The sequence below is a fragment of the Syntrophomonas erecta subsp. sporosyntropha genome, assembly GCF_055395365.1.
In genome coordinates this window covers 2,075,668-2,133,338 of record NZ_AP042459.1, presented here as the reverse complement: position 1 = coordinate 2,133,338, position 57,671 = coordinate 2,075,668, and the positions used below count along the sequence as shown (strand labels likewise).

Below are 57,671 nucleotides of genomic sequence, written 5' to 3'. Positions count from 1 at the left end.
ATCCAATAGTAGTCTTAAAAGAGGTTTTATCAGCAAAGCGTATTCCATCCTGCAAATAATAGGTTTTCTCCCCTACTACCTGGTAAGCCCCACTGAATATAAAGAACTTAACCGTCTGAGGAGTACCTTCGGCTACCGCTTGCTGACGGACATCTCTTAACACTCCAGCCAAACGGCGCGCATCGCTCTCCAGCCGGTAATTATCAATTTGTCGAACTAATAGCGGAGATGATAAAAGTAGAATAATCCCTACCAGACATAAAAAAATACTCAGTTCAATCAGAGTGAACCCTTTGTTCCTGCAGTCCACAAAGAACCACATCCCTCATATACCCTACCGGGGGATCAATACCCAGAAGAATCTCCAGGGTCAGGGCCCCCTGATAAACAAACATAGACAGACCATTTATAGTCTTAAGTCCCCGATCCTGCCCCATGTAAAGTAGACGAGTATTCTGAGGATTGTAGATGACATCACAAATTACGGTATGATCAGGAACAGCCTCCAGGGAGGACACCGGTGATTGATTAATATTAGGAAACATTCCTGCCGGAGAACAGTTAATAATGAGGTCAGCCCTTCCAGCCAGGTGGTTGAAATTAGCTTCGTTCATCACCAGACCATCTGCACTACAACCAGTAGCAGAATTTATTCTGCCCGCCAGGTGGCAGGCCTTATCTTCATCTAAATCAAGAATATCTATGCGAGTAAAACCTTCATATCCTAAAGCAGTACCAATAGAACGGGCTGCTCCACCTGCGCCAATCATCACTACCCTCCCGGTCAGAGGGACAACTTTTTCACAGAGGGCGGAAAGAAAACCTGATCCATCAGTATTATGTCCGATCAGGTGTCCTCTTTTATTTTGTATAACATTTACTGCTCCGCAAGCCTGAGCCTCTGAAGATAGCTCATCCAGAAATGGAATTACAGCCTCCTTGTAGGGAATAGTTACGTTTACCCCCCGCAGTTTTAGACTTCGTATGGCTTCTACTGCTCTTCCTATATTGGCCGGTTCTATTTCTAAGGGAAGATAAATAGCATTTATGCCCATATATTCGAAAACAGCGTTATGCATTAAAGGAGATAAGCTGTGATGGAGAGGTTTTCCCAATAATCCCAGTAATGCAGTTTGGGTATTAATAAGCAGCATAAAAACCTCCACACTATAAAAACATTGCAAAACTGCATCTGCTGATAGTTCCCATTATTACACTTAGCCGGCCTTTTTTCAACTTGAGCCTAATCTTTGCACTTTCTTTATATGAGACCTCATCTACTTTGCGACCACAAATAGAGTATTATCGTAATATCCCCTTATGAGATCGCCTTTCGTTACGGTCCTCTGCTTTTCCCAAATTACACTAACCTAATCTACAAAGGGGTAACTATCTGTTTGTAGACGTTTTTTTAACCGGCGCAATACAAAATACTCCATAACCCGGGACACCTTCGTACCCATAAACTCACGCTTGGCAATAGGTACCACCAGAATGGTAAACAATCCGGCCCGGTTACCACCTAATATATCGGTAAAAATCTGGTCACCAATGACAGCGGTCTGTTCCGGCTTAACTCCCATCAATGATACAGCACGATTAAAAGCACCCCGGCGGGGCTTTTTAGCCCGGCATATAAAGGGTATCCCTAAATCCTGAGCTACTTGGTATACCCTAAGGTGGCCATTGTTAGAAAGAATACAGGCCTTAAACCCAGCCTCTTTAATTTTTTTAAACCAATCACTAACCTCGGTAGTAATCTCGTTACTATTCCAACCAGTTATGGTATTATCCAGATCAAATATAAAAGTCTGGATATTCATTTGCTTTAGTTTATCCAGGGGAATATCCATAATCGAATCAACATACATCCTGGGATAAAAAACGTTCAGCGTTGACACTCCATTCTTGCATAATAGGTTTATACTTTACTTAGCTTATTGCGAAGAAATTCTGCTGCTATTTCTGGTGAAACAGGATTAACATGATAACCTGTAGCCAGCTCTATGCCATTACTAACAATAAGCCGGGGAGTAACCTCCATATACCAGTGGTAACCCCCCTGGTAAGGTACATTTACCGGGGCGGTATTGATGACGATATTATAGGACGTATTATCCAGCAGATCAACCATAGCCCGGAAAAATATGGTACTAACCTCAGCTAGGTTTTTAAGCTCCTCCCGGGTTATTTCCCCATAATGCTCAGTATGCCGGCGGGGAATTATCCAGGCCTCATAACTGAACCGGGAAGCATAGGGACAAAGCACGACAAAATGCTCTGTTTCATAGACAATCCGGTTCAAAGCCTCTTCTTCCTCTTTCAGCATAGAGCACAGCAGGCAGGCCTGGTTCTCCCGGTAATAACGCGGTACCCCCTGCTGGTGAGCTGGTACCATAGGTAAAGCAATGATCTGGGAATGACTATGTTCCAGAGAAGCTCCCGCAAAAAGCCCCCGATTTTTATATATCTGAATATATTTAAGACGCTGATCTTTTGCCAGGGTATTGTACCGTAACTGCATCATCCGGTAAACCAATTCAAAACGACTTACCGGAAAGCGGTGAAACTCTATCCCATGTTGGGGAGTTTCAACGATCACCTCATGCTGCCCTAATCCATTAGAGCGGGTAAAAACACCCCGGGTTTCCGTACTCAACTCCCCCTCCAGGTTAAACACTGAAAACTTGTTAGGTATGGTACGAACTTGCCACCCGGGAGTATCCGGTCTAGTTCCTTCCTTCCTAAAAGCAGCTAATTCCCGGGTAGTGTAATCCTCATGACCCTCACAAAACGGGCAGAAGTTATTGCCTACCGGATGCCCTACCCCGGTTTTGTTGATAGGAAAATCCTTAGGTTTAAGTACCACATCAGTTGCTACCACCACCCAGTTATCCCGGAACAAATCCCTGCGCAATTCCGGCATCCAAGTCTCCCTCCTTAAATACCACGGCCATTCAATATCTTCTATATATATATTAATACATTCGGCCTTATCATACCCACTATTATAAACTCCCTCCGCTAAGACTGGGAGTGGCCCCGCAATTCCTGATCCTGCTGCTACCACTACTCCTTCCGAAAGGATGCCTAAACCCATATCCTACTTACATCCCCGGTACGGCTTCTAAATACCGGAAAATTCAAGGAGGCTCTTTTAAGGCGACAGTGATAAATCTTTCCTTTGGTATTCTGCACATCAGGAAAGGTTTCCTGCCTCAAACCCAGCTGGTCTGACCACCTTTACCAGATAGAAACATAGGAAAACACCTTTAAAAGGTTCCCTCAATAATATTAAAAACAGGGTGGAAATCTCTAAAATTATCCACCCTGTTTAGTAAATATCTATTTTACATTTCTACACTTATCTCTTGGATTAGTTTTTTCAAAGCCCTTTTTTCTATTCTCGAAACATAAGAACGGGATATACCTAATTTCTTAGCAATCTCCCGCTGGGTCTCCTTAAGGCCATTAAAAAGCCCGTAACGCATGCCAATTACCTGGCGTTCACGGCGACTAAGAATATCCATTTTACCCCGAATTTTTTCCTCCTGTATTTTAGCCTGAACCATTTCAAAAATTTCGTTATCGGTAGTTAAAACATCCATCAAGGTTATTTCATTACCTTCCTTATCATATCCTATAGGGTCATAAATAGACACTTCCTGTTTAACCTTTTTTATGTTGCGAAGATGCATAAGGACCTCGTTTTCAATACAGCGGGCTGCATAAGTGGCTAACCGTACCCCCCGCTCATCATTGTAGGTCTTAATAGCTTTAATAAGACCAATAGTACCAATAGAAATTAGATCCTCCATGTCTTCCCCGCTGGTTTCATACTTACGCACCACATGGGCTACCAAACGCAAATTATGTTCAATTAACTTATTACGAGCCTCCTCACTTCCCGCTTTTAACCTATCCAGGCACAGCTTTTCTTCCTGTTCATCAAGTGGATGAGGGAAAACCTGATTATTTAAATAACCAAACAGAAGCAGGCATCCCTTAACAGCTACAGCCACCGCCAGTGCCCAACTCAGGAAGGTCAAAATACCACCTCCATATAATCAAGCGCTATATACTATATGACAATAGCCTGAAATTCGTGCCTTATTTAGATAGGTAAATAATGGCCCTCCCCGTCCTCAAAGTTCATTTATCCGGGGCAAACCAGGGGTAAAAATGGGCTCATAGGAGGGTAATAGTCAAATATATGCTTATTCAAAAAAAACTGGCTGAAAGCCGGTTAACATACCCGCGCAGGTAGTTTAGCATATACGCAAACCTCTTCTGCATCGTCCATATCTTTTGCAAACCGACGTTCTACACTCTTTTCAGCTAAACCATCGGTAAATACATAATCCTGAATATTTTCTTGGCCCGGAAAGCTTTTGTAAAATCACCTGTACCTTTTTCGGCAGTAAAAAATACTACCGTCGTACTGTTTTTCAATTTGGTCATAGGCGATATGCTCTACAACCATGGTGGCTTTTTGTTCCTTAATCAATCGTATCGCTTTGGTGATAAACTCCTCGGGATTTTGTTTAAACATCGCAAATATATGCTTTTCAATACCTGCTAAAATTGCAACGATAGTACGACGAGTAAGTGCGGTACCTTCAGCAATTTTGCCAACCAGGTCGTATTTAATTTTAAGCGAGAACGTTATTTAGCTCTTTAACCACCTGGTGCAAATCAGCCACCATAGAATAGTCAGCCATTTGATGTATATAAGCATTATCATCGGTATCGACCGCCACAATCACCCGGGCATCACGGATGCCCACCGTAAACTGCACTTGGCCCGAAATACCCAGCAAAACTGCCAGATCCGGCTGGCATTTCTTGCCGGAGAGCCCAATGACCCTGTCTTCTGGTAGCCATTTCTTATCTGTAGCCAACGGTTTGGAACAGGCCAGTTCTCCCCCGAGCTTCTTCGCCAGGCTTTCTACCGCAGCCAGGTCTTCCTGGCTGTTTAAGCCCTGTCCTACCACTACCAGCACCGGAGCTTCTTCAATATTTACACTACTGCTATCCTTGGCTCGAAACTCCAGCAATTTAACCCGGGAAGGCGGGACTTCCACTTGCAACTCATCGATACTGCCGCCATCACGGTCTGGAGCCGAGGCAAAAGCCCGTGGCACTATAGCCAGCACCTGCTTTTCCCCATCTATATACTGGGTGGCTACGGTAGCCCCGCCTAGCCCAATACGCTGGCAATTAATCTGCTCCCCTTCCACCTTGATTGCGGAAATATCCGTCAAACAACCCGCTCCCAACACCTGGGCCAGACGCCCAGCCAGTTCACGGCCCCGGCGGTCAGAGGATAGTAATACTATAGAACAGTCAAGCTTACCGCAAGCCTCTTTTAAGGCCGCCGCCACATTGGCGACATCAGCCGAAAATACTGCCGGGTTTCCTATCTTATATACCCTGGCTCCGGCAGCCGATAAGAGCTGGCATTGGCTGGCATTGTTCATACAAGCTACCTTTACTTCCCAACCCCGAGCATCAGCAATTAAACCGGCCACAGTCAATAATTCCAGAGCCAGCTTGTCTTTATCACTATAAACCAATATTCCCGCCATTTTTCCTACCTCCCGATCAGGTTTTCGCCCTTAAGGGCCGCTACCAGTTCGTCGACACTCCTGACGGCTACCTGCTTGCGGTCGCTCTCGGGAGCCAGGTTGCTCTCTGTCTTTACCAGGCAGAAATCACCCAGGTCCAAAGCTAAATCACCCGGTTCCAGAATTTCTTTGGGCTTTTTCCCGGCTTTTAGTATCTGGGTTACAGAAGCTATACGCGGTTCATTAATCCCAGAAATGACAGTTATCACCGCCGGCAATCCTACTTCCACCAACTCCTCACCCTCTTCCAGGGAACGGCTTACCCGCAAGCTTTCTCCTTGAACCTCAATAGCGGAAGCATAACCCACCTGAGGCAAGCCCAGGATTTCCGCCACTCGCGAGCCTACCTGGCCAGAATAGTTGTCTTCACTACCCTCACCAAAGATAATCAAGTCTACTTTCTCTATTCGCTGGATGGCAGCAGCCAGTATTCTTGCGATCTCTGCACTACCCAGCTCATCCAACTCATCATCGGTGATGAGCAGAGCTTCATCTGCTCCGGCGGCCAAAGCTTCCTTGGCCGTATCCTCCAGTTCGTCGTTACCGGCGGAAAGCAAGACAACCTTCCCCCCGTGAGCTTCTTTAATCTGAACCGCAGCCTCCAAGGCGTTCTTGTCTATAGCCCCCATGGTCCAGGGCACATCTTCCAATACGGGCTGCCGATTACGAATCCTTATTTGCTGTAAGTCAGGTATTTGTTTCATGGCTACTACAACATTCATCCTTCTATCCCCCTACTATCTTTCCTAGCCGAAACGAAATTGTACTCCGCTTCCGCCGCCGGGATAACTCCACTCTAGCACCTCGGTACCGCAAGCCAGGCGGTAAGTACCGCATCCCAGGCCATGCTATTATCTTTAAGCTTTACCCCTCAATATAGAAGCAGCCACAATCAATTTCTGCATATCGGCTACCCCTTCAATTTCCGGTCCAATTATGGCATCACGATAAACCCGCTCAATAATATAATCTTTCATAAGTCCATAAGAACCGTGCACATCAACCGCTATACGCGCCGCATCCACCACATTGTCGCCACAATAAGCCTTGACCAGAGCAGCCTCAGCAGCAAATTTGCCCGGGTCTTTTATATCATTGGCAATGCAGCCCAGGCGATAGCACAACCAACGCGCAGTCTCATACTTAATGGCCAAATCGGCAATTTTAAGCTGAATGGCCTGAAATTTAGCTATGGGTTGACCCCGGTGGGTTTTTTCACGAGCATATTTGCTGGCCTCCTCCAGGGCTGCCAGGGTTCCTCCCAGGGCCGCGGTACTAGTGCCAATCTTACCCAGGGCAATCCCCAACAGTAAAATAGGAAAACCCTGCCCTATCTTGCCCAACAGATTATCTGCCGGTACTTTTACATCCTTCATATATACATCCAGTAATTGTCCCCCAAGCATGCCTATTTTTTCCCAGGGCTCAGATATGGAGTAGCCTTCGGCCCATTTATCGAGAATAAAAGCAGTTACTTCCCCGCTTTCCATCTCACGGGCAAAAACCACCATGGCTCCAGGATAATTGGCGTTAGAAATAAAACGCTTGGTTCCGTTAAGTATATAAAAATCATCCTGTTTCACAGCTGTAGTGGTAATCTGTTTGGGATCAGAGCCAGTTCCCGGTTCAGTAAAAGCAAATGATACGATGTGCTTGGCCTTGCAGCCTGGAATCATGTACTTTTTCTTCTGTTCTTCAGTTCCAAAGGTAGATATGGCCCCTAAACCCAGGGTATGAGCAGCCAAGGTCATAGCTATACCGCCGGAAACCTTGGCAATCTGCTCCATAGCCAGGACATAGCCATCATAACCCCCATTGGCTCCACCGTACTCTTCCGGGAAGGGAATGCCAAAAAGGTCCAGCTCTGCCATTCCAGCTAAAATCTCCTCGGGAATCTTGCTCTCCTCATCAATCTGTTTAGCTACAGGAGCTATGCTTTTCTCCGCAAACTCCCGGGCCATCTGTTGAATTAACGACTGCTCCTTGCTTAGATTAAAATCCACAATATACAACCCCCTTATAGCCTTTTTTCATATCCTGCCATGCACTGATTTAGTTTAGACATTAGTAATTGCTTTTTTAATCAATAATGTCTTACCTGAACACTCCAGCTATTCAATATAAAACCCGGACGACAAATGCCCAGGATAATTTTTTTCCTGGCTTTTTGTCTATAGAGTACAGCAACAGTTCTTCCTAATTGCCGTCCTTATCCAGCTTTTTGTCTATAAGATCCAGAGAAAGTTGAAATATTTGGGCAATCTGCGGTTCAACCAGCTGCCTTATATATTTATTGAATTCAAGAGCCATTGGAACCAGGTCCTTTTCCGCCAGTTCCTGACCTTTTTCGGTAAGATAAATTTTAAGGCTGCGGCGGTCCTCCAGATCTTCCTTTCTCTTCACCAAGTCTTCTTTGACCAAACGATCAATTAATCCGGTAATCGCAGGGCTATCTAATTGGATACGGGCGGCAATGTCTTTCACACTGGTACCACGATGATCCATGACATCAAATATCACAAAACTTTGGGCAGCGGTGACCCCGTGTTCAAGACAGCGGTTGTTGTACATGCGGCTTATTTTGCGTGACAGGGCATTCAGGCGGAAACACCAAAAAGTGGTAAAGTCTAACATGCTAAACTCCTCATTTTTTATATTTGACATATCCAGAAACATATATTTGTTCCAAGAAAGTAGGGCTCTATAATTATTAACTTCTTAATAATTATTACGTTAATAATGTCTTTATTATTAAACTTTATTTATTTACCTGCTGTCAAGGTGCTTTTCGCCCTTATGATCCCCTTAAGCCCCATTTTTAGCCAAACCAGGATAACGACCGAGATACAGGAAGGAGGAAAAACTAGAGCTACGGTCGTTATCCGGTCCAGGATTGCTCGTTTTGGTATTAATATTTAATTATGATGGTTTAGGATAGAAACGCGTTTTCAGGCTATCCCGCAGTTCACCCCACAGATCAGAATGAGCAATGGGGATTAGTTCCAGGGCTCTTTCCCTCCTACTCTTGTATTTAAGTTTGCTATCCCGAATTCAGTTTCTTATTATATTTTTGCTTCCATTTCTCCAATGCCATTCTTTCTACTTTCTTTGCTGAAAGCTGCCCGCTTTATTAAGCTTAGGGACTGCCAGGCAGTGCCTAAAAACTCATTTATCTGCCTTTGAATTCGGGAACCTTTTTCTGCCTGGTAAATACCGCCACTCCCTCCTTATAATCTTCGGTCAAAGAAGTGCTTATTACTCCTTGACGCTCAGCTTCAAGCTGGGATTCCAGGAAGGGCAGCAAAGCTTTGTTGAGCAAAGCCTTTGAAGCTGCATAGGCTTTGGTTGGCCCATTGGCCAGACGCTGGGCCAGTTTTGCAGTTTGGGCACCAAGCTCCTCCGGAGCGGTTACCTTGTTTACGAATCCCCACTCCAAGGCCTTATGGGCAGTAATTACTTCATCCATAAACACCATTTCGCTGGCTCGTCCCAAACCCACAATCAGAGGCACCATCTGGCTGAATCCTCCATCCTGACTGATGCCTACACCTGTATACGCCTGTTTGAAAACCACCTGTTCGTGGCAGAGACGCAGATCGCAGGCAGCAGCAAAACTCATGCCCACACCGGCGCATATACCATTGATGCTGGCGATAATGGGTTTGGGTAATTGCCTCATATCAGAAATAAGCCGGGCCAAAGGTAATGTGAAATCCTTGAAAAAAGCAGCTAAATCACCATCTCCCTATTTGCTGGCGTAAGCGATATCGCCCCCGAAACAAAATGCCTTTCCGGCTCCGATCAAAACTACCGCGCGCACTTTTTCATCATAGCAATCCTGGAAAGCCGCCATCATTCCGTTTACCAAATCACCGTTCAGGGCATTCATAGCCTCGGGACGATTTAAAGTGATCGTACAGATCCCCTTTTCCTTTTTCCAAAATACTGCATCACTACTCATTAATATCCCCCTCCTATTTAGTTTTTCCGGCACCTGCCAGTTCGCACCATATCCATATAATCACTCTCAGCATCTTTGGCGAACCGTACCAAAGAACTGGGATAGGTACCATTGGAAATGAAACGTTTCGTTCCGTTAATGACATAATGGTCGCCCTCTTTTACCGCAGTACTGCTAATCTGTTTAGGGTCTGATCCGGTTCCGGGTTCAGTAAAAGCAAAGGAGGCAATGTGCTTACCCTTGCAGGCGGCAGGCATGAACCCAGCCTTCTGTTCTGCCGTTCCGAGGTTGGCTATAGCTCTGAGTTCCAGACACTACACAACTTTCCTGGAACAAATTTTATGGAAATGTCGGCCTTGTTATCTCTTTTCCGTTCATATATTAATACTTTACATGTTATTTGATATTAGGTTAATTATTAGCACTTTAAAAGTCAATCTTTTTTTTAAATAAAAAGAATAATGTCGCTAAAAACTCCAAGAAAAAAGGCCGGTACCCCATCCGCTTTTCCAATAGACAGGCAGGGTACCGGCCCAATTATGCCCTTGTTACTAACAGTACGTAAGTACTGGGATATGCCACCTGATGAGTATGTCAAAGCTGCGGAGAATATTCGCAAGAGTCATGTATTAGGCAAATATGAACCAGTTATCCTAAATTAGCTCTATCAATTTCCTGACATGAGCGCAGCTCAGGTACATGACTGGTTACTAGAGCACTATCAAATCAAATCTGGGGAGAGAACCACCAGACGATTTGTGGAACTTCTAAGAGAAGCCCATCAGATTAAAAAGCAGTCGTTACCTAGATCCTATGAAGCGGTTGATGAACTTCCAATGGGATATCAAATGCAGGTTGATTTTGGTGAAAAACACATGCGGACCCCTGAGGGTAAGTACTTAAAGTTTACTTCGAAAGTTCTCCAAGGTGCTTTAAAAGAACAGCTGGAAATGCAGAGGTAATCGGTTAGGAGGACCTTTTTCGTGTCCTTTGCCAGGGTTACAAAACTGGGCTTTGATTTTTGCCATTTTACTGCTGTATTTTTATTTTGCCATAGACAGATACCACTCAATAGCTGCCTTTATCCCCGCTCGAAGCTCCACTCGGGGTCATACCCCAACAGTTCTCTGGCTTTGGGTAACATCAGCATTACTATGCTTGATATTTCCTGACCTATCTGCCCCAAATATAGACTCAATATCTTTACCCAAAACCATAGGTATCAAAACCATACAGCTTGGTATACAGTTCCCCGTGCTCTTCATCGACGCCCTTGGTCAAAGCATAAAGAGAAAGCAATTAACCTTCCTGACCCTCTTTTTGAGGAAGTACCCGATGATCTCCATATACCGATGAGCTGGATACATACTAGCACCAATCCCGAGGATAGTTTTTAAACATGCAATGTTAGATATCTCTAACCCTATCCACATATGTAAGCATGTAAGCAGCGTTAAATTGTACGAATATTTAATAAGTTGATAAGTTGGTGTCAGGCACCGCCATTTTTAAATTTTCCCCATGATATTTAGTAGCGTCTGATAACTATCTACATCATGGTACTTGACCTTACTCGTCGAAAGTTGATTAAAAAGCCGCTTGGCACAAGCTATTTTCGCCTGTTCAATTGGGCGGAGGTTTAAGCTCTCCATTGTCCCTTTAGTCTCAGCAATGAAATAAATATGCTTCACAGTACCTTCATTAAAAACAATCGCCCAGTCCGGCGAGTAGTTACCAACCGGAGTCGGAATAGAGAAACCTTTAGGTAGTTTAGCATATACGCAAACCTCTTCTGCATCGTCCATATCTTTTGCAAACCGACGTTCTACACTCTTTTCAGCTAAACCATCGGTAAATACATAATCCTGAATATTTTTCTTGGCCCGGAAAGCTTTTGTAAAATCACCTGTACCTTTTTCGGCAGTAAAAATACTACCGTCGTATTGTTTTTCAATTTGGTCATAGGTTATATGCTCTACAATCATGGTGGCTTTTTGTTCCTTAATCAATCGTATCGCTTTGGTGATAAACTCCTCGGGATTTTGTTTAAACATCGCAAATATATGCTTTTCAATACCTGCTAAAATTGCAACGATAGTACGACGAGTAAGTGCGGTACCTTCAGCAATTTTGCCAACCAGATCGTATTTAATTTGGCTTATTTCTGCATGGTGCAGGGTTGCCGTTCTTGTCTTAACTTGATTAAAACTATCACGACGAGCAATAGCATACTCGTTCAAGTCGATAGCTTGTTTACCCGTTGTAACCGTATATTGAAGCTGAGACACAAACATCTTTTCGTTAATGTGCTTTATGGCCTTTTGAATTAACTCCTTGCTATCGAACTCAACGGTATATGCATATTGGTGGTTAATATATCCCCATAAGGTCTGAAATTCCTGTTTGTAAAAATTATCATTCAATACATTTTCTTTAATTTTTGTCCTATTACCATTTTCGATCATTTCATCCAGAATACTTTCATCAAATATACTCTGAACTAGGGTATGAACACCTGCACCAAGAGATATTAGAGATTCAGGGAGAGGGGCCAGGCAGTTGTTCTCTAAATCGGTCCGATATGCCTCCGTTACATTATCGTTGTCATCTATATAATCGTTTTTCAACAAATAACGGTAAATAGCTTTAGCCTGCATAACATCTACTACAACGGACTGCTCTCCTACCATAATGGTTTTGCCCGTAAAGTATTCCTGAGTTGCTTTAGACGGACGGTCATATAATGCTTCTTTAATACCTTTTTGCAAATCAGCAACAAAGTTCTTATAACCCTCGCTGGCAATAACAGTGAGCATATTAATAGAATGAACCGAGTCACCGCATAGTTCGCTATCCATGCGATCACCGTTCTGATTAACACAGATGCGCAAGCCGCGGCCAACCTCCTGGCGCTTGTGCGTCGGACTTATACCCCCATGTTTTAAAGTGCAAATCTGAAAAACATTAGGGTTATCCCAGCCTTCCCGCAAGGCAGAATGTGAGAAAATAAACCTTACCGGTTCCTGAAAACTGAGCAAGCGTTCCTTGTTTTTGAGAATCAAATCATAAGCAGATATGTCGTCGCTCACATCACTACCTCGTTTAGTGGTACTGTCCACTTTACGCCCATGTTTATCTATACTGAAATAGCCTGCATGGGTTGCCTGAGGCTCTATGCTTTTTAAGTACCTGCAATATGGTGTATCTTCCAGGGTAATATACTGGTTAAGAACGTTAATATATTCCTGCTCAAACATATCACCATATTCGGAATTGACCTCTTCACCTGCCTCACTGTATACACGATATTTCGCTACCTCGTCGATAAAGAAAAGTGAAAGAGTCTTGATACCTAATTCAAACAGACGTTGTTCCTTTTCAAAATGTGAAATGATAGTCTCCCGGATTTGGATCCGTCGCATATCCTTCTCGGATACATCACCAACTACTTCGCCCCTGGATAATTCATCACCGTTTGTAAAGGTAACAGTACTGCGTATGGGATCTATATCGCTGATATGATATCCTTTGTACTGTTCCATAAAATTTGAAACAGGATATAGGTCATCGTCAACACCAAGAATACGGGTTTCACGGTTAATTGATTTATTATAGCTAATTTCCAGCTCGATTCTTGCCATGGGGGGTTTCTTTGGAGAAATTATAATATTTTCCAGGAATAAGTATTTATCTGTACCGCGTAAATTTTTTAAATGAAACCCCTTAACCTCAATCTTCTTTACCAATCGCTTATTAAAGGCATCCACTGCATCTAGAACATATACCAGGTTATGATGCTGAACGTGGGTGGCAGAATAATTCAGGCAGAACAACGGATTAAATCCTTTCAGCGCCTGTTGGGTCTTATCTCCCCCCATCTTTTGTGGTTCGTCCAGAATAAGGATAGGGCGGTTGGCTTTAATAACATCAATAGGCCGGCGGCTGCCAAAATCATCTAATTTTGCATATATCCGACGGGCTTCTTTACTTCTTCCTCCCTCTTTCAGCGAAGTATTAAAAGCCTGAATATTTATAATCATGACATTGATTCCAGCACTGGAACTAAAATTGTCCAGTTCGGTAAGGTTCTTACTATTGTAAATAAAAAAACGCGCCTTCTTGCCATAATGCTCCATAAAGTGCTCCTGGGTGATCTGAAAGGATTTATACACGCCTTCACGGATTGCAATAGACGGAACCACCACAATAAATTTGCTCCAACCATAAAGTTTGTTAAGTTCAAAGATAGTCTTTATATATACATAGGTTTTGCCAGTACCAGTCTCCATTTCTACATCTAAACTACAAGCCCCTAGATGACTGACTAGACTATCAGATTGCTTAATATTATTGCGGGCTTGTATATTACGAATATTGAGCAGCAGTTGTTCAGGACTTAGAACAAGGCGAGCGTTCTCAAAGCCGATTCCGATCTCATCTTCCGGAGGCTCCGGGGCAGTAAACATGGATATTTGGGTATTTTGTGGTTTTTTTATAATACCCAAATCTCGTACATAGCTTACCCGTTCGGTAAAAGGCTGCCCTGCAAATATATTCACGACACTATTTACGGCATCAGTCTGGTATTGCTGAATTTTAAATTGGAACTTCAATCTTTCTTCACCGCCTTTATGGACTGTGTTTCTTCCTCCAGAAGCTCCAAATTGGCTTCCTGTATTTTCCTGTGCGAATCAAACAATTCATACTGCTGCTCGGCCAGCTTTTTCGCTACTTCTGCAGATACCTTTCCCGCGTTCTGCAAAACTTCTCTACCCGTAAATTTTAAAAACGCATCCAGTTTATCTTCCCAGTCCGCCATGTGCATTTCAATATGCCGCTTAGCTTGATCTTCTGCATAGTCAAGATACATTGTTACAATACGGTTAAGCCCAGAAATCTCATCTTTATTCAGATAGTTCTTGGCGATATTAATATCACCCTTCCGCACTTTTGCCCCCTTGAAAGTTATTAAACCCATGTTAGGCTTGGAGGCATCTGCACGTGCAGCAATTAGTTCTGCAGCAGTATGCCCATGTATACTGTAATGCATTTTGTTTTGGACCATTTTGAAAAAAAGCTGTGTACTGGGCAGCTTAGGGTCATAATCAACTGAGGTTTTATAAATATCTAGAATCTTTTGATAAAAGCGTTTTTCAGAAGCACGAATATCTCTAATGCGTTCAAGTAACTCGTCAAAATAATCAGCACCAAAGGGTTGCGGATTCTTCAGCCGCTCGTCATTTATGGCAAATCCTTTTTTGCTGTATTCAGTTAGAACTTTCGATGCCCAGTTACGAAAATGAATACCGATATTAGAACGGATACGATAGCCAATGGCGAGTACCATTTGGAAGTTATAATGCTTGATCTGCCTTTGAATTTGCCTGCCACCTTCATTTTGAACTATTAGGAATTCCCTAATAGTTGCTTCATCAAGCTCACCATCAGACAAAATGTTTTTTATATGTTCATTTATAGTGGGAATACGAACCTGATATAATTCTGCCAGGCTTTTTTGCGACATCCAAATCGTACCATCTTCAAAATAGACATCTATCTTGGTATCTCCTTTTTCGTTCTGGTAAATGAGGATTTTCCCCAATTCTGGTGCGCTCATCTTACAGCACCTTCCTTACTGTGGTTGGACTGTAAGTTTCAAATACCTGCTCAAAGTTGGTAGCGACGCTGTCGCTGGCTATACCACTGTCACGGAACACGGCATAATAGGGCTGTTTCTTAGCAATTTCAGTTACTACCTCGCTGGTAACATTATTATCGAAGCATGCCATCAGATAACCTTCTGCTACGTTAAATACCTTTTTACCGCCGATTATTATTTCTTCAATTTTACTGGACAGCAGTACACCTAAATCGAGCATAACCTGGAAGAGCAAATCTTCGGGAGTGCGGTCAGGCTTGATGTTGTCTTCAAGGTCAAATAGCTTACTTTGCGAATATTCAGTAGGCGTGTAGTAAACGTCCTGCATGTTGGTGCTATCTACTTTTAGCACACGGAAACCGATGTCCAATTTGCCTGAAGCCTCTGTATGTTCCTCAAGAATCTTTTTACCTGCCCGACGTATACGTTCCTTGCCGATTTCGCAAATGTTTTTATACCCGGCCTTAAATGCTTCTGATTTTTCGTCGGTTTCTTCAGGTAACTGCACCATAATGAATTTGCGATTGCCCCCATCTTCGGCATTTAATTGCATAACTGCATGAGCGGTTGTGGCGGATCCGGAGAAAAAGTCCAGAAATATTCCATCTTTTTCATCAAGTGAATCTATTAATGTTTTTAGAAGTGAGGTTGGTTTCGGATATGGAAAATAACCTTTTCCATCGAATATTTTTTCTACTTCCATGCCACCATCGCTTTTCAAACTGATAATGGAACGTAATAACATTTTACTTACATCTCTTAGATATTTTATTGAACTTGGTTGAGTATTTTCGTCTTTTGCAAACCATACCTGGCCACAGATAAAACTCCCATCATATCTTTCAATTACATGATCATAGTCTAACTGTTTGGCAAATGTTGCTTGATTCCAACGCCAACCTCTATCAGGTACTTTTGTAGATTCCCCTGTTTTGGGATGAATCACATCATATCTAGGGCCAAAAGTATCGGCGTTCGGCCAGCTCATATTGATTTTCCCCCAAGGTTCATAATCTTCATCAAGATTATTGTATAAGGTTATTCCTCTGTCATATCCTTTTTTATTATAAAGGTGTTTTAATTCAGCCTCTGCATCTGAAATAGAAGGTCGTTTCCTTTTGAAGGAATCTATTAATTCATAAATATCCTCTATTCCATCTTTTCTCATAAAAAATTGACGTTTATTATTTGCGTTTTTTACATAAACAAGTATATATTCATGTATGTTCCCAATACCTTTGTTGTCGTTTTTAGGTACTCTTTTATTCCAGGTTATACAATCAGCATAGTTACTTTTTCCAAATATTTCATTACATACTTTAATTAGGTTTTCTGATTCATTATCATCAATACTTAGAAAGATGACTCCATCATCGGTTAATAAATCCTTAGCCAATTTGATTCTCGGATATATCATATTTAACCAGTCAGTATGAAACCGGCCATTACTCTCGGTATTCTGTACCAGCCTATTGCCTTCTTCATCATACTGTCCGCTGTTAGCCAGATATTCATTAGTATCCTGTGCAAAGTCATCCTCATAAACAAAATCATTTCCGGTGTTATAGGGTGGATCTATGTAAATCATTTTTACTTTACCGAGGTAAGTTTCCTGTAATAATTTAAGCACATCCAAATTGTCTCCCTCTATATAGAGGTTTTCAGTGTTGTCAAAGTCCACGCTTTCCTCCCGGCAGGGGCGTAGAGTTTTAGCAATAGGGGCATTAGCCAGTAGTATCGATTTTTTCTTATCTGGCCAGGTAAATTGATAGCGTTCCTCCGGGCCTTCTACCACCACATTGGAAAGCTCCTGGCGCAGTACATCAAAGTCAATTGCGGATTCGACGATGGCAGTACCATCTTTCTTATAACCCCTAATGACTTCAGTCAGTGCATTGGGGAACAGTGCGCCAATTTTTTTTATATTCTCATCTACTTTATTTACCGAGTGCATTTTTAATTTATCCATATTTATTCTCCTTTTTCTTCAGCTAATGTTTTCTTTAAATTCTGAAGCTGGGTATATAATTCAAATCTCTTTTTAGGTTGTTTTTCGATACGAGAAAGCCGCTCTAATTTTGCTATTTTCTTTTGCAGCCTCAGAATTGTATCCTGTTTTTTTAGCTTTTCAGAAATGGATAGACTATCACAAGTAGACCCTAAATCTTCTTGGAGGCCAATCTGTTCAATAAATCCTTCCCAGATATCGTCAAGCTTAAGACCTCTAACATTTAGCTCAAGGTCTGCAAGGGGCCCCCATTTTGTCGTGTAAAGCTTGTTGTAATACAAGGCCAATTGCCCCTGGTCTCTAAATTTTATTAAAAATAACAGTTTATGTGCATTTTGCCGGGCTATATTCTCTATAATTCGATAGTCCATTTCCGGTTTTTTCAGTTCAATGGAGAGCACAAGAATTTCGGATATCTCCCCATCTTTTTCAATATTTAAAGTGTCTGGTGCCAGCTTGTACTCCATGACAATACGTTTGATATCGGATACGAATTTTTCTCGTACTTCACGACTCAGTGTCAATCGTTTATAAAATGCTTCTTTCGGCATGATGCGCCCAACAACAGCCTTGTTTGGGAAAATCAGCATCTTATCACCACCATAAAGCAGATCAGTTCAAAATCATCAAGACCTGAAATGTTACCGGTCAGGAAAGTCGTTTGCCCATCACCGAAAAAGCTGTCCAGATCACTTCCTTCTTTTACAGTTATTATTGATGAAATGGCACTTTGGAGTAAACCAGATACACGATCCATTTTTTTGCCATCATTAGTAGCATGATTAAAGATATGACAAGCATCCATATCAGGTGTATTTTTACCACGCGAAAGGCGGCGCATAATATCTAGTATGGCCTTAGGCTCCAGATGATTGCAAACGACCTCACCATCATCACCAATATATACCATATAAAATGGATGGAGACGGTTTTGATTTTTAGTGTCGACTGCTTGGTTTACATTTTTCAATACAAAAATCACCCCGGGCTTTTCACCGCGCACTACTGCATGGATACCAAATGGAGTCTGATCCAAGTTCGGATGTTCCTTTATGTATGCCAGCAAGTCCATACGGAATTCACTTAAGCCCAAATCCATAATAGAGATACCAGTAGTCATTTCTTCTAGGTCAATCACTTCATTCTGCAGCTTTTCCAATTGCTGACGGCGATAGGACAGATCACCGTTTTCATCATGATTTATATAGTCATCATCACCTGTAGATGTCATAATAGAAATCCGCATTCTCGCTTCTACACGGCTTTTTAGATTTATATAGTCATCCAGTTCTAAATCAGGCCAGAAGTTCACCAGTTGTATCACTGAATTTTTACTCCCGATGCGGTCGATACGACCAAAGCGCTGGATAATTCGCACCGGATTCCAGTGAATACCATAGTTAATGCAATAATCGCAGTCCTGAAGATTCTGACCTTCGGAAATACAGTCGGTAGCAATCAGGACATCAATTTTGTGATGATTATTGGGCATTACTAGGGATTTCTCTTTGGAAAGAGGAGAAAAACAGGTCAAAATTGTATTCATATCAATTGGGAATTTCGGAATTGTCGTTCGTCCGTCAATTGACCCGGTTATTAAAGCGCTGTTTAAGCCAAATTTAGCTTTTACAAACGCACTCACATTTTTATATAAATACTCTGCTGTATCAGAGAAGGCTGTAAATATAAGAGCTTTTTTATTTTCAGGGTTAATAGGATTGGTAATTTTATTTTCTATAACATTTAAAAGCTTATTTAGCTTATAATCGTATTCTGGCGTAATATCTTCGATCATCAGAATTAGTAATTCAAGAACTTCCAGATCAGCGGACAAATCACGCTGCCATGAAAGGTAGTCCATATCACATAAATCAATCGTGAATTTTTTACCTACATTAAAAATATCCATGTTCTGATCATCTAGATCAAGGTCACCAAAATCGTTTACATCTTGCACGGCAACATTGGTATCAGACCGAAAGTCTTCAATGAGTTCCAGGGTTTCATAGATCTGGTTAAACATACGCCTTACAGTCAATATAGTTTGTTCCAGATTAAACTCGTTTGGAAACCGGTTGCTTCATTAGGTAGGACATCTTCGGAAATATCCTCAAGAAACTCGCTAAAAATATTGTTGAGTGTCATAAAATAAATAAGTTCAGCAGGATTTTCCTGATAAACAGCAGATATATATTCGACGACTTCATCCGTAACATCCTGAAGTCGATCCTCATCATTCCATATGCTATCGAACAGGCGAAAATATTCACTACTAAATGGAGCCTCAAATTTATTTACCATATCATGGATATTATTGCCGCATTCGCAACCAATATCAACGGTTGTGAATCCGTTTAAAGGCATATAGGTTAACTGTTGATCAGTTGTTTGAATATTAAGGAATCCCCCCATGCTATCCTGGGTGGCGTTTGATTTAAAGATAACCTTCTTACGAATCCAATCTGCACATTCCCGGGCAATTGCTTTTTGCGTCAGTTCATTCCTTAACTTTACCTCAAATTTAGTACCATAAAGGCTTCTTTCCCTATGTAATCGCGGAATATAAAATTCACGTTTTTCCTTAGGAAACTTTTCAGTGACAAATGTGGGCGAGGTAAAAATAAAACGTAAAGAATCAATATTATTTAACTGACGCTTCAACTCCCTGTAGGCATAAATAGAAAAACAGGCGGCCGCAATAGAAATACGGCTTCCCGGCGTAAGTACCCGTTCTAAATCATCTTTTACGATTTTTGTTACGTTATTAAATAATTCCACATGCTCCCCCCATAATCCCAGGCAGAATAATTCCATAACACCGTATAATTGCAATTATGTCTACAATTTTCACGATATCCGAAATGTCATTTCAAGACCTTGAAGATTTGACTAAACATATTGACTGCCAAATTTTTATCTTTACTAAGTTTGGTAAACTAATGGCAGCTCATACTCCTGTCTATATATGTCTTTTGTCTTTATGTCATGGTCTATAATATTCTTGAAATTAATAGTCATGAGCGTCATCTAATCCTAAGACAATTTTAGCATATTTTGACATAGAACTAGGAAGCTCCTCATAGTATCGCCAAAGATACCGGGCATGATTTTAGAACCGTACGCAGTTATGTAGCTGCCTGATCCGTGGCAAGAATACCTGGCAGATCTGGACTGTTTATAGTCTCTTAATATCGTGCCATAAACAGTAGGGCGTATTTTATCGTTACTGAAAGTAGATACCAAAAATTATTACACTAACCAAATAATATTACTACCGCATGGGATTCGCGACTGTGTTTTAAGTGTGAAAAGCGCTTACGATGTTAATCGTAAATGTCCGCAGAAACAAAAAAATTCCCAGGTTATTCATAGTGAAAACCTGAGAATTTTTAATTCTTAGATGGTGCCCGAGGCCGGGGTCGAACCGGCACGAAGTTTAACCTTCGCGGGATTTTAAGTCCCGTGCGTCTGCCTATTCCGCCACCCGGGCATAATTGCTTTGCGCAGAATATAGTTTATCACGGTAAAAGGCATTTTGCAAGATAGGATTTGCAATTAAGACAATTTAATTGACACCAGTGATAAAATCCTTAAAAGATCATAAAAGCCCTTATTAAAAGGGCTTAGTTTACTTAGTATGGAGGGCGGGACCGGATTCGAACCGGTGAATGGTGATTTTGCAGACCACAGCGTTAGCCACTTCGCCACCCGCCCAATTGCGCTCAGCGCAGGTTCAATTATATCAACTTTGCCCTTTTATTGCAACTATTCAAAAGTGATCTTAAGAGCAAAATAAAAGCGTTACCCTAGTAACGCTGTATTTACATGGAGCGGAAGACGAGATTCGAACTCGCGACCCTCGCCTTGGCAAGGCGATGCTCTACCACTGAGCCACTTCCGCTTAAGTTAGTTAATGGTGCCTCGGGGCGGAATCGAACCACCGACACGAGGATTTTCAGTCCTCTGCTCTACCGACTGAGCTACCGAGGCTTAATGGCGAAGCCGATGGGATTTGAACCCACGATCTCCGGCGTGACAGGCCGGCATGTTAACCGCTACACCACGGCTCCGCAACGATGTTTATTATAGCATCCGGTTCTTTATTAGTCAACCTTTCTTAAAGGTTTTTACTGCGAGTACTAACAGTACCGGAGCGCTTATTTATAATACACTAATTTTGAACAGATTTCAACAAATAATTATCCCCTAGACAAGAAATACTACTCACAAGGAGGTGCAGTTTATGCCTTTAAATAATCGGATAGGCCGTCCCATTGAAGAAGACCCGATAACAGCCATGGCCAAAGGAAAAACAAAAGGCAGCTTTGCTAATGCACTATTTGGAGCCACTGATGATTTTTTCTATGAATTTGGAGTCATCGGTCCCCCTAAACGGCAGCCAAAATCAACCGAAAAAGATGAACAGCCTTAATTAAAATACCTGTGTATTTTAATTAAGGCTAAAACAAGGGTTTAATGAAATTTCCCCTTACCGTACCCTTTAGATGCCCCTTAAAAAAGTTATCCCTACTCCTGGAGCGCAGTGTTAACACTGCCTTGGCACCATACCAGTGCTGTATTAACGCTGCCTGGCATCTCTCATCTGTGAGGCATAGCGGGCAGCGTTTAATCCTGCTACCTGCCCTTCTCCAACCGACTTGGCTACCTGATATGGGGCTCCAGTACAGTCTCCCGCAGCATAGACGCCCGGTAGATTCGTTTCCTGAGCACGGTTCACCTTGATATGGTTTTTATCCAGTTCTAAGCCAGGTATCAATCGATCAGGAGCCGTTTCTCCTCCCAGGATAAATATTCCCTCAACTTCAATAACCCGGCCATCCTTAAGTTCTAGTCCATCAACAAAATCTTCTCCCACCACATGAGAAGGTTTTCCATCAATAACTGTAATGCGGGGATCAAGAGCGAATTCCTTTTCATAGAGAGGCAGGTAATATACCTGCTTACAGATCTCGGCCATGAAGTTAGCTTCATGTTCACCCTCATCACTATAGGCAATAATCAACACATCCCTATCCCGGTAAATAGGCCCATCACAGGTAGCACAGTAACCTAAGCCTTTCCCTAAGAATTCTTCCTCCTGGGGCAGGGTAGGTTTATAAGGTATCCCAGTAGCTATAATGATGGTACGAGTACGGATGATTTCATTATCACACAGAATATTATAAATACCTTCATCATCCTGGTTAATCATCTCCGCCTTGGTGGAGGTTATTTCCAGGTCCATGCTTTTAGCATGGTGCATGAACCGGTCCAAAAGTTCCTCCCCGGCAATTCCGGGGAATCCCAGGTAATTATCAATCTTTTGTGCTTTATGTAAAGGAGGACTGCATATTTCAGCACCGATTACTACTACCTTTTTGTTCCTGATATTAGCGTTAATAGCTGCCGAAAGTCCTGCTGGCCCGCAACCCAGGATAGCCAGGTCATATAGATCATATTTCATGGATAACATCTCCTTAATTGTAATAGATATATTCCTTCGCCCAAAATTCAGCGAAATTAATCCAGTGCTTTGGGGAGAAAATTCAACTTGCCTCCCTACTTATCCCCGCTATTCTCTATTAGTATCCCCATTTTTCAGTTTACCGGACCTCGGTTCAAAAACCTTAATATCCTACCGATTTTATAACTTTGAATTTACTCAGAAAATTTATCCAGGGATGCCACCCTTCATATTATAGAGTGGATGATAATTTGGTTTAAGATCTATTACCACATTATATTAGCAAAGGTTTACCGGCTTTCAAAACATGTTTTAATAAAAATATCATATTCCATCATAGGCCCTTAGTTAGGTTCATAAAGATTCTTTTTTATCTACCGGGGAAAACGGGTAGCTCACCATAGACCGCCTAATTCACCCCTTAGCAACCATGTCAGCCCATCATGAATCCATATTATAAAATATAAGCCCGGGAATAGTTTTTGACAGCTGACTTGAATTAATACCAGACAGGGGAAACAGCTGACCAAGTTTAGTGTTTAAATACCTACTTTAATATTATCGATCTTCCCCCTGCTACCATTTATTTTTACTAATTAATCTTCTCTAAACGGGCCAGCCATTTACTGTGTCTTCGAGCTACATATTCCTTATCAATTTTCCCGGTAAACATGCTGGCCACCAGGGGGCGATTATCTTTAATGAGAAAGGCCAGCAGGTGTATAATAATAGATATTAAAAGGATAACGGTAAATATATTGTGTATTTGGGCGGTCCAAAAGGCTGCCTGGGCTGATAAATTCACCCCGGGTAAATTTTTATAAACTTTAATCAAACCGGTAATAATAAGAATCGCAACTGATCCGGCTGTAACTGCAAAAGCTAGTCTTTGTTCAGCTAGGTATTTATCATTTTCCGGTTCCTCGGCTAAGCCTACCATAGACGCAAAAATCTGAATAGATTCCTTAAAATCTCCCCTCCTTGGCAGGATATCAGTACTCCGGGAGCCAATCAGATAGGCCAAAAAATAAAAACTTACAAAAACCAAAATAATGGCTGCTATATAGTGAATGTTTACCGTAATTAAAAAGTCACTGGACCATTCTAAACCAGCTATCTTATCAACATTATAACGCCTGTAGACGGGCATCTGCCCAAATCCCGTAAAGATCAACGTAAATATGGACAAAGCTGTTACCCAATGGATAAACCGTATGACCCGGTTATGCCTTAGTATTTTCATCAGCTTCCTCCCCCTTCATAGTCCGGTAAACACTTAAACCTGCTGCCATCAAGCCCGCTACCGGGGCAATAACAAAGGCTTTTGCCAGATTACCTGGTTCATCCAACGGATTTTCTACTCCTACCGGCATAGCTGGCCGACCAGGTTTACCATCTACTTCTTGTTCCCGAATGGCTTCATCTATTGCTTCAAAAGGCACTTTGGAGAGATAGAAAGTAGAGGTTCCTCCATTTTCTTTATCTCCGTAAATATAACCCTGGTTCTTTTTAGCCCACTCACCAGCATAACTGCGCATTTCTTCTTTGGGACCAAAATGGATAGCCTGGTTAGGACATGCTTTAGTACAAGCCGGCGGCTTCCCTTCCCTGATTAGATCAATACACATATCACACTTATACATAACCCCGCCCCCAGCATATTTAGGGGCAACTTCCCGGTACAAACCTACCCCCGCCTGGCGCTGGGGAATCTCCCAGGGACATACATCCCGGCACTTGGCCCCGCCAAAACAGGCCTCCGTATCAATAACCACGGCTCCCTCCGGAGTTTGATTATTGACACCAAAAGGACATAGACCTGAGCAGGGAGCATTATCACAGTGCATGCACCGCCGGGGAACGTGTATTTTTATTTTTTGCCCCTTATGTTCTACCTCCAGGTGCTGAACATAAGTCCAGTTATAGGGTGTAAGCCGGTTAGTAACCCCTTTCTTATCTGACCAATCTTCATGTTTCTTTTGCGGCCAGTAGTCCAAAATAGGCTTTTCCGGTTCCGGAAACCGTGCCTGGTTTTTGGTCCGGCAAGCTGATACACAACGAGGTGTATCCCGATCCGGGCACCCATCACATCTGGTCAAATCTATTACAGTAGCATATTCTACAGTCGTTGCCATTCCTGCCATAGCTTTACTGGTGCCACTCAATACTGTAGCTGCTGCTACACCGGAAGCCGCTGCTCTTTGAATAAATGCTCTTCTGGTGATCGCCATTTGCCTTACCTCCCCAATTTCATTGCCCATACCCCCTAGGGGTATATTTATATAATAGGCACCTATTCCTATTTTGTCAATAAGTCACTGCAAATTTTTTATCTATTTATTTATGGACCGGGCAAGATAATAATATTGTTGACCAGAGATTATAACTACCAGCCAACCATAATAAGACAGTTAGCCAGTGTCGGAAAGAGAGTGATAATAATGGTGATTACCAGTATTAATAGGATTAAGCGGGTTTTTTTTGAAAGAGAGGCTTTAGAATATCCTATCGGTAGGCAAATGCATAAACAATTTAAAGGCCAAGGAATTGAAGTGAGTTTTTTACAGTCACACAACCGGGTGACTGGTATCCCAGGTAAAAACCCCCGGGAAGCTTTTTTTCAGGGTAAAAGCACTCTAGTGGTAGGGGTACGCAAAACCCTGGACTTTGCAACCTGTAAACCATCTGCCCATTACCAGTTGCCTTTGGTTACCGGCTGCCAAGGTATTTGTGAATACTGCTATCTTAATACCCAGCTGGGTAAAAAACCTTATACCCGTATATATGTAAATGTAGATGAAATTTTATTACAGGCACAAAAATACATCGATAACCGTAAACCGGATATAACCCTATTCGAAGCTGCGGCAACTTCTGATCCAATAGCAGTAGAGCCTTACAGTGGTTCACTGGCCCGGGCCATTGATTTTTTTGCCGCCCAGGAATATGGGAAACTTCGTTTTGTGACTAAGTTCCCTTATATTGATAGCCTGCTTAATTTAGATCACCAGGGTCATACCCGTATCCGCTTTAGTATTAATACTCCCTCGGTAATTAGCCGTTATGAACACCGAACTCCGAACTTATCCCAACGTTTAGACGCCTTATCTCAGGTGATTCAGCATGGATACCCCGGAGGAGTAATTATCGCACCCATAATATTAGATCCTGGCTGGGAGGAGGATTATTTAGAACTTTTAACTAAATTACGCCAGGAAATCCATTACTCCTGCGATTTAGACTTTCACTTTGAAATCATTTCCCATCGTTTTACCAGCCGGGCACGCACTAATATTATACAGGTATTTCCTGAGACAAATCTCCCCATGGACGAAGGAACTGACCGCAGGTTTAAATACGGTCAGTTTGGCTATGGTAAATATGTTTATACTAATGAAAAACTCCAGATAATGAAGAATTTTTTCTCTGCTGAGCTGGACAAACTTTTTCCGGGGGCTCCGGTAGATTATATTATTTAGGGATTAAACCGGCTGCCAGCGACCAGTAACCTCGGCTAGTTCTTGTTCAGGAAAATAGTGATGAAAAATTTGATAGTAATATAATTCCTCTTTGGAATTCAGTATTAACTCCTCACTGACTATCCTTTGCTCGGTAAACTCGTTATCACCTATTTTGGTGGCTATACTTGTACTGAGAACATCAGCAGAACCTGAACCATGACTAAACTCCACTTTAGGACGCCAGACAATATCCTCGGGCAAATCATCACGAAAAGCAGAACGCAGTATCCACTTTTCAATATCTCCCCCTTTTATTTTATATTTAATAGGAATTTTACCGGCCAGATCTATAAGTCGGAAATCCATGAAAGGTAAGCCCACATCCAGTCCATAGGCAGCCGTCATCCGATCTACCCTTTGCAGGCTCATGCTGTGGGCTTCTGCCAGAAGTTTATTAAGCTCGGCAGCCTGCTCACTCTGCCCTTTACGTTTCAAATAATCATAGCCGCCAAAGAGTTCATCAGCACCTTCCCCCATTAGAATAAATTGAATTCCTGACTCAGCTGCCTGCCGGGAAGCCAGATAATTGGCTACCGCACTGCGTACCAGGGATACATCAAAAGATTCCAGATGATAGATTACCGTAGGTAGAATTTCATATATTTCCTCAATGTCCGCAATATATTCATGATGGTTGGTGCCGAGGTACCTGGCTACTTCCCGGGCATAAAACTGGTCCTGTCCCTGGTCAATCCCTACCGTAAAAGTGTGTACTTCCGCACTATGTTTACATGATAAAGCCGCTAAAATACTGCTATCTAGTCCACCGCTAAGAAAAACCCCTATCTGGGACCCAGCATGGCATCCCGGTACTACAGCATTTTCCAGGATCGCCCTGATTTCACCTGTAATTACCTGGCAATCTAAATCTTTAACATTTAGTGAAGAATGTCTGCGGGATTGCCGGAAGCGATAAAGTTTTCCTGAGCTATAACAGTATCCTGGAGGAAATGGTTCAATATCATGGCACAGACCACTTAAGGCTTTAGCCTCCGAAGCAAAGCAGAGTGAATCACCATAACGACCCCAATACAAAGGTTTGATACCATAGTCATCCCGGGCCGCCAGAAATGCATTATCATCACCAGCTAACAGCAAGGCAAAAGAACCGCGCAGGTCGGGTATAAAAGCTTCTTCTTTAAGGTTAAACTGTTTCGCGATATCAATGGGATCAAGATAGTCGTCAGTTTCATCACTTAGAATCTGCCCATCCAGAGCCAAAGCCGTATTCTGATCCAGAAATAGACCGCTATGAGCAGAAGTATTACCGGCCAGGCTCACCTGGCCCCTGCTGTTTTGCCAGTAAAAACTCCCCCTTCCCCGATGTTTAAGTTTTTCAACCATCTGGGCATGGAGTTTGCAGGTACTAGGCCCATAAATCCCCGATATTGCACTCACAAATATATTCTCCCTTCATATAAAAAAGGGGCTGGCTTGTACAGCTCGGCCCCTTTATTCCCTTAAAAATTTTTTTGATTCCGCTTTAAAAATCCCTATCTACTGTTTTGGCAAGGCAAGTATTAATAGGTAAAACAGCATGGGCAGGCAGTAAAAAAACACCCTGTCAGTGTGAAGCATTAAAAGAGTTATGCTTTCTCTATTGGAGCCGTAATTTGTTAGATGCCCATTAACGTTGTATAAATAAGCGAAATCTTTTTAAAAATCATATCATGGTAGTTTAGGGATAATTTACAAGATATTTATTTGTTAGCCTTTATGACCTCCGCCAGATCACTGAGGGTCTCAATATTGTATGCCTCGGCATCTGTTTTACGCATCATTAAGGTATAAGTGTTATCAAATGGTGCATAATCCAGCCATACCAGGCCCTTTTTGGCATCGGCTTGTTTAACCTTTTGGTAACATTCCTCTGGATCGGTAATAGCCTCCTCATTGCCCATATAGGTTAGCCAGGCTGTACCGGTATACTCCCAATAAAGGTCTATTTCATTTTCTTCCAGAGCCGTTCTCACTACTAGACTACCATTCAGGCCGGTATGGTCTTCCACCTTAAAACCTTCATTTTCCAGCACTTTAATAGTAATTGCACCTAATAGGAGCTGTTCGGTAAACTCTTTCGATCCTACCCTAATGGTACCTTTATCAGCCGGAGGGTTCTTTTCCTCAATAAGCCCTTCTTTAAGAAGCCATTCCCGGGCTACTGCTTCCGGTTTCTTATCATCAACATCAACTTGCTTGTTTAAATCAGTCATAGTGGCTGTATCCAGTTTTTTACTTATCGGAGCTAAGATCTCTTTTAGTTCGGGATGGCTTTCCAGCACTTCCTGTCTGATTACAGGAGCAGGATTATAAACCGGGAAGAAAGATTTATCGTCTTTTAGATTTACAAGACCAAAAGCAGCAATGCGACCATCAGTAGCAAATCCCAGAGCAACTGGCACTTTATCATTTTGTAATGCACCATAGGTTACCCCCAGATCCATAACTTGCACATCGTCAAACTTGAAATCATATACTTTTTTAAGCTCGGGATATCCATCCGGACGTACAGAAAATTCGTGGTTGGTAGCTAACACCCACTTATCAATAGCCTGGGCATCCCCCTTTTGATCAATAGTCTGACCTCCGCCGCAGCCCATGACAAACACTGACATAATACTAAGCAAAACAGTTATAGTAAATATCTTTATGAACTTATTATTTAGCAAAATAAATCCCTCCCTATATTTATTAGTATTCGGCAGTCCGTTTTTCCAATATGGCCAGAATATGATCGCATATTATGGCTAAAAGCGCACTTAGAATACAACCAGTTAAAAGAAGCGGCAGCCTTTGTACCATGATTCCTGTGACAATTAAATCCCCATATCCTCCTGCTCCTACATAAGTAGCTAAGGCAGCAGTACCCACATTGACTACTACCGCAGTTCTAACCCCTGCTAAAATAACAGGTGCAGCCAGGGGTAACTCAATCCGGGTCAGTCTACGGACAGAAGGCATCCCCATCCCCCGGGCAGCTTCCACAACTCCCCGTGGAACACCTTTAATTCCCGCATAAGTATTCCGCAAAATCGGCAGTAAAGAATAAAGCCATAGAGCAAAAACGGCCGTATTAAATCCCAGACCTAAAATGGCGAAGAATAAGGCTAGAATTGCTATACTGGGAACTGTTTGACCAACATTAACCACATTTTCAATAACGGCACCTATGCCCTGGAATTTTGGTCTGGTTAGCATGATTCCTAAAGGAACTGCGGTCACTATAGCAGCTATAGAAGAGACTAATACCATGACAATATGCTGTTTGGTCAGTAAGAAAATCTGATCATACGTAATGATACGAGCTGCCATTCCCCCTCCCGGGTGATTAACAAAATATATGGTAGTAAAAATACCCATAACTGTGAAAAGTACCACCGGTCCCCAATCGCTGATTATTCTTTTAAGCCGCATCGTCTTTCATCAACTCCAGTAAACAGGAGAAAGTTATCAGCCCACAGGGGGAGTAGTTGTCATCGACAATTATCACATAGCGTTCCCCGTAATTAAGCATAGTCGCCAGGGCATCACCCAATGTAGCCTCTGCATCTATTACACACCCACCTGGTTCCATAACATCTGCAACTCTAGCCCGCTTTTTTAAACCGGCCAGGATATTTTTTGTAACTATACCTACTAATCTACCACCATCATCTACTACAGGCACAGCCGGGAATTGTGCTCTAATCAGAATATCTTTAGCAGTATCCATTGAACTATTTACCTTTAGGGGGTGAACCGGCTGATTTTTTATTACTTCCCGGATTTTAATCAGGTTCAGACGCTTTATAGTACGATTACCACCAATTAAAGCGGAGACAAAATCATCTTTCGGTTCACTTAATATTTTATCCGGACTGTCGTGCTGAACTAAATGACCAGCCCGCATAACCGCAATAGTATCTCCCATCTTAATGGCCTCATCTATGTCATGAGTTACAAAAACCACGGTTTTCTTTAATTTTTCCTGTAGTTTTAAAAACTGGTTTTGCAGATGGGTCCGAGTTATGGGGTCAACTGCGCCGAAAGGTTCGTCCATCAGTAGAATAGCAGGATCAGCAGCTAAAGCACGGGCTACCCCCACTCTTTGTCTCTGCCCTCCACTAAGGCTGGCTGGTTTGCGATCTCTATATTCAGCCGGATCTAATCCAACCAGGTGGAGCAAGTCATCAACCCGGTTTTGAATCTTTCTTTCCGGCCATTTCTTTTCCCGAGGAACTGTTGCTACATTATCAGCGATAGTCATGTGGGGAAATAGACCAATTTCCTGGATAACATAACCAATATTTTGACGCAACTTCACCGGATCTATCTGCTGGTTATCCTGTCCATTAATGTAAATAGATCCATGGGTTGGATTGACCAGACGGTTAATCATTTTCATAGTAGTGGTCTTCCCACATCCGGAAGAACCTACTAAAACACAAGTTTCGCCCCGGGTAATATGCAGATCTAAGTTACTTACTGCCGGTATATCCTGGTTTTTGTACTTTTTAGTAACTCCTTGCAGACGTATCATTATTAATACCTCCTTCCCTAGATTTGCGATCTAGTTTCTACCCATTTTAATAATTGATCTAATACAACTGCTAAAAGGGAAACGCAAACTGCTCCTACCAGGACAGCATTTATATTCCATTGAGAAATGCCCCGGAATATAAACTCTCCCAGGCCCCCAGCTCCTACCACTGAGGCAATAGCTGCGATTCCCACTATCATAACCACTGCAGTTCTTATGCCGGCCATAATAATTGGCCAAGCTAATGGCAACTTGATGCGGCGTATAATATTCAATTCGTTCATACCCATTCCATGGGCGGCTTCTATTATGGCTGGATCAATTTCGACAATACCGGTATGAGTATTTCTTACTACTGGTAGGAGGCAATAGAGGATAAGGGTTAAAACACCCGTTTTAAAACCTATACCAAAGAAAGGCAAAAGTAATCCAAATAAGGCCAGGCTAGGAATAGTCATTATAACCTGGCACACATAAAGGACGATCCGGGCCAAAAATTTATAGTAGCTTATTAATAGGCCCAATACTATCCCTATAGCAACTGCAATAAAAACTGCTACTATTACTAAAAGACAATGTTCCCAGCTAAGCTGCAGAATTTTATCACCATTAGCAATAACATAGCCTGCAAAGCTATTGGCAAACGTACCATATATGAACATGTAAATAACACCATCCTAGAATTGGGAAACAGAAGTGCATAAGCGAGATGTATATCGGTAATTTACATCCTTGCTACGCTTACGAGGTTAGCTGACGGGTTCGGGTCGTAAGGTAACCCTACCACCAGGTGGTTTCACCCCAATATACGGTTTCCCCGCTTCTTCATGACCAAAGTCATGGAAATGACTGGATCATGGAAAGAATTCAGCGTTGTTCTGGTTCCATAATATAAATGATAACAGATTATCTGCAAGCTTGTCGAAAGCAAACCAGGGCCCATTTAAGCGGTAAAACCTTGTAGCCAGGAGGGTAAAAGGTAAAAATAGGGTGTTCTAACATTCTATGGTGATATAGAAGCTTATGTAATAAAATACGGCGAAAAAGCCCTGTTTCCCATTTACTTCCTGGCAGTTTCCGAACCTCAGCCGGCTTTTTTAATACCAACTGTAGTTTGCTTATTTCAGCAGGCTTGGTTATAAACATCACTTTACTACCAATTTCTAATACTATGCAGGCCACCTGTCTGCTATAGAGAAAATGCTTAGTAGTTTTTAACTGTCGCCACTTTAGTACTAGATCTAAAAATAACCGGCCCATCTTAAAACCAAACAACTCCCCGGAGGCATCATGTGCTATACTGGTGAAAAATGCAAACAGGAGATGAAATGGCGCGTGAAATACATTGTAATACTAGCCGATGGAATGGCAGATGAGCCCATTCCTGAACTTAACCATAAGACACCGCTGCAATATGCCCATACCCCCCATATAGATGGACTGGCCCCTCGATCAACTATCGGTATGGTAAGAACCATACCCCGAAACCTGGCACCAGGAAGTGATGTTGCTAACCTTAGTGTAATGGGTTATGACCCTGCTATTTATTATACAGGCCGTTCTCCTTTGGAAGCGGTCAGTATGGGGGTAAATTTGTCCCCCCATGATCTGGCATTACGCTGCAACCTGGTTACCTTGTCCGAAACACCAGTCTATGCTAACCGCACGATGGTTGATTATAGTGCTGGGGAAATACCTTCTAATGAATCATCACTATTAATTAAGACTTTGCAGGATGAGCTAGGCAACCAGGATTTCCATTTTCACCCTGGTATTAGTTATCGTCACCTGTTGGTGTGGAAAGATGGTGCCGAAAGAAATATGTCGTTAACCCCACCCCATGATATTAGTGGCCGCTCTATTGGTGATTACCTGCCCGCGGGACAGGATGGCCATATCCTTTTGGATTTTATGGAAAAAAGTGCCCGGATATTATCTTCCCATCCCATCAACCTGGCCCGGGAAAAAGCCGGGAAAAAACCGGCCAATTCTGTATGGTTCTGGGGAGAAGGGGTATGCCCCTCCCTCACTACCTTTAAGGAACGCTATAGTCTAAACGGTTCGGTAGTAGCCGCTGTAGACCTGATTAAAGGATTAGGAAAATGTGCGGGTCTTAAGCCCATAAAAGTGGAAGGTGCTACTGGCGGGGTGAAGACTAATTTTTATGGTAAAGCCCAGGCTGCCCTGGAGGAGTTAAAAAAGGGGCAGGACTTTGTTTACATCCATATTGAATCACCTGATGAATCCGGACACCAGGGTAACCTGACCTCTAAAATATGGAGTATCGAGCAGATTGATAAACTGGTGGTAGCTCCAATTATCAATGCGATCCCGGCTCTGGAGCCAGTACGGATTATGCTGCTTCCTGATCATCCTACCCCGCTATCTACTATGACTCACAGTAGTGAACCTGTACCCTTCCTCATTTATGACAGCCGGCAGGAGGATACCAACAGCCCGGGAGAGTATAACGAAGCAGCCGCCGCCCAGGGACCCTTTGTTGAACCCGGACATACCTTGATGGATTTATTTATCCACAAATAATAACAGGACCGATCTCCGGTCCTGTTTATTTATTATATTATTATAAGCTGGCCTTACCTAGTAGGGTATGGAATCATTTCTGGTCTGCCTATTTATTTTTTATGTTAAGCAGGTTAAGCACAGTAGCAGGCATATTTTCTGTGGTGGTTACCTTATTATGAAGAACAGGACGCTGCTCCAGACCTGCTATGCCGGCCGGGATCTTAAGACCTGTACCAGTAGATAAAAGCCTTAGCAGAGAAAATTCATCCTTACCAGCACGCATTTCCGGAGATAAAACTGCTTTAGCTACACTGCTGCCAAACTTAAATGGGCTGGCGGTAGAAGCAATAACTGCTGGAATCTGTGCCCCACCATGTTTTAAGAACTTTTGGTACACATTACATGCTACTGCAGTATGAGTATCCAGCAAATAGCGGTACTTATCCCAGCCCAGCTTAATGGTAGCCAGCGTTTCTTCATCAGTGGCAAAATCCGCCCGGAAAAGGGATTTGATTTTTTGATGGGTGGCCGGATCAACCTGGTAACGCCCTTCCGTTTGCAGCTCTTCCATCCATTCAGACACCTTCCGGTCATCGTGGCTGGTAACTTCATAGAGAAGTCTTTCCAGATTAGAAGAAATCAGAATATCCATGGAAGGAGAAATGGTCTTTTCAAAATAGCGATTGCGATCATATATACCCGTATTGATAAAATCGGTAAGTACATTATTGGCATTAGAGGCACAAATCAAATTCCGAATTGGTACTCCCATTTCCCGGGCATAATAGGCAGCCAGGATATTCCCAAAGTTCCCGGTAGGTACAACGATATTAATCTCATCACCGGGACGGATCCTGTTATCCACGATCAGGTCAACATAAGCAGAAACATAATATACTATCTGGGGCAGTAAACGCCCCCAATTGATAGAATTAGCCGAAGACATTTTCATATTATGGTCAGCCAGGAGTTGCTGGATATTTTCATCGGCAAAGATTTTCTTTACCCCGCTCTGGGCATCGTCAAAATTACCTTCCACCGCAGCTACATATACATTATTTCCTGACTGGGTAATCATCTGCTGCTTTTGAACCTCACTTACCCCGTCACGAGGATAAAACACAATGATACGTGTATTATTAACATCACGAAAACCCTCCAGGGCTGCCTTACCAGTATCACCGGAGGTAGCTACCAAAATAACGATTTCACTATTTTCCCCCAACTTGCCCATACTGGTGGTAAGCAGCCGAGGCAAAATCTGCAGAGCCATATCTTTAAAGGCCGCCGTGGGACCATGCCATAATTCCTGGATGAAAACTCCCGGGTAAAGCTCTACCAGTGGTGCAATCTCAGAGTGATCAAAACGCTCTGCATTATAGGCCCCCGTAACACAAGCTTCTATCTCCTCCCGGGTAAAATCCGACAGGTAAAATGACATTAGATAGGAAGCCCGTTGTTGATAACTCCACTCGCTCATTTCCTGCCATATATTTTCGGGAAGCCGGGGAATATTTTGCGGGACAAAAAGTCCCCCGTCCGGTGCTATTCCCATAGTAATAGCCTGAGAGGCACTTACCGGTTCCACCCTGCCCCTGGTACTAAAGTAGTTCACTACTATATCCTCCTTTTTCACGAAACGACCGCCTATTTCATCATTCTATACTTAAATCCGGACAAGTTAAAGAGTTCAAGCTACCCTGACTAACATTTTTCCGTCTCCAGTACTTATAGATAGCGATTTCCCTAAATTTCGTATAATATAAAATAAAGAATAGAAAAAGGTATTACTTAAGTAAAATTTAAATTTAGATATAAATACAAAGGAGGAGAGACGATGCTCCAGTTTATTGGATTCTTAATTGTCATCATCGCCGCTAAACTGCTCTATGACTTGTTTAAGGAACACCAAACCCAGAGAAAAACCCAAAAAAGTAAAAAAAGTGGTGAAATAATAGATATCAGTAGCCACTGGATTAAAGTAGATGATATGCCTTACCGTAAGCGGGAGTATTTATTAAGTCCGCGAGAATTAGCCTTATTTCAATCTTTAAGCAATATTTTAAAAAATACTTCTTATATAGTTTTTCCTAAAGTACGGCTGGTAGATGTGCTGCAACTGGCTTCTGACACTGATAACCGGCAGGAATATTATGAACGGGTTAAAGAACGTAATATAGATTTGCTGGTATGCGAATTACCGGAACTAAAACCAGTCCTTATGGTTATAGTTGAAAACCAGATTGAAGGTAAACGTAAAAAGATGGGAGATCGTTTTACCGGGCGGGTGGCTAAAACCGCCGGGATTAAATGCCTCCATTTTAGTCCTTCCCATCTACCCTCCGAAGATGAATTGCATAAACAGCTAACTGGAGTAGGATTAGCTATCTAATTTCTTATTGCCCTGTTATAACAGGGCAATAAGAAAACTATAATCCTTAATTACCAAAACGCCCCTTCTTGCCGAATATCATTTCATTATAATTTATACGCTTGTCCTCAGCTGCCTCAATTTCTTCGTCACTCATTTCCCTTATCCGGCAACATATTTCACTGTAAAAACCCTTTCCAAAACCATATTGTCCCTCACCCAGATGAAATATCTCGATAAATTGATCGGAGGCCTTAGCATACCCCATTACATCCATATAAGCTAAAAGCCGCGGATAAAGGGCCGTTTTATTCATTCCAGTTATTTGGTTTTCATTGGCAGCTTTAGCTACGTACCGCCGGGCCAGTTCTGTAACAGCATAAGGTTCTTCTACCCGAGGAAATTCCCCTTCAATCACACAGCCGACAATACTTTTCAGCTGTTCCGGTTTTGTTCGGGTGGGATCACTCATATATACACAAATATATGTATCACTATGAATACCTTTATCGCGCATATATGCTTGTACCTGCTTTATTTTCTTCTGGGTAGTCCAGGTAGAACCTGCGTTATGAGTGTAAACAACTTTGAAAGGGCCAATTTCTCCTTCGCTTAATTTGGGCCGGGATAAAACCTTGAAATATAGAATCAAACCTAGCAATACAAAAAAAGCAGCACCTTCAATAATAAATATTGTCATGTTTTTCCTCCTACTGGCGGCGATAGCTTCAAAAACAATACTTCTGCGTCAACTTTATATTACCTATGCACGTATTCTATTAAATAAACCATACCTGGATTATACCAGCCCCACCTCCGCCAACCTGCTCATTCCGATATATAGTAATTACCTTTTCCCCCTAACTAACTACACGACTACGGGTAGCAGGTCAGGAGTCAATTTAATCTATTCTGTTTATTATATTATAATATTGTCACATAGAATAATACTACCGACAATAACTATTTTAACTAGGGAGGTGTTTTCATTCTGCGCATAGCTAGTTATAATATTCATCATTGTATGTCAATAAGCCGCCAGCCTATGCTGGATAAAATATGTTCGGTACTAGAATTTATTGACGCCGATCTGATTGGACTTCAAGAGGTGGATATGGGAGCAGCCCGGAGCGGCTTTAAAAAGCAGGCCGCCCTAATAGCCCAAAGGCTAAATATGGGTTATGTTTTTGGGGAAACCCTGCGATTTAGGCAGGGTAGTTATGGGATCGCCGTCCTGTCCCGCTATCCCATAAAAAAAGTGAAAAACCTTAACTTACCTGGTAATGAAGAACCACGACTATGCCAGATTATTGATATAAACATTCAACAACAGACTCTTCACTTTATAAATCTTCATATGGGTTTAAACCACACTACTCGCTTAGCTAATATGCAGCAACTCATCCTACCCTGCCTGCAAAACCTGCCTCATCCCATAATAATGGTAGGGGATTTTAATGCTTCTCCAGACGAAAAACCTGTCCTCATGCTATCAGACTTCCTGCAGGATACCTTTGCTTATAATTCGGGAATTATTAATTATACCTATCCGGCCAATAATCCCCAATACCGCATCGACTATATTTTCGTAGACCGGTGTTACCGGGTCGATGATTTTTATATTATCGCTGCCGATGCTTCCGACCACTTACCAGTAGTAGCTAATATCGAAATTTAAGTTAACCGGTCCTGATGGCGATTGGGTTAGTTCCCCCAAAGTTACAAACTGGTAACCCCGATCCTTTAAATCCTGGATGAGCAGGGGCAAGGCTTTTACAGTTTGGCTACGATCCAGGCGCCCATCATGAGCTAAAATAATCATCCCTGGTCGGGCATGTCTGATCACCCGCCAGGCAGCTTCCGCCGGGGTTTTGGCCCGGCGGTTTTCTAAGCCTATAGTCCATAAGGCTATCTGATAACCATTTAATTGGGCCGCATCTAATACCTGCCGGTTATACAATTTCCTGGGAGGACGAAAATATTGAGGTCTCTGCCCTACTACCTCTTCAATAGCCCATTCACACTTAAGCATCTCTTCATCAATAGTAACCAGATTATCCCGGGTAAGATCAGGATGGGTAAAGGTATGATTTTCAATCTCATGCCCTTCCCATAAAGCCCGCCTAACTATATCAGGATAACGCAGAACCGATTCTCCTACCACGAAAAATGTAGCTTTAATCTCATATTCTTTTAATATATCTAATATATCCGGAGTATACCTGGGATCAGGTCCATCATCGAAAGTCAAGGCTATCAGCTTTTTTCCATCGGTGTCCACCCGAGTAATCAATTTATCATGCACAAAAATGTTTTGCACCACAAATACTGTTTTGGCAGTTTCTGAATCCTCCTGTGAAGTATATTGCACCACCCCATACCTGGCTATTACCACCAGGAACAGCAAAAAAACTAATCGGATCCATTTTTTACTTTTTAATGTTTTCAGCCAAAGTTCACCCTTTTAAAAACTTATTTAACTACCTTTATCCCCTAAGGACTGGAACTCATTGGAGACGGCTTAAATAAATTTTATTCAGTAACCAGGTTATACTTTCCTGACTGTATTTACCACCAATAAATCTCAGTACTGGTTTATGACCCAGCCTAGTAAAATGTTTAAGCTGGGCAAAAGTACTTCCAGGGTACTTCTGCCCAGCTTAAGGTCACTTTTAGCAGCCAGTCTATTATCACACATCCTTAAACTGAACTACTGTGAGCTACTATATGAAATTCTTGCTCAGCTCTTTGTCTTATTGCTGAGCTTCCTTAAGGTATTTCTGCAGTTCAACTTTACGGGGTAATCTTCCCGCAATTTTCACCTCGCCATCAATAACCAGAGCCGGCGTTATCATTACCTTGTAATCCATGATTTTTTTAATATCCCCTACCTTGCTTACCTCTGCCGCAATATCCAGTTCAGCCAGGGCGTCATAAACATCCTTTTCCAGTTGTTTGCATTTGGCACATCCAGTTCCTAAAACCTCAATTTTCATAAGTAATACCTCCTCAAAAAGATTCTAACCGGCCAGGAAATAACCATACATCCATCCGGTCAGGGTAGCCATGACTACGACTAACCCAAAATAGGCTGCTGTACGCTTCCAACCCATAATCCGGTTTACCACCAGTAAATTCGGTATACTAACTGCTGGTCCCGCTAATAAAAGGGCCAGCGCTGGTCCCTGGTTCATGCCCAGATCCATTAGACCCTTTACTATGGGCACCTCTGTTAAAGTAGAAAAATAAAAAAGTGCCCCGATTAAAGAGGCCACAAAATTCGCCCCTAGGGTATTATTACCAACATAGTTGGAAATCCAATGGGAAGGGATTACACTTGTAACCATACCTACCACAAACACACCTATTAATAGGGTAGGGACTACCATTTTAACCAAGTTCCAGGTCTCGTGCATCCAGGAGGTGAACTCACCTTTTATGAAATAGTGATGCACCATAATAGCCAGGGAATTAATCAGGGAAAGATCCAGGGCTACTTTTATCCAGAGATTGAGTTTACTCGTACTTACAATGAGAATCGCCACCATAGCCCCAAAAAATAACACCAGAAATAGGCCCGGCTTTTCACTAGTCTCGGCAGGTAAACTTTCCATCTCCTCCAGCCGCTGGTTTTCAGAACGGCGGAACAAGAGAGACATCAGTATACCTATTACTATAGAAAATAATATCGCACCAATCCCCCGGGCTAATCCCATGTGCCATCCAATAGCTGCTCCGGTAAGGGCTATGGCCAGTATATTTATAGCTGGACCGGAATAAAGAAAGGTTACCGCCGGCCCCAGGCCGGCTCCCAGGCTATAGATACCGGCAAATAAAGGTAATATGGTACAGGAACATACCGCCAGTAACATTCCTGAAACTGAAGCTACCCCATAGGCTACCCATTTCTTAGCCTGAACACCAAAATATTTTATTACTGCCCCTTTGGTAACTAATACTGCCATGGCCCCAGCTATAAAAAATGCCGGTACCAGGCAGGTAACTACATGAGCCGACAAGTAGTTTAAGAGTTCTCCTAAACCGCCCCCCAGCATTGTCATAATCAATTGCATAATAAGTTCCCCCATTTTTTGCATAAGTGGTCCTGGGCAGGAATTTCGGCAGGTAAACTTGGGCCACCATCGTAATACTCTCACTCTCTAATTATCAATTTTAATTATATTACCCTCGAATTATTAAAACTCTTAAAACTTTATACCTTTTATACGTTCACAGGAACGTCCATCATGGTTTATAAGCCGCTCATGCTCGTCCTTAAAACCTGGCAGCTCATCAATCGGAGTAATCATAAACTGGTTTAAGCTTCCCACTACCCAGTCATATTTCTCCTGATTAAAACGAAGAATCCTTCTTTGTGCCTCCCTCCTTTCACTCACCAGCCCTGCTTCCCGGAGCACTTTTAAATGCTGTGATATCCGTGGTTGACTAATTTGCATGATTTCCTCTAAATCACAAACACATAGCTCTTTTTCTTTTAATAGTCTTAAAATTTTTAACCGGGTCGGTTCACCTAATACTTTTAACATACGCTGCACTAATATCACCCTTTTTCATATTAGATCTAGGTTATATAACCTAGATCTAATATAATTCTATGTTTATATTACCCCCGCCTTATTTAGGCTGTCAATCTTTAAAACAAAAAAAATACCGTCTTAAGGACGGCAGGAAAAATGAAGGACCCGTTTTATATTAGCCCTCTGGCTATGCTGCTATCTATCCAAACCTTTATTTCATCTCTGACTCTTTCAAATTCAGCCAGAATCTCCTCTTCGCTCCCCTGGGCTGCTGCGGGATCAGTAAAACTATGATGCATAATTTTCTTTCCCCCGGCAAAGTAAGGACAGTTTTCCCTGGCATTATCACATACAGTTATAACTAAATCAATTTCCTTATGTAAAAACTTATCCATACTTTTTGACTGATGTAAACTTATATCTATACCGGCGTTCTGCATCGCACGAATAGCATAAGGATTTACCCGAAAAGGTTTAGTTCCCGCACTATATACTTCATAGCGGTCACCATAATAGTGTCGCAATAATCCTTCTGCCATCTGGGACCGGGCTGAATTTTGGGTACATACAAATAAAACGGTTTTTTTGTTCACGTTTTTCCCCCTCATTATGTTGCTTGTTTTAATTATTGTATACCGTGATTGTGAAAATTCCACCCTGCCCATATTAAAATTTTGTAAATAAGTTACCTGACCATATTTCTATCCGGCCGGGCAGCTTTATCTATATAGTTCCTTTACAGGTATTTTTAAACTCCTGGAGCACTTATCGAAATGGTTTACATTTTCAACAGCCTATCCAGTCCGATAATATCTTCCAACCAGGCATCGGTGACAACCTCGCCGGTAATAAGGCTTTGCATACCCCAACCGATATCCAGAGCCACTTTCCCATATTCCCTGGCTATATAAGGGGCTAAAATCAAGGCATTAACACCGGCAGCCAGGAAACATAGATCAAAATCATATTCAGCTATTTCTTCCTTTACCCGGGGAATTTCTTCATACTCATAAATACTGATGGCACCAGTCACTTCAAAACCTAGTTTCTCCCTTAAATTAGTATTAAGAGCATCCCGGGCCTGGGCAGCCAGGGAACCGATTAATAGGATCTTCCTCCCCTTAAGCATTTCCTCAAATCTCTCTGCCTGGGAATACATAAATACCCGGCGCAAATTCGCTTCATATATAAATTGGGGCCGGATCTGGTATACTGCAAAAACCTGCTCAGCAAATTCCCGGGCCACATCCACCATAAGGTTATAACCGACTACGTCAGCTTGTTTAGCGGCTGCCACCGCCCCATCCCGGGCCTCTATATTAGGAAATCGGACACCACGGTGAAAAAAGCCACTCCGTTCCCCCCGGTTAGCATTAAATGCCTCCCGGTGATTCATGAATTCTGTCTCTGAATAAATAGTATATTGGGCCATTACAAAGGCTTCCGTCGCTCCTACCGATACCACGGAAAAAGGTGTTTTATCTTGCAGGGCCTCGATTATTTTATCCATTAACTCCTGGCTGCCTAATATAACCGGCACTTCTAAACTATTAGGCGGATCTTCTGGACAATAAGCGAGTTCCCTATTATAAAGGGAATTTATAATCGAATTACCCTGCTGATCAAACATTACTTTATAACTTTTACCTGTTTTTAATTTCATATTGCTCCCCCATTTCTACCTGGGGTTTCCTATAATCTTCTACCCTCCCCAGGTTTTGTAAACCCACTACCATACTTTGCCTGAATCTGATTTTCGAGATAAAGCATGGTATTTTGTTACCGCTTATGTTCCCAGCCGTAGCCTGCTTTTAAGCCTATTGCTCATAAATCGGAATATGGTTAGTCCCCGGCTGCCAGTTTATAAGCAAAATGTATACAAAGTGCATATCTATATAACTAGAGGGTTTTTATTAAAAATATTCATTAACAGACTTAAATGTGAATAAAGCCATTAACAAAGCAGTTATTTGGCAGAACAGAATGATTATCAGGTAGAAACAATTGTTATTTAACAGGGTAAATAGTTTTAAAACTCTACCAGCTTACCGTTAATCTGGGGTGGGATAGGCAATAATTGGTCAGGGAGTGAAGCGTTTTGGGATTTATCATCAACCATGAATACTTTTGTGAGTTACCGGAGATTATAGCCCGTATCCGCTATTGCCTGCGTAATCAAACCGGTTTTTCCCTAGTTAGAATAGGTGATGCCGAAAATCAGGTTCTGGCTCAGGGAACTATCTATCCGGAGGAAGTAATTAAAAATTTGTGGTGGGCTAACTATGAGGGGTGGACGGGAATTACCCTTCCCAATTATGAAGCCCGGGATCGGCTCATTGAAAATATTAAAAAAGCTGATATGGTAGGAGTACTACACCAGAATGATGCTTATGAATGGAAGTCTCTTACTGAAGAGGTATTTACTCTGTATAAAATCAAACCCCGCCAGTTGTGTTACGCCTTCGTAAACACCTATCTCCCCCCAAATGAAGAATTCCGGGCTTTGATAAAAAAGTGCCGTTTGCTTTTAGTGGGACAAATGGCCGGCGCCCTAGCTGCCTTTTTGCAGGAAACTATGCAAATCGAGGTAGCAGGAACTGTGGCAATATCCCAATATAGCCAGATTGATCAGGTAATACAGCAAATTCAGTCTATTGATTATAATCTAGCCCTGCTGTCGGCCGGATCTAATGCAGTTATACTAGCCCCGATGATAGCCAGTATGGGAAAAATAGCCCTGGACTTTGGCCGCAGTATGAATCCTTCCTGCTGGAAGCCCCAGCGGTTACATGCTCATAATATTATCAATTCCAATAATGTAGGTAAGCCATTGATCCATAATAATTTCACCTGTCACAAGGCTCTCCATACCCGAGCCTATATCAAAAGCAACCTTCCCCAGCGATTTGGAGATAAAGGGGGCCAGAATTACTGCATTAATCCCCGCCGCCAGTAGACATAAATCAAAATCATAGCGGGCTATTTCCCTCTTTACCCGGGATATTTCTTCATATTCATAAATACTTACTGCTCCTATTATGTTACAATCCATCTCCTGCTTATAGTGCTCCTGTAGCGCTGCTTTAACTTTAGCAGCCTGGGAATTAACCAATAGTACCTTCTTTCCCCGGAGCATAGCTGCGAATTTATCCGGCTTTGAAAACATGATCACCCGGCGCAAATTAGCTTCAAAAATACGGGACGGATACAGGTTACAGGCAGCAAAAACCCTTTCAGTAAACTCACAAGCCGGTTTAACCAGCAGGTTATACCCCACTATATCCGCATCCCGGATTGCTGCCATAGCTTCATCACGGGCAGCAATATTAGGAAAACGAATACCGCGATGGTAAAAACCACTTATTTCGCCCCGATTAGCCACCTGGGCTTCCGGGTGATGTAATATTTCCTCTTCTGATAAAACCGTGTACTGGGCTAAGACAAAAGCTTCTGTAGCCCCTACCGATATAATTGAACAGGGCTCATTATTATCTAAAGCAGTCAGTATACTATCTAGGAGAACATCACTAGATAGATAAGCTGCTCCACCTTGCTGCCATCTAAAATCTCCCCTGGCGGGGCAGACTATGCCTACCGGTGAAACCAAATTAGAAACAACCGGCCGGGTTATCCCTGCCGCTGAAACTATATTAACGGGCTGATTTTTAGCCACTGTCCATCTAATTTCAGCCATATTATCCCCGTTACAGGCAACCGGTAAAACCTTATAAATTCCTATAACGGAATTTCCTCACCTCTTTCCCTTTTGGCTGCCGACTTGCTGACACCTTTCAAAAGCCAGCCGCCTCTAAATTCAGATATACTATCATATGAGTTTTGTATACCTAACGGTACTTAAAGCCAGGCTGCCCAGGAAGCACGGGGACCATCTCTCTTTGCTTTCCCTATTTTCCCATGGAACTCTTTAAATACCCTGTGTAATAATTACTTTCCAAAACAGACTTAACAATAAAAAAACCACTTAATTTTTTAAAAAAACTAAGTGGTCTAAAATCCCCTACCATTTAAAATTTTAATGACCTAAGTACCTACATAATATAAATGGTCGGAGTGACTGGACTTGAACCAGCGGCCTCTACGTCCCCAACGTAGCGCTCATACCAAACTGAGCTACACCCCGACGCAAGTGATATTGTATAACAGGAAATCGGTTTAGTCAAGTTAAATTACGGGTTAAAAACCCGGTAAAACTAAACCGGTGCCCCTAGTTTAAGATTAGCAGACTTCTTTCCCACTTCCCTGGGATCAAAGTACTTAAAAAAATCCTGCCTGCCCCCAATAAAGACAAGCAGACTCCCTTCATTTACTAAAAATTATTCAATTCTATCCAGATTAAACTTTTTATGCAAGACCCTTACTGCATCCTGGATACGATCTTCATCTACAACACAGGAAACCTTTATTTCCGAGGTGCTGATCATGTGAATATTGATATTCTCTTCTGCCAGGGCCTCAAACATATCGGCCGCCACACCAGTATTACTCTGCATACCAGCGCCAACTATAGATACTTTAGCCACACTATTGCCATAGGACATACCCGAAGCTCCGAGGGTTTTCACCAGTCTATCCACTACCGGTATCGCTCTTTCTAAATCATTTTCCTCAATAGTAAAAGCAATGTCATTACGATGATCGCGCATGGCACTTTGAATAACCATATCTACATTTATCCCCTCCTGTGCCAGTTGCTTAAAAAGTTCCCGGGCAATTCCCGGCCGGTCCGGTACATCAAAAATAGCAAAGCGGGCACAGTTCAGATCGTGAGCCACTCCGGTAACAACTCTATGTCCCTCCATATTCTTTCCCTCCGTTATAATGGTTCCAGGATGTTGGTTAAAGCTGCTGCGAACTTCAATCTCCATCTGGCACTGCATAGCATATTCTACTGCCCGGGGCTGCATAACTCCTGCTCCCAGGCTGGCCATTTCCAGCATTTCTCCATAGCTGACCATCGATAGTTTACGGGCTTCAGAAACCACACGCGGATCAGCAGTAAACACTCCATCAACATCGGTAAAAATCATACAACGGTCAGCCTTAATACTGTCCGCTAAGGCTACTGCACTAGTATCTGATCCGCCTCGGCCCAGGGTAGTGATATCCCCTTCGGGAGATATGCCTTGGAAACCAGCCACTACCACTACGAATCCCTGCTCCAGTTCGCTAGAAATGCGCTGGGCATCAACATCATCTATCTTGGCCTTACTATAATTAGAATTACTGTGTATACCTGCCTGCCAGCCGGTAAAAGAACGGGCCGGACAGTCCATATTATATAGGGTAAGAGCCAGCAAAGCTGCCGACTGCTGCTCACCGGTAGCCAAAAGCATATCCATTTCCCTGGTACACAGATTAGGTCCGGTAGCATGGGCCAACTCTATAAGCTCATCAGTAGTATCGCCCATAGCAGATACCACTACGACTAACTGATTACCTTCCTCTTTCATCTGCTTTATCCGCCGGGCTATATCCTTGATTTTTTCCAGTGAAGCTACGGAACTTCCGCCAAACTTGGCAACAATCAAACTCAAAATTCTCACTCCCTGTAACATATATGAAAAGATTCGCCAGCACGTGTTACACAGAACATGGTTTATAACACGGTGGCTCCGTGCTGATCAGCCTTAAGGCTGTAAACCCGGCAATTTACTCCCTGGCTTACAAAGGCTTCCTGCATAGCTGCTTTTAATTCTTTAGTATTATCCATGGTAAAGGCTATTATGGCAGGTCCGGCTCCACTCATGGCTACTCCCAGGGCTTTATTGTCCCGAGCCGCTTCCAATACGGCATCAAAACCAGGTATAAATTGTTTGCGCAAAGGCTGATAGATCATATCATCCATGGCCAAATCTATATGCTGGTAATCCCGATTAAAAATACTGGCCAATAAATAGCAGGCCCTCTGCAGATTGCTAACTGTATCCAGCAGTTTTACCTGATCAGGCAGTACTGACCGTGATTTACTAGTAGGTAAATCAAAATCAGGAACTGCTACCACCATATACAGATCAGAAGGAATCTCTACCTTCTGATAGTAAACCTTACCTTGGTACATCATAGCTGCGGTAAGTCCCCCTACCATGGCCGGTACAATATTGTCTGCATGGCCTTCCATTTCCACCGCCCACTGCATCAACTGACTGCAGGTAAAAGGCTCCTCCAGGAGCAAATTAGCAGCATACATACCGCCAACAATGGCTGCTGCACTACTACCTAGACCTTTGCCAACGGGAATATGGTTATTGATGACCAGACGATATCCAGGAAACTTACCTGCCTGCTTAAAAACCGGTTGCATCGCTTTAACTACTAAGTTTTTAGCTAGATCAAAGCGTATTATTTCCTCGCCTTCCCCTTTAAACTCAATCTCCTGTCCTGAGGCTAGTTCAACCTTGACCTGTAAATAAAGGTTAAGGGCTATACCCAGGGTGTCAAAACCAGGTCCCAGGTTAGCACTAGTAGCAGGAACCTTTACTGTAACCATACTACCTCCTGTAATACTTAACTAGGGTTTCTTTTTGTTCCTTCCAGGCGAATTACATTATCAATTTTGCCTACAATACTCATACCCTTTAATACAGTTAGGGCATCACGCAAATCCTGTTCCCTGACTTTATGGGTAATAAGTATTAATTCAGCCATTTCTACACCACTGCTCTTTTGTACTACGGTAGCGATACTAACATTATTACTTCCAAATACCCCGGCTATGCCTGCCAGTACTCCGGGACGATCCTTAACCGTCATCCGGATATAAAATTCAGCACTTAGCTGGTTAATATCTATTAAGGTTTTATCCTCATAACAGGTGCAACCAATACGAGCACAGGTATTATGGACCATATTGCGAACTATTTCAATTATATCACCTACTACAGCACTAGCAGTAGGCATTTGCCCAGCCCCGCGTCCATAATGCATAATTTCGCCAACAGCATCCCCCTGTACAAAAACAGCATTGAAAACATCATTAACCCCAGCCAATGGATGGGATTCTGGCAGGAAGGCCGGATGAACCCTGACCTGGATTCTTCCTTGCTCATCCTGTTTAGCAATAGCCAGCAGTTTAATAACATAGCCTAGTTCTGCCGCATAACCAATATCGGCTGGTGCTATAGAGGTAATTCCTTCTACGTAAACATCATCCAGAGTCACCCGGCTATTAAAAGCTATTGAGGCTAGAATAGCAATTTTTCGAGCCGCATCCAATCCCTCTACATCTGAGGAAGGATCAGCTTCTGCATAACCCATCTGCTGAGCCTCGGCCAGGACTTCTTCAAAATTACGGCCTTCCCGGCTCATTTTGGTCAGTATATAGTTAGTAGTACCATTTAGAATACCGATAACTTCAAGGATCTCATTACCAGCCAAAGACTGTTTTAGTGGATATATAATGGGAATACCACCGCCTACACTAGCCTCAAAGTAAAAATCAACATGGTTCTCCGTAGCCGTTGCAAAAATTTCTTTTCCTTTAACTGCAATCAAATCTTTATTGGCTGTAACCACGTGTTTACCTTTAGACATGGCTTCAATAATAAAACTAAAAGCGGGATCAATGCCCCCCATAAGTTCAACTACGATATCGATATCTGGATCATCTACAATATCTTTAAAATCGGAAGTAATCATTTCCTGGTTTAGCCCTAGATCCAAACATTTTTGCAGATCCCTTTCCAGTACCTTTTTTATGACTACGGAATCGCCGCTGCGATTACTAATGGTTTTAGCGTTCTTTTGCAAAAGTTTTATAACACCGGATCCAACCGTGCCACATCCTAATAGCCCTATATTAATCACTAACTTACCTCCTAGCTTTTACCTACCACTTCGACATTAATAACTCCATCCAGTTGTTTGAGTCTTTCCAGCATATCATCCACTGATACTACCATTTCATCCACACTTAAGGATAACGTAACATATGCCACCCCGTGAATGGGAAGGTTCTGGTTTATGGTTAAAACACTGGCATTTAGAGAAGCCACACAATTTAACACTCCCGATAAGACTCCGGAAATATGTTTTAAAAGCAGGGAAATATTCAATATATTAACATTATCAGCATTAAAAAATGAAAATACCCCATCTTTATACTTATAATATGTACTGCGCGCCATCTCTAATTTATCTACGGCATCCTGAATACTGTCCGCCTCCCCGCAAGCCAGCATTTCCTTGGCCATAGCCGTCTTGCGGATTGATTCTGGTAGTATATCCTCTCTGACCAGGTAGAATTCTTCTTTTTTTCCCGCCATTACCCAAACACCCCTGTCTGCGTGTGGTGGATTATTTTCTTCACAATACGGACATTATAGCATTCCTCTGGTAGGCTGGCAATGATTATTTGGGGAAAATTGTTGAAAGTTCTCATTTGACCTGACTCAAAGGGGCAGAATGGAGACCGTCCCTTACTTCCTGGGCATTAAAAAACCGGTCTACCGCCAATATGACAGTGACCGGTTTTGGTATTACCCTTTTATATGATTATACAAATCAAGCCTCCACTTCCCTCATTAACTATGCGCTGCAGGGTATCCTGTAATTTGACCTGGGCGTTCTCCGGCATCCGGTGCAGTTTATTCTGAATACCCTCCCGCACCAGATCGTGAAGTGACTTCCCAAAAATATTGGATTCCCAAATTTTAGTGGGATCCTCCTCAAATTCTTCCAGCATATAGCGTACCAATTCCTCACACTGTTTCTCGGTACCAATAATAGGAGTGATCTCAGTAGTTATATCAGCCCGGATAATATGGAGGGATGGAGCCTTAGCTTTAAGTTTAACACCAAAACGACTCCCCTGCCTGATTAGTTCCGGTTCTTCCAAGAACATCTCCTCCAGGCGGGGCGTAACTACTCCGTAACCGGTATCTTTTACTTCTTCCAGGGCGGAAGATACTTTGTCATACTCCCGCTTAGCTATGCTGAGATCCTTCATCAGACGCATGATGTCGTGAGTACCTTCCACTGGGAAACCGCTAACATCACTTAAAGAACGGTAGAATAGGTCTTCGGGAACGGTAACATCTATGGCAGCAGTCCCTGTACCCAGGTTCATATCTTCCAGGCTAACATAGCTTATATTTTCAATATCAGACAATTTTTCTATCGCTTTATCTATATCGCGTACTTTACGGACATCATTAAGTATTTCACGAATAGCCGTCTCCAGGTTATCTCTAAGCCAGAAGTCTTCATCCAACTCATCCACCCAGCGGGGAAGCTTGATATTGACTTCCTGAACCGGAAATTCGTAGAGGACTTCCTCTAATAACCCATAGATTTGCTCCATGGTCATCTGGGCAACATCAATGGGAATGACGCTAACCTCATATTTATCGCTTAATTCTTCGGCTAGATTGAGTGTTTCCCGGTCGTATGGCTTAACAGAATTAAGTAATATTATAAAAGGTTTGTTTAGTTCCCTTAACTCGGAAATAACCCTTTCTTCTGCCACAACATAGCTTTCCCTGGAAATATCACTTATGCTTCCATCTGTGGTGACTACGATTCCAATGGTAGAGTGATCTGCAATTACCTTCCTGGTCCCTATTTCGGCCGCTTCTTCAAAGGGAACCTCATAGTCAAACCAGGGAGTCTTTACCATACGAGGCTCTTCGTCCTCTACATAACCCAGGGCCCCGTCCACAGTATAGCCTACACAGTCAACAAGTCTAGCTTTTAAACTTAGCCCGTTGGCGGTAGAAATTTCTACTGCTTCGTTTGGCACGAATTTGGGTTCGGTAGTAGTGATAGTCTTTCCGGCACCACTCTGGGGAAGCTCGTCTTTTGCTCTTTCCCGATCATATATATCCTTAATGTTTGGTAAAATCATTAAATCCATAAACCGCTTTATAAAAGTCGATTTCCCGGTACGAACTGGTCCCACTACTCCCAGGTAAATATCGCCGCCCGTGCGTTCAGCAATATCCTGTAATATGTTGTTTCCTTCCACTCTTCTTTATCCCTCCCTTGATTTAGACTTTAAAGGCACCCTCCCTCCGATGCGGATACCTCTATTATTTGGCTACGCTATAACAATACAAATATATTTATCAATATACGGTAATATAACCAGAAAACAAAAAAAAGTGTGAGAAACTCACACTTCTTACCATTCATTTATTTCGTAGGTTATACCCCTGATTTCATGCTTCTTTTGTCGTTGCATCAGTTCATCCACTTCCCCACGAGGTGGTTTGCCCCGGAAAACAATATTATAACAGGCGTGGGTAATGGGCATTTCCACCTGGAATTCGTTGGCCAATCGATCCACCACCCGGGTAGTATGTATTCCCTCCACTACCATCCCCACCTGATGCATAACTTCCTCTTTGGGTAAGCCCCGGCCAATAAGTTCCCCGGCTCGCAGGTTGCGGGAAAGACGACTGCCACAAGTTACCACCAGATCTCCTATACCGCTTAAACCTGAAAACGTGCGGTAATCCCCTCCCATGGTAACTCCCATGCGGATAATTTCAGTAAGTCCCCGGGTGATCAGGGCTGCTTTAGTATTGTCACCATAGCCTAAACCCTCTACGATTCCAGTAGCCAGAGCCACAATATTCTTAAGAGCACCCCCCAGTTCAACACCAGGCACATCCGGATTAGTATAAACCCGGAAAAAGGGTGCCATGTAAAGGTCCTGCACTAAAAAAGCAGTATCCTGCTTAAATGCTGCAACAGTTACTGCCGTAGGAAGTGACCGGGCTACTTCTTCGGCATGACTAGGTCCAGATAGTACGGCATAACTATCACGTATCCCCCGGCCCATTTCGTCTTCTATAACCTGACTCATCCGCATACCCGTATTAATCTCTATCCCTTTTGCAGTGTTGACAATCACTGGATGGCCGTGCAAAACAGGACCCACCCTCTTAACCACCTCACGAACCACCTGGGCGGGAACAGCCAGAATAAGTACCTCGATATTATCCAGAGCCTGTTCTAAATCTGATGTAATCTCAATGTTGTTTGGGATTTTAACTCCCGGCAAAAAACGTGTATTTTCACGGCCAGTACGCATATCCTCAATACCGTCCTCAGGCCTTCCCCATAACACCAAACTATCCAGTTTACGACTCAGCAATACGGCCTGAGCAGTACCCCAACTACCTGCGCCTAATACACTAACCTTTTTCATGATGCCTCCTAAAATTTTACGGTTATTGGCCAAGTTTAGGTTCAGTACCTTTTCGCAAGCGCACAATATTCCCCCGATGCCGGTAGATAACCAGCGCTGCTAGTAAAATACTTAAAACAATATTATACCAGGATTGGTCAAAAACTACCGTTAGTACTGGAAAAACTACCGCCACAGTAATTGAACCTAATGAAACATAACGGAACATCCACACGATAACAATAAATATGGCCAGCAGTATTAATACCTGCTGGTAGGAGAAGAAAATTATAATACCGGCCGAAGTTGCTACGGCTTTCCCACCTTTAAAACCTAAAAAGATTGAATAACAATGTCCTACTGCTGCTGCCAGCGGACAGGCGATTATCATAAATGGTATTCCACTATTAACACCGAGCCAGGCAGTTACAATCCCTTTGAATACATCCCCTATCAGAGATAGTATAGCAATACCCGGCCCCGCCGTACGTAATACATTCGTGGCCCCTACATTTCCACTACCCTGAGAGCGAATATCGACCTTGCCTACGAATCTGCTGAAAATGTAGGAAAACGGAATGGAACCTATTAAGTAACAAACCACAATTAATGCTACTTCTTTCAAAAATACCCCCCCATCCTTTAACTATTGCATATCCCGTTTTTTCTGGCGTACGATTTGCCTGATCGGGGTTCCTTCAAAACCAAAATTCTGGCGTAAAACATTTTCCAAATACCTGAGGTATGAGAAATGTACTAACTCCGGGTCATTGGCAAAATAGACAAAGGTAGGTGGAGCAGTTCGTACCTGGGTCGTATAATAAATACGTCCTTTTTTGCCTCCCCCACCAGGAAGAGGATTTAATAAGGTCGCTTCATTAACTACCTGGTTTAATTCTGCAGTATTAATCCTGCGGTGGTGCTGCTCCACCACAAAATTAGCAATATCAATGATCTGATATATCCGTTTTCGCGTGAGAGCTGACACATATAGGATAGGCGAGTAGGATAAAAATTTCAATTCGTCACGAATATCCTGGTCGAAGCGGTGCATAGTTTTACCATCCTTATCCACCAGGTCCCATTTATTCACAACCATAATATTAGCCTTGGCTTGTTCATGAACATATCCGGCAATTCTTTTATCCTGCTCTAATACCCCCTCGGTAGCATCAAGTACGATTAGTACCACATCAGCCCTTTCAATACTCTTTAAAGACCTTATCACACTATACCGTTCTGTAGCCTCCCGGATGCGGGATTTCCTTCTTATGCCAGCCGTATCGATAAGAACGTATTTCTGCCCCTGGTATTCAAAGGGAGTGTCTATAGCATCACGAGTCGTACCGGGAATATCGCTGACAATAACCCGGTCCTCCCCTAACAGGGAGTTTATCATAGAAGACTTACCTACATTAGGCCGTCCCACTATAGCGATTTTAATGGCGTCAATTTCGTCTTCCTCTTCACGAACCGGCCCAAATTTATTGACTACTGCATCCAGCAAATCATTAGTATTTAAACCATGCATCGCGGACAAGGGTATAGGATCTCCCAGTCCTAAATTGTAAAATTCATAATATTCCAGTTGTTTATTGAAATTCTCTACTTTGTTGGCTGCCAGCACCACCGGCCGATTAGATTTACGCAGCATATCAGCTACCTGTTCATCTTCATGGGTTATCCCTTCCCGGGCATCTACCACCAGAATAATAACACCAGCTTCATCAATAGCCAGCTCGGCCTGCAATTTTACTTCACGGGCAAATATATCCCCTTCATCAAAGCGAATCCCCCCCGTATCGATAATAATAAACTCACGACCATCCCAATCAGTAATGTCGTAAAGCCTATCCCGGGTTACCCCAGGAATATCTTCTACGATCGCTTTGCGGGCTCCTACCAGCCGGTTAAAAAGGGTAGATTTACCCACATTAGGTCGACCAACAATAGCCACCACTGGTTTACCCATATATATTCCTCCATATATACCCGATCTATTACCATAGTTTGCATTTATAGTTTACGGGTTTATAATAGCTTCTACCAACGATTGGGCAGTTCCATCCACCGTACGAAAGCAAGCCCCCGTAAATCTGATTAATTCTTCTAATGATATGTCATCTAAAAAAACGGTATTTCCCTCTTTAAAAACGATATCAGGAATAATTACCTTTTTCCCTTTATAATTTTTCCCTAAAACCCTTATTATATCGCTGCCGGTAAGTAATCCGGTAACAGTTACTCCCCCGCCAAAAAACAGGTTAGCCACCGGTAAGAAATGCACCTTAAGGCCTTGAATTAGGTTCAACTTGTCTATTATAGGACGTAAAACCGGATCTGCCGACTGTCCAGTTAGTACGAATACCTCCTGGTTAACTGGTACTCGCACCGGTAGCGAACCTTCCAGCTGGGAAAATTCATCCTGGAACATGCGAACTAAGCCGATCCCGTTTTCAATCTGACAGTAATCATCATAATATTCCCCGGAAGGTACCGGTTTACCTGCTTTTATATAGAATTCATCTGCCACATATACAAGGCCCCTCCCCCATTTGCTACGGTATTTCTTCTGCCAGACATCTCCCCGATCGATTATTTCACGAGCCAACCGGCTATTTATCGCCTGCAATCCAGGTAAGTTCTGGCGATGACCAGTTAACCCCACCGGGACAATACCTACTGAAGCTACTGCCGGATAAAAGGAAGCTAGATCATTGATGGTCTTTTCTAATTCTTGCCCATCATTAATTCCCGGACACAAGACTATCTGCGTGTGCACTTCAATTCCGGCTGCTTGTAAACGGGAAAGATCTTCAAGAATAGAAACTGCCCTGGGATTATTCATCATCCGGGCTCTTAATTCGGGGGAAGTGGTATGAACAGAAACATAAAGCGGGCTTAAACGCATAGTCGTAATCTTGTCCCAATCATAATCCTTAAGATTAGTCAGCGTAATATAATTTCCATACAGAAAAGAATAACGATAATCATCATCTTTAACATATAAAGTTCTGCGCATATTAGGGGGTAGCTGATCTACAAAACAGAACAGACAGCGATTGTGGCAGGCTCTGATACGGTCAAAAACAGCCTGGTCAAATACTATTCCCAGATCCTCATCAAAATCCTTATCAATTTCCAGAGTCCAGACTTCACCATTAGGCTTTACAACATCTATAACCAGGAAATCATCCTGCCCATAAAATTTATAGTCAAGTACATCATCTATTTTGTGACCATTAATTTCCTGCACAATATCACCGGTTTCCAGACCCATTTCATCCGCTATGCTGCCGGTTACTACCCTGCTAATATTAGCCCCCACTAAGATTACCTCCACTTGCCTTGATTAATTCCTTACCCATTATCTGATAAATGAGCCTACCATGCAAGGTGGACAATAAGGGACTTAATAGCCTTAATGTAATGGCTGTTTTCCCTTTTTATGCTGGGTCTCTGCTTTAACTAACCTCATTTGTTGGCAAAGATTATCAAAGTGGCGTTTTACCAGCAGGCTACTAACATAACGATTTATATGATGGCCACCCATGAAATGAGGCAGGCCAGCTACTATATCCAGCCACCCTGACCCGTCTATGAATACCGGCTTTATTAAAAGATCTTCTTCTGAACACCCTAACAAAGCCCGCAGGTCTTCCAGAGTACGCTGACCCATGGCTACATCTTTTCCTACCCCCAGGGTATAAATCTGGTTGCCCTGATCATCTGTACCGATATAAATTGGAAATCCGCTGGCATCAAGGGACATATCACCATAGCCCTCAATCGTATTAAGCCGGTCCTGGTGGTCTATTCTGTTCATATAAATATAGGCAGCTACCAGAGCATGATGAACCCCGGTATTGGCAATGAAAATTATTTTCATTTAGCCGTCCCTATCCCGGTAATTTTAAGTTTTGTAATCTCCACCAGACGAACCAGGTCCAGGTAGGCATCCTGAGTACCCCAGCCTACTATAGGCCGTCCCAGAGAAACAATCCCAGCTCGCCGCGACATAAAACCGCCTATTTTCATAATCCAGTTAACACTGTTAATACAATTTATTGCCATTACCTCATCCTGGTATCCTAATATTCCCGCCACCCCCATTATAATATGACTATAGCGGTCACCCAGGCTTTTTTTCCCCAGTACATAAACTTCATTTTCATTTTTATCGACACCCATAAACCGAATGGAACCGAAATCAGCATTAGTAGTCTTATCAAAATATGGCAGGGCCATAAGTTCTTCCAGGGTGGGGGGACGATCTTTCCCAACCAGGCCCAAGTGAATAGCAGCAGCTACTACCGATGAATGGGATCCACCAAAACAATGATATATAATTTTCATTACTTAGACCTCCTGGCCCGATTCCCGGGCAGGTATTAGATTTGGCCATAGTATAGTAAAAAGCTTGCTAAATTTATGAAGGAAAAACACACCTAATGTCGGGAGATAAAATATACCCCATTTTCCAGATCATGAACATTCCCCCCCAGTACCCGGGCTAAATAAAGACTCATTTTCTTTTGTTGATCCTGATTTTCGGCCAGGAAAACTGGACAACCTCCCCCATTTACCTTATTAGTATCCAGGGTAATTATGGCCAGGATAAATTCGGAAATCCTGGTATCCATTAATCAGCCGCCTTTCTTCCAAAATAGCTTTTTAATGTAGTTCCCCGGGCTGTTTCCAATACCGGAACCTTTTTGATAATCTCCATTAAAAAATCTAAATCCGGCTCATTAGCAACTATAAACAAGGCTAAATAACCTTTATCCACCTGCTTGCGAGCCAGGGGAATCAAATCTGTTTCTGCAATATCTACCTTGCTTCCCAATATGGACACAACATCGTGGATAATAGCCATACGCTGCCCGGGAGCATCCAGGGTAAGGCGGGCATCATCATTTTTGGGCTTAATAATAACCCCCATACCTTCTCGTAATATTTTTTCGCGTACTTCGGGCAACCCAATATTCATAATAACAACATCGGCTACCATTAGCAGAGCCCCCTGAAAATGCACCTCAGCTGGTTCAACATCCGCTATTTCTCCCACCTGCTGACCGCTCATAAGTTTAACTGAAAAAAATATGCAAATAGGAGCGATCAAAAAGGCATACCCCCAGTCCAGCCAATGAACTACTATACTAGTTAGCAGCGCTGTAACAATTACCAGATAGTTACGCGCTTCAAATACCCGGGCAATGCCTTCAATATAATCAGTACCCCGACGCACCAGTTTAGTTTCTTCCAGTTTTAAAAGGGTCTCCCTTTCCATATTACGCACATCACGAAATTGCTGAGCCGCCAGCACCAGAAACGTTACTGCCACATAATCCGGTTTAGTAATAGCCGGTACAGCCACTGCCCCCAGGCTGGCTGCGATAAAGCCAACAGCCAGATGGGTAAGCTGTCCATGGGGATAAGTAGGGTAGTGACGATAATCACTGCGCAGCATAATCCAGCGTGCCAAAAATCCCGCCACTACCCCGGCTACAATAACAACCACATATTTAGGCATGTTATTTCTTAACCGACCCTTTATTCAAAAAATAATACCCAGCGGCGGCAGCTGCCAAAACTACCAGGATAATTAATACGGTAGTTCCCGAACCCTGACTATTATCTACCGCCGGTTTGGCAGCAGGTGTAGTACCTTGGACATTAGATACACCTAAAACAACCGGAACCGTATTCGCAAAAAGCCGCACCCCTTTTTCCGCATCTGTTTTATTATTGGTATGGGCACCGACCTCGATCAGCATCGAACGTGGACTTAAATCTTGATTATAATCACCCTTACCTAAGAAAATACCGTTGGATAACCCTGGAGTTTGTTTATCCATAACCGCTTTAATACGTTTGGCGAATTCCAGATTAGTTTTCATATTAGGGTTAGTACGACCCACCACCAACTTAACTTTGGTAACTTCCTTTCCATTTACCTCAGCACTATATTGACTGGCAGGTACCGCATCCCGATGAATATCAATTACAGCATCAGGAGCTGTTTTCCGGATTAATTGCAGAGCCGTACGCCGGGAACGGTTATAGGCATTAATATCATGGGGGTTATGGTTATTAACGTTATAGTCTACATTTAACCCCAGCTCACGTAATCGATTTACAAACACCTGCCCGACATCATATATTCCACCATTACCATTGATACTTTCTTTGCCATCGGTAGGAACATAAGACTCATCACTGTGGGTATGATATACCGCAATAGTCGGTTTTTTCCCAGGATTTGCTGCCGGGACACTTTGATCAGTAAAAAACCAGGCATTTTTTTGTTGATTAAAACTTAAAGATG

The 57,671-nt window shown here is 42.6% G+C and carries 56 protein-coding genes, 6 tRNA genes, 2 pseudogenes and 1 riboswitch (2 of these 65 only partly in view); of the genes and pseudogenes, 8 read left to right on the top strand and 56 right to left on the bottom strand.

The features are described 5' to 3' along the window. The 12 genes and pseudogenes from ACZ5Q0_RS10405 to ACZ5Q0_RS10350 all read right to left on the bottom strand — a co-directional run. Positions 1-310, bottom strand: partial view of a GspH/FimT family pseudopilin gene (locus ACZ5Q0_RS10405; protein WP_446818046.1) — the 5' portion only. The gene continues 152 nt to the left of window position 1, outside the view; the window shows 310 of its 462 coding nt (coding positions 1-310); the start codon lies at positions 308-310; its stop codon lies beyond the left edge, outside the window. Beyond that, entirely contained in the window at positions 276-1,154 is an 879-nt protein-coding gene (locus tag ACZ5Q0_RS10400; protein WP_446818048.1) for a shikimate dehydrogenase, read from the bottom strand. The genes ACZ5Q0_RS10405 and ACZ5Q0_RS10400 overlap by 35 nt, the downstream gene beginning before the upstream one ends. A gap of 216 nt (positions 1,155-1,370) precedes the next feature. Further along, positions 1,371-1,901, bottom strand: a complete 531-nt coding sequence (locus ACZ5Q0_RS10395; protein WP_446818049.1) for a YqeG family HAD IIIA-type phosphatase — start codon at positions 1,899-1,901, stop codon at positions 1,371-1,373. A 20-nt stretch (positions 1,902-1,921) separates the two neighbouring features. Next, on the bottom strand, positions 1,922-3,100 hold the full coding sequence (locus tag ACZ5Q0_RS10390) for a galactose-1-phosphate uridylyltransferase (RefSeq protein WP_447182523.1): 1,179 nt from the start codon (positions 3,098-3,100) through the stop codon (positions 1,922-1,924). Between the two features lie 250 nt (positions 3,101-3,350). Next, positions 3,351-4,049: an RNA polymerase sporulation sigma factor SigK gene (gene sigK, locus ACZ5Q0_RS10385; RefSeq protein WP_446818051.1), complete on the bottom strand. Its 699-nt coding sequence runs from the start codon at positions 4,047-4,049 to the stop codon at positions 3,351-3,353. Positions 4,050-4,399: 350 nt separating this feature from the next. After that, complete coding sequence (locus ACZ5Q0_RS10380; protein ID WP_446818052.1) at positions 4,400-4,552, bottom strand: hypothetical protein; 153 nt, start codon at positions 4,550-4,552, stop codon at positions 4,400-4,402. Between the two features lie 100 nt (positions 4,553-4,652). Then, a complete protein-coding gene (locus ACZ5Q0_RS10375; RefSeq protein ID WP_447182522.1) occupies positions 4,653-5,588 on the bottom strand; it encodes an electron transfer flavoprotein subunit alpha/FixB family protein in 936 nt (311 codons plus the stop codon). A gap of 5 nt (positions 5,589-5,593) precedes the next feature. Continuing rightward, positions 5,594-6,349, bottom strand: coding sequence for an electron transfer flavoprotein subunit beta/FixA family protein (locus ACZ5Q0_RS10370; protein WP_446818054.1), 756 nt, complete (start codon positions 6,347-6,349; stop codon positions 5,594-5,596). A 135-nt stretch (positions 6,350-6,484) separates the two neighbouring features. Beyond that, positions 6,485-7,630, bottom strand: coding sequence for an acyl-CoA dehydrogenase family protein (locus tag ACZ5Q0_RS10365; protein ID WP_446818055.1), 1,146 nt, complete (start codon positions 7,628-7,630; stop codon positions 6,485-6,487). A gap of 193 nt (positions 7,631-7,823) precedes the next feature. Further along, a complete protein-coding gene (locus ACZ5Q0_RS10360) occupies positions 7,824-8,261 on the bottom strand; it encodes a MarR family winged helix-turn-helix transcriptional regulator (protein WP_446818056.1) in 438 nt (145 codons plus the stop codon). 535 nt (positions 8,262-8,796) lie between these two features. Continuing rightward, positions 8,797-9,516: pseudogene (locus ACZ5Q0_RS10355) on the bottom strand (enoyl-CoA hydratase/isomerase family protein). 89 nt (positions 9,517-9,605) lie between these two features. Continuing rightward, positions 9,606-9,845 (bottom strand): acyl-CoA dehydrogenase family protein, encoded by a 240-nt coding sequence (locus ACZ5Q0_RS10350; RefSeq protein WP_446818057.1) that lies wholly within the window; start codon positions 9,843-9,845, stop codon positions 9,606-9,608. Between the two features lie 204 nt (positions 9,846-10,049). Between ACZ5Q0_RS10350 and ACZ5Q0_RS10345 the strand changes: the two genes are divergently transcribed. Next, entirely contained in the window at positions 10,050-10,250 is a 201-nt protein-coding gene (locus tag ACZ5Q0_RS10345; protein WP_464827135.1) for a hypothetical protein, read from the top strand. A gap of 18 nt (positions 10,251-10,268) precedes the next feature. Beyond that, the gene (locus ACZ5Q0_RS10340; RefSeq protein ID WP_446818059.1) at positions 10,269-10,550 is read left to right on the top strand and encodes a hypothetical protein; all 282 of its coding nucleotides are present in this window, start codon (positions 10,269-10,271) and stop codon (positions 10,548-10,550) included. A gap of 147 nt (positions 10,551-10,697) precedes the next feature. Here the strand turns inward: ACZ5Q0_RS10340 and ACZ5Q0_RS10335 are convergent, their stop codons facing one another. The 12 genes from ACZ5Q0_RS10335 to ACZ5Q0_RS10280 all read right to left on the bottom strand — a co-directional run bounded on the left by ACZ5Q0_RS10335 (position 10,698) and on the right by ACZ5Q0_RS10280 (position 21,325). Then, positions 10,698-10,820, bottom strand: coding sequence for a hypothetical protein (locus tag ACZ5Q0_RS10335; protein ID WP_464827134.1), 123 nt, complete (start codon positions 10,818-10,820; stop codon positions 10,698-10,700). A 276-nt stretch (positions 10,821-11,096) separates the two neighbouring features. Then, a complete protein-coding gene (locus ACZ5Q0_RS10330) occupies positions 11,097-14,201 on the bottom strand; it encodes a type III restriction-modification system endonuclease (RefSeq protein WP_446818060.1) in 3,105 nt (1,034 codons plus the stop codon). Then, a complete protein-coding gene (locus tag ACZ5Q0_RS10325) occupies positions 14,198-15,205 on the bottom strand; it encodes a virulence RhuM family protein (protein ID WP_446818062.1) in 1,008 nt (335 codons plus the stop codon). Before ACZ5Q0_RS10325 ends, ACZ5Q0_RS10330 begins: the two co-directional genes overlap by 4 nt. Position 15,206: 1 nt before the next feature. After that, positions 15,207-17,216 (bottom strand): site-specific DNA-methyltransferase, encoded by a 2,010-nt coding sequence (locus ACZ5Q0_RS10320; protein ID WP_446818063.1) that lies wholly within the window; start codon positions 17,214-17,216, stop codon positions 15,207-15,209. Between the two features lie 2 nt (positions 17,217-17,218). Then, a complete protein-coding gene (locus ACZ5Q0_RS10315; RefSeq protein ID WP_446818064.1) occupies positions 17,219-17,845 on the bottom strand; it encodes a DUF4391 domain-containing protein in 627 nt (208 codons plus the stop codon). After that, positions 17,839-19,278, bottom strand: a complete 1,440-nt coding sequence (locus ACZ5Q0_RS10310; protein ID WP_447182521.1) for a C-terminal helicase domain-containing protein — start codon at positions 19,276-19,278, stop codon at positions 17,839-17,841. The genes ACZ5Q0_RS10315 and ACZ5Q0_RS10310 overlap by 7 nt, the downstream gene beginning before the upstream one ends. Positions 19,279-19,289: 11 nt before the next feature. After that, complete coding sequence (locus ACZ5Q0_RS10305; RefSeq protein WP_447182520.1) at positions 19,290-20,033, bottom strand: phospholipase D-like domain-containing protein; 744 nt, start codon at positions 20,031-20,033, stop codon at positions 19,290-19,292. 623 nt (positions 20,034-20,656) lie between these two features. After that, positions 20,657-20,745: transfer RNA gene (locus ACZ5Q0_RS10300), tRNA-Leu, on the bottom strand. 148 nt (positions 20,746-20,893) lie between these two features. Beyond that, positions 20,894-20,969, bottom strand: a tRNA-Cys gene (locus tag ACZ5Q0_RS10295). 112 nt (positions 20,970-21,081) lie between these two features. Further along, positions 21,082-21,156, bottom strand: a tRNA-Gly gene (locus ACZ5Q0_RS10290). 13 nt (positions 21,157-21,169) lie between these two features. Beyond that, a tRNA-Phe gene (locus ACZ5Q0_RS10285) sits at positions 21,170-21,245 on the bottom strand. A 4-nt stretch (positions 21,246-21,249) separates the two neighbouring features. Beyond that, positions 21,250-21,325: transfer RNA gene (locus ACZ5Q0_RS10280), tRNA-Asp, on the bottom strand. A 173-nt stretch (positions 21,326-21,498) separates the two neighbouring features. Here ACZ5Q0_RS10280 and ACZ5Q0_RS10275 point away from each other — a divergent pair. Next, positions 21,499-21,687, top strand: coding sequence for a hypothetical protein (locus tag ACZ5Q0_RS10275; RefSeq protein WP_446818067.1), 189 nt, complete (start codon positions 21,499-21,501; stop codon positions 21,685-21,687). A 147-nt stretch (positions 21,688-21,834) separates the two neighbouring features. Here ACZ5Q0_RS10275 and ACZ5Q0_RS10270 read toward each other — a convergent pair whose 3' ends face one another. The 3 genes from ACZ5Q0_RS10270 to ACZ5Q0_RS10260 form a co-directional block, all read right to left on the bottom strand. After that, a complete protein-coding gene (locus ACZ5Q0_RS10270; RefSeq protein ID WP_447182519.1) occupies positions 21,835-22,719 on the bottom strand; it encodes an NAD(P)/FAD-dependent oxidoreductase in 885 nt (294 codons plus the stop codon). 592 nt (positions 22,720-23,311) lie between these two features. Beyond that, positions 23,312-23,962, bottom strand: coding sequence for a cytochrome b/b6 domain-containing protein (locus ACZ5Q0_RS10265; protein ID WP_447182518.1), 651 nt, complete (start codon positions 23,960-23,962; stop codon positions 23,312-23,314). Continuing rightward, complete coding sequence (locus ACZ5Q0_RS10260) at positions 23,943-24,950, bottom strand: 4Fe-4S dicluster domain-containing protein (RefSeq protein WP_447182517.1); 1,008 nt, start codon at positions 24,948-24,950, stop codon at positions 23,943-23,945. The genes ACZ5Q0_RS10265 and ACZ5Q0_RS10260 overlap by 20 nt, the downstream gene beginning before the upstream one ends. Positions 24,951-25,088: 138 nt before the next feature. On the opposite strand from ACZ5Q0_RS10260, the gene splB reads away from it, so the two are divergent. Continuing rightward, positions 25,089-26,198 carry a spore photoproduct lyase gene (gene splB, locus ACZ5Q0_RS10255; RefSeq protein ID WP_447182516.1) on the top strand — a complete coding sequence of 370 codons (1,110 nt, stop codon included), beginning with the start codon at positions 25,089-25,091 and terminating at the stop codon, positions 26,196-26,198. 3 nt (positions 26,199-26,201) lie between these two features. On the opposite strand, the gene ACZ5Q0_RS10250 is transcribed toward splB, so the two are convergent. From ACZ5Q0_RS10250 to ACZ5Q0_RS10230, 5 genes are all read right to left on the bottom strand, one after another. Beyond that, positions 26,202-27,638 carry an asparagine synthase-related protein gene (locus ACZ5Q0_RS10250; RefSeq protein ID WP_447182515.1) on the bottom strand — a complete coding sequence of 479 codons (1,437 nt, stop codon included), beginning with the start codon at positions 27,636-27,638 and terminating at the stop codon, positions 26,202-26,204. 302 nt (positions 27,639-27,940) lie between these two features. Then, positions 27,941-28,909 (bottom strand): glycine betaine ABC transporter substrate-binding protein, encoded by a 969-nt coding sequence (locus tag ACZ5Q0_RS10245; protein ID WP_447182514.1) that lies wholly within the window; start codon positions 28,907-28,909, stop codon positions 27,941-27,943. Positions 28,910-28,931: 22 nt separating this feature from the next. Then, positions 28,932-29,654 carry an ABC transporter permease gene (locus ACZ5Q0_RS10240; RefSeq protein ID WP_447182513.1) on the bottom strand — a complete coding sequence of 241 codons (723 nt, stop codon included), beginning with the start codon at positions 29,652-29,654 and terminating at the stop codon, positions 28,932-28,934. After that, a complete protein-coding gene (locus ACZ5Q0_RS10235) occupies positions 29,644-30,759 on the bottom strand; it encodes a betaine/proline/choline family ABC transporter ATP-binding protein (RefSeq protein WP_446818076.1) in 1,116 nt (371 codons plus the stop codon). Before ACZ5Q0_RS10235 ends, ACZ5Q0_RS10240 begins: the two co-directional genes overlap by 11 nt. Before the next feature lie 17 nt (positions 30,760-30,776). Beyond that, on the bottom strand, positions 30,777-31,421 hold the full coding sequence (locus tag ACZ5Q0_RS10230) for an ABC transporter permease (RefSeq protein ID WP_446818077.1): 645 nt from the start codon (positions 31,419-31,421) through the stop codon (positions 30,777-30,779). 61 nt (positions 31,422-31,482) lie between these two features. Next, positions 31,483-31,642, bottom strand: a riboswitch (cyclic di-AMP (ydaO/yuaA leader). Between the two features lie 452 nt (positions 31,643-32,094). On the opposite strand from ACZ5Q0_RS10230, the gene ACZ5Q0_RS10225 reads away from it, so the two are divergent. Further along, on the top strand, positions 32,095-33,303 hold the full coding sequence (locus tag ACZ5Q0_RS10225) for a cofactor-independent phosphoglycerate mutase (protein WP_447182512.1): 1,209 nt from the start codon (positions 32,095-32,097) through the stop codon (positions 33,301-33,303). Between the two features lie 88 nt (positions 33,304-33,391). Here ACZ5Q0_RS10225 and thrC read toward each other — a convergent pair whose 3' ends face one another. Then, positions 33,392-34,900: a threonine synthase gene (gene thrC / locus ACZ5Q0_RS10220; protein WP_446818079.1), complete on the bottom strand. Its 1,509-nt coding sequence runs from the start codon at positions 34,898-34,900 to the stop codon at positions 33,392-33,394. A gap of 222 nt (positions 34,901-35,122) precedes the next feature. Here thrC and ACZ5Q0_RS10215 point away from each other — a divergent pair, with 222 nt between their 5' ends. Beyond that, a complete protein-coding gene (locus ACZ5Q0_RS10215; protein WP_446818080.1) occupies positions 35,123-35,677 on the top strand; it encodes a DUF2726 domain-containing protein in 555 nt (184 codons plus the stop codon). A 46-nt stretch (positions 35,678-35,723) separates the two neighbouring features. Here the strand turns inward: ACZ5Q0_RS10215 and ACZ5Q0_RS10210 are convergent, their stop codons facing one another. After that, a complete protein-coding gene (locus tag ACZ5Q0_RS10210) occupies positions 35,724-36,356 on the bottom strand; it encodes a hypothetical protein (protein WP_446818081.1) in 633 nt (210 codons plus the stop codon). A gap of 288 nt (positions 36,357-36,644) precedes the next feature. On the opposite strand from ACZ5Q0_RS10210, the gene ACZ5Q0_RS10205 reads away from it, so the two are divergent. After that, on the top strand, positions 36,645-37,334 hold the full coding sequence (locus ACZ5Q0_RS10205; RefSeq protein ID WP_447182891.1) for an endonuclease/exonuclease/phosphatase family protein: 690 nt from the start codon (positions 36,645-36,647) through the stop codon (positions 37,332-37,334). Here the strand turns inward: ACZ5Q0_RS10205 and ACZ5Q0_RS10200 are convergent. The 6 genes from ACZ5Q0_RS10200 to ACZ5Q0_RS10175 form a co-directional block, all read right to left on the bottom strand. Further along, positions 37,305-38,063: a polysaccharide deacetylase family protein gene (locus tag ACZ5Q0_RS10200; RefSeq protein WP_464827133.1), complete on the bottom strand. Its 759-nt coding sequence runs from the start codon at positions 38,061-38,063 to the stop codon at positions 37,305-37,307. The genes ACZ5Q0_RS10205 and ACZ5Q0_RS10200 overlap by 30 nt on opposite strands. Positions 38,064-38,409: 346 nt before the next feature. Continuing rightward, entirely contained in the window at positions 38,410-38,652 is a 243-nt protein-coding gene (locus tag ACZ5Q0_RS10195) for a thioredoxin family protein (RefSeq protein WP_446818084.1), read from the bottom strand. A 24-nt stretch (positions 38,653-38,676) separates the two neighbouring features. After that, the gene (locus tag ACZ5Q0_RS10190; RefSeq protein WP_446818085.1) at positions 38,677-39,729 is read right to left on the bottom strand and encodes a permease; all 1,053 of its coding nucleotides are present in this window, start codon (positions 39,727-39,729) and stop codon (positions 38,677-38,679) included. A 132-nt stretch (positions 39,730-39,861) separates the two neighbouring features. Further along, positions 39,862-40,203 (bottom strand): ArsR/SmtB family transcription factor, encoded by a 342-nt coding sequence (locus ACZ5Q0_RS10185; RefSeq protein ID WP_446820773.1) that lies wholly within the window; start codon positions 40,201-40,203, stop codon positions 39,862-39,864. 161 nt (positions 40,204-40,364) lie between these two features. Then, complete coding sequence (locus ACZ5Q0_RS10180) at positions 40,365-40,787, bottom strand: arsenate reductase ArsC (RefSeq protein ID WP_446818086.1); 423 nt, start codon at positions 40,785-40,787, stop codon at positions 40,365-40,367. Between the two features lie 185 nt (positions 40,788-40,972). Next, the gene (locus tag ACZ5Q0_RS10175; RefSeq protein WP_446818087.1) at positions 40,973-41,857 is read right to left on the bottom strand and encodes a GT-D fold domain-containing glycosyltransferase; all 885 of its coding nucleotides are present in this window, start codon (positions 41,855-41,857) and stop codon (positions 40,973-40,975) included. Between the two features lie 435 nt (positions 41,858-42,292). Here ACZ5Q0_RS10175 and ACZ5Q0_RS10170 point away from each other — a divergent pair. Then, positions 42,293-42,895: pseudogene (locus ACZ5Q0_RS10170) on the top strand (GT-D fold domain-containing protein); the annotation flags it as partial. Positions 42,896-42,979: 84 nt separating this feature from the next. Here the strand turns inward: ACZ5Q0_RS10170 and ACZ5Q0_RS10165 are convergent. The 16 genes from ACZ5Q0_RS10165 to spoIIP all read right to left on the bottom strand — a co-directional run. Continuing rightward, the gene (locus tag ACZ5Q0_RS10165; protein ID WP_446818088.1) at positions 42,980-43,888 is read right to left on the bottom strand and encodes a GT-D fold domain-containing glycosyltransferase; all 909 of its coding nucleotides are present in this window, start codon (positions 43,886-43,888) and stop codon (positions 42,980-42,982) included. Between the two features lie 369 nt (positions 43,889-44,257). After that, positions 44,258-44,335 (bottom strand) — tRNA-Pro (locus ACZ5Q0_RS10160). A gap of 193 nt (positions 44,336-44,528) precedes the next feature. After that, positions 44,529-45,749: an aspartate kinase gene (locus tag ACZ5Q0_RS10155; protein ID WP_446818089.1), complete on the bottom strand. Its 1,221-nt coding sequence runs from the start codon at positions 45,747-45,749 to the stop codon at positions 44,529-44,531. Between the two features lie 62 nt (positions 45,750-45,811). Beyond that, complete coding sequence (gene thrB, locus ACZ5Q0_RS10150) at positions 45,812-46,702, bottom strand: homoserine kinase (protein ID WP_447182511.1); 891 nt, start codon at positions 46,700-46,702, stop codon at positions 45,812-45,814. A 17-nt stretch (positions 46,703-46,719) separates the two neighbouring features. After that, entirely contained in the window at positions 46,720-48,018 is a 1,299-nt protein-coding gene (locus tag ACZ5Q0_RS10145) for a homoserine dehydrogenase (RefSeq protein WP_447182510.1), read from the bottom strand. Between the two features lie 11 nt (positions 48,019-48,029). Beyond that, complete coding sequence (locus ACZ5Q0_RS10140; protein WP_446818092.1) at positions 48,030-48,476, bottom strand: ACT domain-containing protein; 447 nt, start codon at positions 48,474-48,476, stop codon at positions 48,030-48,032. A 221-nt stretch (positions 48,477-48,697) separates the two neighbouring features. Then, positions 48,698-50,176: a stage IV sporulation protein A gene (gene spoIVA, locus ACZ5Q0_RS10135; protein WP_446818094.1), complete on the bottom strand. Its 1,479-nt coding sequence runs from the start codon at positions 50,174-50,176 to the stop codon at positions 48,698-48,700. Between the two features lie 156 nt (positions 50,177-50,332). Beyond that, positions 50,333-51,364 carry an NAD(P)H-dependent glycerol-3-phosphate dehydrogenase gene (locus ACZ5Q0_RS10130; protein ID WP_446818096.1) on the bottom strand — a complete coding sequence of 344 codons (1,032 nt, stop codon included), beginning with the start codon at positions 51,362-51,364 and terminating at the stop codon, positions 50,333-50,335. Between the two features lie 22 nt (positions 51,365-51,386). Then, a complete protein-coding gene (gene plsY / locus ACZ5Q0_RS10125; RefSeq protein WP_446818098.1) occupies positions 51,387-51,968 on the bottom strand; it encodes a glycerol-3-phosphate 1-O-acyltransferase PlsY in 582 nt (193 codons plus the stop codon). Between the two features lie 21 nt (positions 51,969-51,989). Further along, a complete protein-coding gene (gene der / locus ACZ5Q0_RS10120) occupies positions 51,990-53,315 on the bottom strand; it encodes a ribosome biogenesis GTPase Der (protein WP_446818100.1) in 1,326 nt (441 codons plus the stop codon). Positions 53,316-53,366: 51 nt separating this feature from the next. Beyond that, a complete protein-coding gene (locus ACZ5Q0_RS10115) occupies positions 53,367-54,671 on the bottom strand; it encodes a DUF512 domain-containing protein (protein WP_446818101.1) in 1,305 nt (434 codons plus the stop codon). Positions 54,672-54,764: 93 nt separating this feature from the next. Then, positions 54,765-55,232: a DUF3189 family protein gene (locus ACZ5Q0_RS10110; RefSeq protein WP_446818103.1), complete on the bottom strand. Its 468-nt coding sequence runs from the start codon at positions 55,230-55,232 to the stop codon at positions 54,765-54,767. Beyond that, positions 55,229-55,699, bottom strand: coding sequence for a DUF3189 family protein (locus tag ACZ5Q0_RS10105; protein ID WP_447182509.1), 471 nt, complete (start codon positions 55,697-55,699; stop codon positions 55,229-55,231). Before ACZ5Q0_RS10105 ends, ACZ5Q0_RS10110 begins: the two co-directional genes overlap by 4 nt. 92 nt (positions 55,700-55,791) lie before the next feature. Then, entirely contained in the window at positions 55,792-55,986 is a 195-nt protein-coding gene (locus ACZ5Q0_RS10100; RefSeq protein ID WP_446818107.1) for a capping complex subunit for YIEGIA, read from the bottom strand. After that, on the bottom strand, positions 55,986-56,876 hold the full coding sequence (locus tag ACZ5Q0_RS10095) for a YIEGIA family protein (RefSeq protein ID WP_446818108.1): 891 nt from the start codon (positions 56,874-56,876) through the stop codon (positions 55,986-55,988). The genes ACZ5Q0_RS10100 and ACZ5Q0_RS10095 overlap by 1 nt, the downstream gene beginning before the upstream one ends. Position 56,877: 1 nt before the next feature. Further along, positions 56,878-57,671, bottom strand: the 3' portion of a protein-coding gene (gene spoIIP, locus ACZ5Q0_RS10090) for a stage II sporulation protein P (RefSeq protein WP_446818110.1). The gene runs 259 nt beyond the window's last position; only the last 794 of its 1,053 coding nucleotides appear in the window; the start codon falls outside the window, past its right edge; the stop codon is at positions 56,878-56,880.

Coding starts and splice junctions, on each gene's coding strand:
- ACZ5Q0_RS10400 (WP_446818048.1), bottom strand. CDS start 1,154: ATGCTGCTTATTAATACCCAAACTGCATTACTGGGATTATTGGGAAAA.
- ACZ5Q0_RS10390 (WP_447182523.1), bottom strand. CDS start 3,100: ATGGGTTTAGGCATCCTTTCGGAAGGAGTAGTGGTAGCAGCAGGATCA.
- ACZ5Q0_RS10380 (WP_446818052.1), bottom strand. CDS start 4,552: ATGTTTAAACAAAATCCCGAGGAGTTTATCACCAAAGCGATACGATTG.
- ACZ5Q0_RS10375 (WP_447182522.1), bottom strand. CDS start 5,588: ATGGCGGGAATATTGGTTTATAGTGATAAAGACAAGCTGGCTCTGGAA.
- ACZ5Q0_RS10370 (WP_446818054.1), bottom strand. CDS start 6,349: ATGAATGTTGTAGTAGCCATGAAACAAATACCTGACTTACAGCAAATA.
- ACZ5Q0_RS10360 (WP_446818056.1), bottom strand. CDS start 8,261: ATGTTAGACTTTACCACTTTTTGGTGTTTCCGCCTGAATGCCCTGTCA.
- ACZ5Q0_RS10350 (WP_446818057.1), bottom strand. CDS start 9,845: ATGCCTGCCGCCTGCAAGGGTAAGCACATTGCCTCCTTTGCTTTTACT.
- ACZ5Q0_RS10345 (WP_464827135.1), top strand. CDS start 10,050: ATGTCGCTAAAAACTCCAAGAAAAAAGGCCGGTACCCCATCCGCTTTT.
- ACZ5Q0_RS10340 (WP_446818059.1), top strand. CDS start 10,269: ATGAGCGCAGCTCAGGTACATGACTGGTTACTAGAGCACTATCAAATC.
- ACZ5Q0_RS10335 (WP_464827134.1), bottom strand. CDS start 10,820: ATGGTTTTGATACCTATGGTTTTGGGTAAAGATATTGAGTCTATATTT.
- ACZ5Q0_RS10325 (WP_446818062.1), bottom strand. CDS start 15,205: ATGAGCGCACCAGAATTGGGGAAAATCCTCATTTACCAGAACGAAAAA.
- ACZ5Q0_RS10320 (WP_446818063.1), bottom strand. CDS start 17,216: ATGGATAAATTAAAAATGCACTCGGTAAATAAAGTAGATGAGAATATA.
- ACZ5Q0_RS10315 (WP_446818064.1), bottom strand. CDS start 17,845: ATGCTGATTTTCCCAAACAAGGCTGTTGTTGGGCGCATCATGCCGAAA.
- ACZ5Q0_RS10310 (WP_447182521.1), bottom strand. CDS start 19,278: ATGTTTAACCAGATCTATGAAACCCTGGAACTCATTGAAGACTTTCGG.
- ACZ5Q0_RS10275 (WP_446818067.1), top strand. CDS start 21,499: ATGCCTTTAAATAATCGGATAGGCCGTCCCATTGAAGAAGACCCGATA.
- ACZ5Q0_RS10270 (WP_447182519.1), bottom strand. CDS start 22,719: ATGAAATATGATCTATATGACCTGGCTATCCTGGGTTGCGGGCCAGCA.
- ACZ5Q0_RS10265 (WP_447182518.1), bottom strand. CDS start 23,962: ATGAAAATACTAAGGCATAACCGGGTCATACGGTTTATCCATTGGGTA.
- ACZ5Q0_RS10260 (WP_447182517.1), bottom strand. CDS start 24,950: ATGGCGATCACCAGAAGAGCATTTATTCAAAGAGCAGCGGCTTCCGGT.
- ACZ5Q0_RS10240 (WP_447182513.1), bottom strand. CDS start 29,654: ATGCGGCTTAAAAGAATAATCAGCGATTGGGGACCGGTGGTACTTTTC.
- ACZ5Q0_RS10235 (WP_446818076.1), bottom strand. CDS start 30,759: ATGATACGTCTGCAAGGAGTTACTAAAAAGTACAAAAACCAGGATATA.
- ACZ5Q0_RS10230 (WP_446818077.1), bottom strand. CDS start 31,421: ATGTTCATATATGGTACGTTTGCCAATAGCTTTGCAGGCTATGTTATT.
- ACZ5Q0_RS10215 (WP_446818080.1), top strand. CDS start 35,123: ATGCTCCAGTTTATTGGATTCTTAATTGTCATCATCGCCGCTAAACTG.
- ACZ5Q0_RS10210 (WP_446818081.1), bottom strand. CDS start 36,356: ATGACAATATTTATTATTGAAGGTGCTGCTTTTTTTGTATTGCTAGGT.
- ACZ5Q0_RS10195 (WP_446818084.1), bottom strand. CDS start 38,652: ATGAAAATTGAGGTTTTAGGAACTGGATGTGCCAAATGCAAACAACTG.
- ACZ5Q0_RS10190 (WP_446818085.1), bottom strand. CDS start 39,729: ATGCAATTGATTATGACAATGCTGGGGGGCGGTTTAGGAGAACTCTTA.
- ACZ5Q0_RS10185 (WP_446820773.1), bottom strand. CDS start 40,203: ATGTTAAAAGTATTAGGTGAACCGACCCGGTTAAAAATTTTAAGACTA.
- ACZ5Q0_RS10175 (WP_446818087.1), bottom strand. CDS start 41,857: ATGAAATTAAAAACAGGTAAAAGTTATAAAGTAATGTTTGATCAGCAG.
- ACZ5Q0_RS10165 (WP_446818088.1), bottom strand. CDS start 43,888: ATGGCTGAAATTAGATGGACAGTGGCTAAAAATCAGCCCGTTAATATA.
- thrB (WP_447182511.1), bottom strand. CDS start 46,702: ATGGTTACAGTAAAGGTTCCTGCTACTAGTGCTAACCTGGGACCTGGT.
- ACZ5Q0_RS10140 (WP_446818092.1), bottom strand. CDS start 48,476: ATGGCGGGAAAAAAAGAAGAATTCTACCTGGTCAGAGAGGATATACTA.
- ACZ5Q0_RS10130 (WP_446818096.1), bottom strand. CDS start 51,364: ATGAAAAAGGTTAGTGTATTAGGCGCAGGTAGTTGGGGTACTGCTCAG.
- der (WP_446818100.1), bottom strand. CDS start 53,315: ATGGGTAAACCAGTGGTGGCTATTGTTGGTCGACCTAATGTGGGTAAA.
- ACZ5Q0_RS10110 (WP_446818103.1), bottom strand. CDS start 55,232: ATGAAAATAATTTTCATTGCCAATACCGGGGTTCATCATGCTCTGGTA.
- ACZ5Q0_RS10105 (WP_447182509.1), bottom strand. CDS start 55,699: ATGAAAATTATATATCATTGTTTTGGTGGATCCCATTCATCGGTAGTA.
- ACZ5Q0_RS10100 (WP_446818107.1), bottom strand. CDS start 55,986: ATGGATACCAGGATTTCCGAATTTATCCTGGCCATAATTACCCTGGAT.
- ACZ5Q0_RS10095 (WP_446818108.1), bottom strand. CDS start 56,876: ATGCCTAAATATGTGGTTGTTATTGTAGCCGGGGTAGTGGCGGGATTT.